Below are 57671 nucleotides of genomic sequence, written 5' to 3'. Positions count from 1 at the left end.
GCGTTGTCGAGGATGCGGCGCACCAGCCTGCCCTCCTCGTCGGAGGGCGGCGGCAGCCGTACCGCGTCCAGCGCGCCGTCGTCGACCGTGACCGCGTAGACGGTCGTGACCACCGGCAGCTCGCGCGGTGGCACGGCGAGCCGGACGCGCACGTGCGCGGCGCGGCCGGCCAGCAGCAGGCGGGGGAGCGCCGCCTCGAGCCCCGCGGGTACCGCGATCGCCACCTTCGACGGCGCGGACGCGTGCGGCTTGGCCAGCCAGGTGGACAGCTTGGCGCGCGGCTGGGGAAGGTCCTTCGGCCAGTCGCCGACGAGCAGGTCGGGCGTGAAGTCCTGCTCCGCGTCAGGCCGCTCGCCGGCGGAGGGCGCGGACTCGATCGACTGCGGGCCGTGGGTGTAGATCGCGGTGGCGAGCTTGTCGACGCGGGCCGCTACGGCGGGGCGGGTCTTGGTCGTGGGCCGCAGGATGTACAGGTCGGCGGCGGAGCCGATCGCCTCCGCGCCGAAATAGCGGTTGAAGTCGGGATAGAGGGTCTCGTAGGTGAGGTTGAGCGCGGACAGCGCTTGCTGCACCTTCAGGGCGAGCATGGGGGTGCGCTCGCTGGCCCCGTACGCCAGCAGGATCCTGCCGTCGTCCTTCAGCCCCTCGACGGCCCGGCCGAGGAACAGGCCGACCCCCTCGGGCGTGTACGGCGGGTCGGTGACGGCCAGGTCGTGCTCGCGCGCCGACGCGGGCAGCCCGAGCCGAAGGTCGGCCCACCGCGTCACGACGCCGAGATCCTGGGCGTCGATGTAGGCCAGGATGCGCTCGTCGATGTCGACGACCGTCACCTCGCACTCGGGATGCACCAGCCGTATCGCCAGCGAGGTCAGGTCGTGGTCGCCGACGCACAGCACACGCGCCCCCGGCAGCCAGAACCTGGCGCCGAGCAGCAGGGCGCGACGGACGACGGTCTCGGCGGTGGCGGAGACGTGGTCGAGCGCCTGCCTGGCCGCCGGCGCCTGCCCGATGAGGTCCCGCATGCGCTTGACCACGTGCTCGTAGTGGGGCAGCAGGTGGGCGACGGGGTCGGCGGGCGGCTCGCTGACCGCGAACAGGTCCTGGTAGTCGGGGGTGTGCAGGAGCGGCACGCGGAAGCGCTCGCCCTGCCGTTCGAGCCGGAGCTCGCGCAGGAGGGCCTCGATCGAGCGCCTGGACGTGGCGCTCTCCCTGACCAGGTCGGCCAGCGTCCACCACTGGGTGTCGCAGACGAGCATGAGGGCGTGGCGCAGCCGCCTGCTGTCGATCCCGGCGCTCGCCAGCAGGGCCTCCAGGCCGTCGCGTTCCATGAAGCAACCTTAGCCGTGGACGCCGGGCAGGGCCGTTCGTGATCGCCTCGCGAGGCGTCGCGGGAGATGCGGACAAAGGTGGGGAATGAGGGAAAGGTATCGGGTGTTGGGACAGGAGAGTCCGCATACCGGAATCTTGTGAATGTTCGCGATGTGGACCTGGTGGGCACTATTCCGGCAGGGTGCGATACCCTCTACCCACTGAATCGCAGCAGGGCCAACGTCGTCCCCGCCTGCAACACCAAAGCAGACGATGACGACGGGAGGGATTCAATGCCTGCTGCCCACCTCGGCTTCCCCGAGCCCCAGGGCCTCTACCACCCCGCCAACGAGCACGACGCCTGCGGCGTGGCCATGGTCGCGGACGTGAACGGGCGACGTGGTCACGGGATCGTCGTGAAGGCGCTGACGGCCCTGTGCAATCTCGACCACCGGGGAGCAAAGGGTAGCGAGCCGGACACCGGTGACGGTGCCGGGATCCTGACGCAGGTCCCGGACCGCTTCCTCAGGGCCGCCACCGACTTCGCCCTGCCCGAGCAGGGCCACTACGCCGTGGGCATGGGGTTCCTGCCCGTCGACGGCGAGGCACGCCAGGCCGCCGTGCGTCTCATCGAGGAGATCGCCGCGGAGGAGGGCCTGACGGTCCTCGGCTGGCGCGAGGTTCCCGTGGACACCTCGAACGCGGGCCCGAGCGCCCGCGCGGTCATGCCGTACTTCGGCCAGCTCTTCGTCTCGAGCCCGCGCGGCGAGAGCGGCCTCGAGCTGGACAGGCTCGCCTTCTGCCTGCGCAAGCGAGCCGAGCACGAGGCGGACGTCTACTTCCCCTCGCTGTCCAGCCGCACGATCGTGTACAAGGGCATGCTCACCCCGCTGCAGGTCGAGCCGTTCTTCCCCGACCTGTCCGACGAGCGCTACGACACCGCGATCGCGCTGGTGCACTCGCGCTTCTCGACCAACACCTTCCCGAGCTGGCCTCTCGCGCACCCCTACCGCTACATCGCCCACAACGGCGAGATCAACACGGTCAAGGGAAACCGCAACTGGATGCGCGCCCGCGAGGCCATGCTGGCCTCCGACCTCATCCCCGGCGACCTCGAGCGGCTCTTCCCGATCTGCGACCCTGACGGCTCCGACACCGCCTCCTTCGACGAGACGCTGGAGCTGCTGCACCTGGGCGGGCGCTCGCTGCCGCACGCGGTGCTGATGATGATCCCCGAGGCGTGGGAGAACCACACCGAGATGGACCCGGACCGCCGGGCCTTCTACGAGTTCCACTCCTCGATGATGGAGGCGTGGGACGGGCCCGCCTCGATCACCTTCACCGACGGCACGCTGGCCGGCGCGGTCCTCGACCGCAACGGGCTGCGCCCCGGCCGCTTCTGGGTGACCGCCGACGGCCTGGTCGTGCTGGCCTCCGAGGCCGGTGTGCTCGACTTCGCGCCCGAGGACGTCGTCCGCAAGGGCCGCCTGCAGCCGGGCCGCATGTTCCTCATCGACACCGCCCGCGGCAAGATCATCGAGGATGACGAGATCAAGGCCGAGCTGGCCTCCGCGCTCCCGTACGAGGACTGGCTGCACGCCGGCCTGGTGCGCTTCGAGGAACTGCCCGGCCGCGCCCACGAGATCCCCACTCACGAGGCGCTGGTCAAGCGGCAGCAGACCTTCGGCTACACCGAGGAAGAGCTGCGGATCATCCTGTCGCCGATGGCCACGAACGGCCAGGAGCCGATCGGGTCGATGGGCACCGACACGCCCGTCGCCGTGCTCAGCGAGAAGCCCCGGCTGCTGTTCGACTACTTCAGCCAGCTGTTCGCCCAGGTCACCAACCCGCCGCTGGACGCCATCCGCGAAGAGCTCGTCACCTCGCTGGCCAGCACGCTCGGCCCCGAGGGCAACCTGCTCGACCCTGGTCCCGCCTCGTGCAGGCAGCTCGTCCTGCCGTACCCGGTGATCGACAACGACGAGCTCGCCAAGATCATCCACATCAACGACGAGGGCCACCTGCCCGGCTTCCACCCCTACGTCGTCAGCGGCCTGTACGACGTGGCCGGCGGGGGCCAGGCGCTGCGCGACAGGCTCGCCGCCATCTGCGCCGAGGTCTCCGAGGCGATCGCGGGCGGCGCGCGCGTCATCGTGCTGTCCGACCGCGGCTTCTCCGAGCGGCTCGCGCCGATCCCGTCGCTGCTGCTGACCGGCGCGGTGCACCACCACCTCATCGCCGAGAAGACCCGCACCAAGATCGGCCTGGTGATCGAGACCGGCGAGGCGCGCGAGTGCCACCACATGGCCCTGCTCATCGGGTACGGCGCCGGCGCGGTCAACCCCTACCTCGCGATCGAGACCGTCGAGGACATGGTCGACACCGGCATGCTCCAGGTCGACAAGCACAAGGCCGTGCGCAACCTCATCAAGGCCTACGGCAAGGGCGTCATCAAGGTCATGTCCAAGATGGGCGTGTCCACGGTCGCCAGCTACACCGGCGCGCAGATCTTCGAGGCGCTCGGCCTGGGCGAGGAGGTCATCGACACCTGCTTCGTCGGCACCACCTCGCGCCTGGGCGGCGTCGGATTCGACGTCCTCGCCCAGGAGGCCGCCGCCCGTCACCGTCACGCCTACCCCCGCGCCGAGAACGCCCACCGGCGCCTCAACGTGGGCGGCGAGTACCAGTGGCGGCGCGAGGGCGAGCCGCACCTGTTCAACCCCGAGACGGTCTTCAAGCTGCAGCACGCCACGCGCAGCCGCCGCTACGAGATCTTCAAGGAGTACACCGACCTGGTCGACTCGCAGGCCGAGCGGCTGATGACGCTGCGCGGGCTGTTCAGGTTCGCCTCCGGCCGCACGCCGGTGCCGCTGGACGAGGTCGAGCCCGTGTCGGAGATCGTCAAGCGCTTCTCCACCGGCGCCATGTCCTACGGCTCCATCTCGATCGAGGCGCACGAGACGCTCGCCATCGCGATGAACAGGCTCGGCGGCAAGTCCAACACCGGCGAGGGCGGCGAGGAGCCCGCGCGCCTCTACGACCTCAACCGGCGCAGCGCCATCAAGCAGGTGGCCAGCGGACGCTTCGGCGTGACGAGCGAGTACCTGGTCAACGCCGACGACCTGCAGATCAAGATGGCCCAGGGAGCCAAGCCCGGCGAGGGCGGTCAGCTTCCCGGCCACAAGGTCTACCCGTGGATCGCCAAGACCAGGCACTCCACCCCCGGCGTCGGCCTGATCTCGCCGCCGCCGCACCACGACATCTACTCCATCGAGGACCTGGCCCAGCTCATCCACGACCTGAAGAACGCCAACCCGGCCTCCAGGGTCCACGTGAAGCTGGTGGCCGAGGTCGGCGTCGGCACGGTCGCCGCGGGCGTCTCCAAGGCGCACGCCGACGTCGTGCTGATCTCCGGCCACGACGGCGGCACCGGGGCCTCCCCGCTGACCTCGCTCAAGCACGCGGGCGCCCCCTGGGAGCTCGGCCTGGCCGAGACCCAGCAGACGCTGCTGCTGAACGGCCTGCGCGACCGCATCGTCGTCCAGGTCGACGGCCAGCTCAAGACCGGCCGCGACGTGGTCATCGCGGCCCTGCTCGGCGCCGAGGAGTACGGCTTCGCCACCGCTCCTCTGGTCGTCTCGGGCTGCGTCATGATGCGCGTCTGCCACCTCGACACCTGCCCCGTCGGCGTCGCCACCCAGAACCCCGAGCTGCGCAGCCGGTTCAGCGGCAAGCCGGAGTTCGTGGTGAACTTCTTCGAGTTCATCGCCGAGGAGATCCGCGAGTACCTGGCCGAGCTGGGCTTCCGCTCGCTCGACGAGGCGATCGGGCACGTCGAGCTGCTCGACATGAGCGCGGCCGAGGACCACTGGAAGGCCAACGGCCTCGACCTGTCGCCGATCCTGCACCGGCCCGAACTGCCCGAGGGGACGGCGCTGCGCCGTACCGTCGCGCAGGACCACGGCCTGGAGCACGCGCTCGACAACACGCTCATCGCCTTGGCGGAGGGCGCGCTGGAGCACGGCACCCCGGTCACGCTCGACCTGCCGATCCGCAACGTCAACCGCACCGTCGGCACCATGCTCGGCTACGAGGTGACCAAGCGGTACGGGGGCGCGGGCCTGCCGGACGACACGATCGACATCAGCTTCACCGGCTCGGCGGGCAACTCCTTCGGCGCGTTCGTGCCGCGAGGGGTGACGCTGCGGCTGACCGGCGACGCCAACGACTACCTCGGCAAGGGCCTGTCGGGCGGTCGGATCTCGGTGCGCCCGCACGACACCGCCCCGCTGGACGGCCACATCATTTCCGGAAATGTCACCCTTTACGGTGCGACATCCGGAGAGGTGTTCATCCGCGGCGTGGTGGGCGAGCGCTTCTGCGTCCGCAACTCCGGCGCCACCGCGGTCGTCGAGGGCGTGGGCGACCACGGCTGCGAGTACATGACGGGCGGCAAGGTCGTCGTGCTCGGCCAGACCGGGCGCAACTTCGCCGCCGGCATGTCGGGCGGCATCGCCTACCTGCTCGACCTGCGGGCCGAGCGGGTCAACCGCGAGATGGTCGCCATCGAGCCGCTGACCGACAAGGACGCGCAGTTCCTGCACGAGATCGTCGGCAGGCACTTCGAGGAGACGGGCTCGCCCGTCGCCAAGGAACTGCTGGCCGACTGGGACGGCGCGCTCACCAGGTTCGGCAAGGTCATGCCGACCGACTACAAGCGGGTGCTGCAGGCCGCCGAGGCCGCCCGCATCGAAGGCAGGGACATCGACGAGGCGGTCATGACCGCTGCGGTTCAGGGTTAAGGAGGCGCACCATGGCCGACCCCAAGGGTTTCCTCACGCACGACCGGGAGCTGCCCGCGCGCCGCCCCGTCGACGTCCGCATCCGCGACTGGCGGGAGGTCTACGAGGACTTCCCCGCGCCGAAGCTGACCAAGCAGGCCGCCCGCTGCATGGACTGCGGCATCCCCTTCTGTCACAACGGCTGCCCGCTCGGCAACCTCGTCCCCGAGTGGAACGACCTCGTCTACCGCCACGACTGGCGCGAGGCGATCGAGCGGCTGCACGCCACGAACAACTTTCCCGAGTTCACCGGCAGGCTGTGCCCCGCCCCGTGCGAGGCGGCCTGCGTCCTCGGCATCAACTCCGACCCGGTGGCGATCAAGCGGGTCGAGGTCGAGATCATCGACCACGCCTTCGCCGAAGGGTGGGTGACGCCGCAGCCCGCCGCCAGGAAGACCGGCAAGAAGGTCGCGGTCGTCGGCTCGGGCCCCGCGGGCCTGGCCGCCGCCCAGCAGCTCACCCGCGCAGGCCACGACGTCGTGGTCTTCGAGCGGGCCGACGCCATCGGCGGGCTGCTCCGCTACGGCATCCCCGAGTTCAAGATGGAGAAGCGCCACATCGACAGGCGCCTCGACCAGATGCGTGCCGAGGGCACCGAGTTCAGGACCTCGGTGAACGTCGGCGTCGACATCAGCGCCGCCCAGCTGCGCGAGGAGTTCGACGCGGTCGTCCTGTCGGGCGGCGCGACGGCCTGGCGGGACCTGGCGGTCGCCGGACGCGACCTCAAGGGCGTCCACCAGGCGATGGAGTACCTGCCGCCCGCCAACAAGGACTTCGAGAACTCCCCGATCAACGCCCGCGGCAAGCACGTCGTGGTGATCGGCGGCGGTGACACCGGAGCCGACTGCATCGGCACCGCGATCCGCCAGGGAGCCGCCTCGGTGACCCAGCTCGAGATCATGCCGCAGCCGCCTGCCGCCCGGCCAGGCTCGCAGCCGTGGCCGACGTTCCCCATCCTGTTCAAGATGGAGAGCGCGCACGAGGAGCTGTCCGACGGCGGCGGCGACAGGGTCTACGCGGTCTCCACGACGGAGTTCGCGGGCGACGCCGACGGCAACGTCCGGGCGCTGCGCCTGGTCGAGGTCGAGGGGCCGCAGTCGGGCTTCAAGCCGATCCCCGGCACCGAGCGGGAGATCCCGGCCGAGCTCGTCACGCTGTCGATGGGTTTCCTCGGGCCCGAGAAGGGCGCGCTGCTGCAGGACCTCGGCGTGGAGTACGACGCCAGGGGGAACGTGGCGCGCGACAAGACCTACATGACCAACGTCGACGGCGTCTTCGTCGCGGGGGACATGGGACGTGGCCAGTCGCTCATCGTCTGGGCCATCGCCGAGGGGCGGGCGGCCGCCTCGGGCGTGGACCGGTTCCTGACCGGCGAGACGGCGCTGCCGTACCCGATCATGCCGACGGCACGCCCGCTGGTCTGACGATCGTTTCGTCGAGCGCCCGCCCGAGGACTCCTCGGGCGGGCGCCGCGCGTCTCGCGCGGCACGCCTCGCCCGATCCCTGACGTTCCGGACGCCAACCTCCTGACGTCCCCAAAGGACCTTCCAGGCTGTGCATAGCCTGCAGGCGTTGCAGGGTCTGCAAAGAATGCTTGATGATCGAACAGGGGTCCCTGACCCGGCACGGCCTCGGTCCGACAAACCGGCGACCGGGGTGGCCCCCCCGATCGCCGGTCCCGTTCTCGGCGGCCACCTCACCGAGCACCTCGACCGGCGCCGGATCTTCTCCACCAACCTGCCGATGGGCGCCGTCGCCCTGGCCGTGGCGGCCACCGTGCTGCTGCGCCTGCCCCGCCCCGGCTCGGGTTCGCGCTGATCGGGGTGCCGCTCCGGGCATTCGCGTGGCGGCGAGGCGACGTTCCTACCGGCGTCTTCGTCTGGCTCGTGCCGATCCTGGCGATCTGCGCTGTTCTGTCGGCGTTCCCGCCCGCCACACGCCTCGGCGCGAACCGAAGCCTCTCCTTCTGTACGGCATGCGGTGTCGCCGGCCATCGCTCACCGTCACTTTCTTGCAAAGGATGCGATAAATAGCGCAAAAGGGTGAATAAGTTGCAGACGGGGAATGGTGTCGAGAAGATGCTCCCCTCGTGTGCGTGTGGTGAGCGAAACGGGGGGTTTCAATGCGGCGGGTCACATACGGAATTCTGGTGGCGGCGATGGCGATACCGCTCGCCGCCTGCGGGTCCACCCAACCACGACTGGACTCCTCGCCCGGCACCGACTACCTGGTCTTCTACGCGGCGGGCGGTCAGGACAAGGCGCTGGAGGCGATCGAGACGAGCGGTGGGCGGCCATTGTCCACCGAGCCGAGGCTTGGGTACGTGGTGGCACACGGTGTGGTGGCCTCGTTCCTCGAAACACTGAGCAATGACAAGGCGATCGTGGGCATCTCCACCGACCGCCCGATCGGATTCACCTCGGCCGCGGTCCAGCAGCAATGGGCGGCCGCCCACCCCGAATGGGCAGGCGACCACGTGGACGCGCGCCGCCCGTCACTCCCCGAAGGACCTGCCGCGCGAACCGGGACGACCTCGACGGCGGCCGCGCCCGACGTGGCCGCGGGCAGGAAGAGCGCGAGCAGGAAGACAGCGGGCAAGAACGCCCTCGAGCCGCTCGCCGCCAGGCAGTGGGACATGAAGATGATCGGCGCCGACCGCGCCAACACGATCGCGCCAGGTGACAAGAAGGTGCTCGTCGGCGTCATCGACACCGGCATCGACGGCAAGCACCCCGACATCGCGCCCAACTTCAACCGCGCGCTCAGCCGCAACTTCGTGACCGACCGGCCGAAGGACCCCAACGGCCAGCCGTTCGACGGGCCCTGCGAGGTAAGGACCTGCCAGGACCCCGTCGACGCTGACGACGACGGCCACGGCACCCACGTCGCCAGCACGATCGGCTCCCCGATCAACGGCAAGGGCATCGCCGGCGTCGCGCCCAACGTGCAACTGGTCAACATCAGAGCAGGCCAGGACTCGGGCATGTTCTTCCTCAAGCCCAGCCTCGACGCCCTCACCTACGCCGCCGACAACGGCATCGACGTGGTGAACATGAGCTACTACCTCGACCCCTGGCTGTTCAACTGCCCGAACAACAAGGCCGACAGCGAGCGCGAGCGGCTGGAGCAGCGCGGCATCATCACCGGCATGCAGCGCGCCCTCGACTACGCGCGCAGCAAGGGCGTCACGCTCATCGCCGCGATCGGCAACGGCTCCACCGACCTCGGCCGTCCGCGCAAGGACGAGCAGAGCCCCGACTACCCCAAGAACACCGAGCGGACCCGCGCGATCGACAACTCCTGCCTCAACGTGCCGACGGAGTCGGAGGGCGTCATCGCGATCTCCGGGCTCGGCCCCTCCGGCCGCAAGGCGCTCTACTCCGACTACGGCGTCGAGCAGACGGACCTGTCCGCGCCCGGCGGCGACGTGCTCGACGGCGGCGGCGTCTCGACGAGCAGGTCCATCCTGGCGGCGGCGCCCACGGCCGTCATGCGCGCCACGAACAAGATCGACGCTGCGGGGCGGCCGAAGACGACAGAGGTCGTCCGTGACTGCCACGGCGGCCAGTGCTCCTACTACCAGTACCTCGACGGCACCTCCATGGCCGCGCCCCACGCCACGGGCGTGGCCGCGATCCTGATCAGCCGCTTCGGCAGGCCGGGCCCCGGCGGAACGTCCATGGACCCGGCGTCGGTGGAGCGCCTGCTGTACTCGAGCGCCACCCCGAAGGCCTGCCCGGTGCCGAGAGCCTACAAGTACCGGTACTTCGGCCAGGAGGAGACGCACGTCTGCGAGGGCGACACGGCCAAGAACGGGTTCTACGGCAGGGGAGTGATCAACGCCTACAAGGCGGCGACGATCGCACCGTGAGCCATCCGGCATGAAAGGCCCGCCCTGCGGGCCGGGCGAGGTAGACATGGGGTGAAAGTTTCGGTTCCCGGCCCGGCGTCCACGAGGTCCACGCCACGGGCGATGTGACGGCGGCCCGCCGTCGCGCCCGAGTGGCGTCGACCAGGCGGACGCCGGCCGGTGACCCCAGAGGAGCTCACACGTGCCTGCCGTACTGGATGGGGTGCTGTACCGGCTGGTCGCGGATGCCGCGATGGTCGCGCACTTCCTGTTCCTCGCCTACATGGCGGCCGGCGGCTTCCTCGCCTGGCGGTGGCCGCGCACCCTCTGGGCGCACCTCGCGGTCGCCGGCTGGGGCGTGCTCTCCATCGTCACCGGCATCGAGTGCCCCCTGACCCTCGCCGAGGACTGGGGGCGCCGCCAGGCCGGCGTGGCGGGCCTGACACCCTCCGGATTCATCGACCACTACATCGAGGGCGTGATCTATCCGGAGGAATACACCAACCTGGTACGGCTCGCCGTGGCCGTCCTTGTGGTTACCTCCTGGGTCGGGTACCTGTGGAGACGTCGTCACCGGGATTTCTCCCGCGCGTGACTGCCAAGTGGTCTGTACCAATTAAGGTAGGACACGTGACTCGTCGCGCGAAAATCGTCTGTACCCTCGGTCCTGCCACTTCCTCGGCCGACCGGCTCAGAGAGCTGATCGGCGCAGGCATGGACGTTGCCCGCTTCAACCTCAGCCACGGCACCCACGAGCTGCACAAAGAGGTCTTCGACCGGGTGCGGGAGGTGGCGGCCGACCTCGGCCGGGGTGTAGGCGTGCTCGCCGACCTGCAGGGTCCCAAGATCCGCGTCGGCACGTTCGAGGAAGGCCCCGTCCGGCTCGGCTTCGGTGACGTCTTCACCATCACCACCGAGGACGTCCCCGGCGACCGCGAGCAGGTCTCCACCACCTACAAGGGGCTGCCCGCCGACGTGCGCGCCGGCGACACCATCCTCATCGACGACGGCCGCGTCGTCCTCGAGGTCACCCGCGTCGACGGCCAGCGCGTCACCACCCGCGTCGTCATCGGCGGGATGATCTCCGACAACAAGGGCCTCAACCTGCCGGGCGTCAATGTCAGCGCCCCCGCCCTCACCGACAAGGACGAGGCCGACCTGCGCTGGGCGCTGCGCACCGGGTTCGACATGATCGCCCTGTCGTTCGTGCGCCGCCCCTCCGACGCCGACGTCGTCCGCAACATCATGGAGCAGGAGGCCGTACGGCTCCCGCTGCTCGCCAAGATCGAGAAGCCCCAGGCCGTGGAGCGGCTCCCCGAGATCGTCGAGGCGTTCGACGGCATCATGGTCGCCCGCGGCGACCTCGGCGTCGAACTGCCCCTCGAAGAGGTGCCGATCGTCCAGCGGCGCATCATCGAACTGTGCCGCGAGAAGGCCCGCCCGGTCATCGTGGCCACGCAGATGCTCGACTCGATGATGAACGCCCCGCGCCCCACCCGCGCCGAGGCCTCCGACGTCGCCTACGCCGTCATGGACGGCGCCGACGCCGTCATGCTGTCCGGCGAGACCTCGGTCGGCACCTTCCCCATCGAGTCCGTCGCCACGATGGACCGCATCGCCCGCGCCGCGGAGAAGTCCTCCCTGCACGCCACCCACAGCCTCGACCGCCTCCCCGAGACCACCGGCGGCGCCATCGCCCGCGCCGCGGCCGAGGTCGGAGCGATCGTCGGCGCCAAGGCGCTGGTCGCGTTCACGATGTCGGGCGAGACGGCCCGCCGCCTGGCCCGCTACCGCTCGCCGATCCCGCTGCTGGCGTTCACCTCCGCGCCGCACGTGCGCGGCCAGCTGTCGCTGACGTGGGGGGTGGAGACGTTCCACGTGCCGTTCGTGCACCACACCGACGACATGGTCAGGCAGGTGGAGGCCTCGCTGCTGTCCCTGGGACGGCTGGAGAAGGGCGACAAGGTCGTCATCGTGGCCGGTTCCCCTCCCGGAACCCCGGGCTCGACCAACGCCCTGCGCGTCCACACGATCGGCTCCGCCGTCTCCCACGCCCACTAGTGCCTCCTCCAGGGGGTTGAGAACCCCCTGGAACCTCGGTCGCACCCGAGCCGTCCGCGCCTCCGGCCCGGACGGCTCGCCGGTTCCCGGACCCCATCAGGGCGGCCTCCGGCGCGCTCGAACCTCGTCTCCGGTCCCCGACGAACGATCGGGCGCGCATCGGTTCAGGGATGTCGGCGGGCGAGTCGCCGATGAGCCGTCCGGCTGACCGTCGCCGACCGGGCCTGCCCGATCGGCGACAGCGCGGGTTCGGTCAGTCGTTGGCGTGCAGGGCCGCGTTCAGCTCGATGCCCGTTCCGGTACGCGGAACCGCCTCCACCGCCCCCGTCTGCGAGTTCCTGCGCAGCAGCAGCCCGCTGGCGCCGGACAGCTCCTTGCCCTTGACGACCCGCCCGTCAGGAAGCGCCACCTTGGTCCCGGCCGTCACGTACAGCCCGGCCTCCACCACGCAGTCGTCCCCGAGCGAGATGCCCACGCCGGCGTTGGCGCCCAGCAGGCAGCGCTCGCCGATCGAGATGACCTCCTTGCCGCCACCCGACAGCGTGCCCATGATCGACGCGCCGCCGCCCACGTCGGAACCGTCGCCGACCACGACGCCCGCCGAGACGCGCCCTTCCACCATGGACGCGCCGAGCGTTCCCGCGTTGAAGTTCACGAAGCCCTCGTGCATGACAGTGGTGCCGGCGGCCAGGTGGGCGCCGAGCCGTACCCGGTCGGCGTCGGCCACGCGCACGCCGGAGGGCACCACGTAGTCGACCATCCGCGGGAACTTGTCCACGCCGTACACGGTCACCGTGCCCCTGGCGCGCAGCCGTACCCTCGTCTGCTCGAACCCCTCCACGGCGCACGGGCCGTGGTTGGTCCACACGACGTTGGCGAGCTTGCCGAACACGCCGTCCAGGTTCAGGCCGTGCGGGCGCACCAGACGGGCGGACAGCAGGTGCAGGCGAAGGTAGGCGTCGTGGGCGTCGGCGGGCGCCTCCGACAGCTTGGCGATGCCGGTACGCACGGCGACCACCTCGACCCCGCGGGCCTCGTCCTTGCCGATCAGCGCGGCGAGGTCACCGGCCTCCTCGGCGGACAGGCGCTGGGTGCCCACGGAGGGCGGCTCGCCCAGTTCGGGCGAAGGGAACCAGGTGTCGAGAACCGTGCCGTCGGCGGCAATGGTGGCAAGCCCGACGCCGTACGCGCCGGTGCTGGTGGGATCGATAGCAGTCACACGCCACAAAATACCGGAGGGTCAGATGGTGCCCAGGTCGGCCGACAGCCAGCGCTCCGGACGCATGTGGAACGTCACGAGCACGGAGAGGTTCGACTGGGCGACGTAGCCGTCGACGGCGTCCTCGTGCATGTAACGCCCGACGATCTTGGCCATCTCTTCGGGTGTGGTGGGATTGGAGGAGATGACGGGCCCCTCGACCGAGACGTAGCGGTAGGTCGGGATCGTCCTCTGCGCGAGGAGGGTGAACCGCCCCGCCTTCGTGACCAGCTGGGCTTTTCGCGAGTCGCCGTCGGTCAGGAAGGCCACCTCGCCGCCGGGCGTGTAGTGGTACCAGACCGGCACCGCCAGCGGCCCGCGCCCCTCCTCATCCTGTACGGCCAGCGCCCCGATGTGCGGCTCTGCCAGGAACGACTCACGGTCCAACACCATCAGCGCCATCCCCGCCCCCTCCAAAGGATCATGTGCTGGAGAACATCCCCACCCAGCGCCATCCCAACCGAGACACCCCGGACCAGCGGCGCAACCCACCGACGATCAGGTGAACGCCCTCCTCATCGCCGCGCCCCCACGCCCCCCACGCACCTGTCCTGTCGTCGCTGCGATTCTCCGGTGAGTCCGTCGATCCTGCGGCGACTTCTTCGACTACGTGATGAGCGCGTCCCTGCGGCGACTTCTTCGACTACGTGATGAGCCCGTCCCTGCGGCGACTTCTTCGACTACGTGATGAGCCCGTCCCTGCGGCGACTTCTTCGACTACGTGATGAGCCCGTCCCTGCGGCGACCTCATCGACCACCTGATGAGCCCGACGATCCTGCGGTGACTTCATCGACTGCCTGGTGAGCCTGTCGGCCCTCCTGCGATCCCGTTGACTCCCCGGCGACCCGGACCCTCCGGTGAGTCTGTCGACCCTGCGGCAGGCCCCCGGAGGCCGGAGACCTCGATGCCCTCTCGCCTCCCGTGTAAGCCCGCAGGCCCTCGGCCCGCCTCGAACGTGGACACCAGGGCGCCCATGGGCGGCACAGGTTGAACCTCCGCCCACGTAGCCGAGCGAGAGTCGCGACGCCCCGCGGAGCCGGGGAGCGGTGCGGGACCCGCCGAACGGTGCCAGGCCTGCGGAGCGGCGTGAGAGCGCGGACTGCGCGGGAGCGCGATGGACGGAAGTCCGATGGACGGGCGCGCGGGCCTTGCCTCAAGACCCGAACTGGTGCAACTTGAGATATGTCGCGATATAGTCGCCGAATACATCAGATATATCGAAGAGAGGTGCCGTGAACACCATCACCCGCGCGCTGCGTTCCCGGCTGTTCGTCACCGGCGAGATCATCGAGGTCGAGCGCATCGCCCCCAGGATGCGCAGGCTGAGAATCGGCGGCGAGGCCGTCGCGGGACTCGCCTGGACGCCGGGACAGCACGTCCGCGTGCTCGTCCACGGCCCGCTGACCCTGCGCACGTACTCCGTCTGGCGGCACGACCCTGCATGGGAGTGCCTCGACCTCGTCGGATACGACCACGGCGGCGACTCGCCCGGCATGACCTGGGTCAGGACCGCCCGCCCCGGCCAGGAGGTCTCCTTCACCAGACCGGAGGGCAGGCTCACGTTACGGCAGGGCGCGCCGTACCACGTGTTCGCGGGGGAGGAGACGGCCGCGGTGGCCTTCGGGCCCATGCTGCGCGCCGTACCGGCCGGCGAGCCCGTCTTCGGCGCGGTGGAGGCCGAAGAGCCCGGCGACCACCTCGACCTGCCCGGCGACCTCGTCCAGGTGTGCAGGGGAGGCGCGTCCGCGGCGAACTCCGAGGCGCTGGTGAAGGCCGTCGCCGCGCTGGACCTGCCTGACACGCCGGGCGTCGCGTATCTGGCAGGGGAGGCCCGCACGATCCAGGCCGTCCGCGCGCACCTGGTCGACGAGCGCGGCTGGTCACGTGGAGACGTCGTCACCAAGCCGTTCTGGACACCCGGCAGGAAGGGCATGGACTAGCGCGTCGGCGTGCCGGGCGACGTGCTCGGCGTCGGCGAGGTAGAGCGTGTGGTGCCCGTCGGCCAGGTGTCTCGCGAAGGCGGCCTCGCCCGCGGACGCCTTCGCGCGCATGAGGTCGACCAGGGCGTGCAACCGTTCGCGGACCATGAGCGGAAGGCCGGGCCTGTCGGCCGCCGCCAGGCCGTACGCGTCGCAGAAGATCCGCAACCGCCGCGACTGCTCGCCCAGGTCGCCGTCGGCGCTCAGCGGGACGAACCGGTAGGCCGCGTACGCCACGTCCGACAGCCGCGGCCCTGGATGGGCGGTGTCGAAGTCGATGAACGCCACCGGCAGCCCGTTGCGGAACACCGTGTTGTACGGCGCGACGTCGCCATGGCAGATCACCTCGGCGGGCTCGCGCGGCGGCAGGTACCAGGGGCCCTGCGAGCCGAACCCCTCGGTCGCGTCGTGGTATTCGCGCAGCATCACGCCGACCCGCCGCAACGTCGCCTCGCTCCACGCGTGGTCGGGCTCCGGGTGGTGGGCCACCGCGCCGGGGACGAAGTCGAGGATCTCCCGCCCCTGCGGGTCGAACCCGTGAGGGCGCGGAGCGCCGCCGAACCCGGCCGCCGCCACGTGCTCGAGCAGGCGGTGGACCGTCGGCGTCCACGGCCCCACCGGCCTGCGCACCGTCGGCCCCACCCGGCTCACCTGGTTGACCCCGCCGCCCGCGAGCGGCTCCTCGATCCTGTCTGCCGGCTCGGCCAACTCGCACCCCTCGCTCCATGCCTGCTCGGCCACCTGCCGCGCGATCTCCGCCACGCCCGGCCCACCGGTCTCCACCCTCACCATCCGGTCCCTGGCATGCTGCCACAGCCACCAGCGGCACCGGCGCCCTCACAGCGGTGCCGAGGGCGAGCGGGCGCCGCCTGGCGCAGGCCACGCGGGCGCCGCAGGCGAGGCGGCCATCCAGGCCCGCCCCCGGTCTCGCGTATGGCGAGCCGCCCCCGGTCTCGCGTATGGCGAGCCGCCCCCGGTCTCGCGTATGGCGAGCCGCCCCCGGTCTCGCGTATGGCGAGCCGCCCCGGGTGCTCTCATCGGTGGGCCGTGACCAGGACCGTCGTCCGTGGCCGCCCTCCGCTCTGGGTGACCAGGGGCGTCCTCCACGACGGTGTCGGTGCCGCCGAGCCTGCGACGACCAGGCTCGGCGTGGCCGCGCCACTCCACCTGGAGCGGATCGAGCGCGTCGCCGCAGAGCCCGGGGATGTCACGCGACTCGTTCGTGAAGTGGCGGCGGCGGGTACCAGCGGACGCCGCCGGGCAGCGCTCGCCTGACCCTGTTCATGCTGCGACAGCCGTCCGCCGCCCAGCCGGCCGAGGCGACCTTCGAGTTCGGTCTGCAGGCCGTCCCCCGTACGAAGCGCTCCGGGTGCGCCTCGACGGCCGACCTCTGCCAGGAGCCGAGCGTGATGGGACGCCGGTGCTTGACGCCGAGCCCGTGCCGGGGGAACAGGCACGCCCAGTGCGTGGACTGGCTCGTGACCTCGGTGCAGCCCCTTCGCGTGCGGCGGTTGACCGTCGAGGTCGGCATGACCAGCGACATGACGGTGGCCGTCTCCTCGATCACGCCTGGCCGGTCGGCCGCGCGGTAGATCGACAGCCGGTAGACCCGTTTGCGGCCCTGCACGAGGTGTCCGTCGCCCAGGTAGAGGCCGAGCGACCGCGCGTAGGCGTCGTGCGCAGCGGCCTGCCGTGACATCGCGGGCAGTCGCGGTGCCGTCGTAGGTCGGCCTCGTCATGGGCCCGCCGCGCGCCCGTACGCCCCTTCCTGACCGCGCCGAGGGAGACGCCGCATCGTGCGGCGACCACCCACTCAGGCCCTGGGAGGACAGGGAGAGCGCTTGATCAACGGTTTCGCGAGGACGCATGCGCTCAGCATGACGACCGTCACCGACAGTTTCGGTGTCGTCGCTCTGTGGATCCGCCCTACCGGAGGGCTGGGCGGTGAGAGTGCCCCGAGTGGGATTCGAACCCACACTCGATGGTGTTTGAGACCATTTCCTCTGCCGTTGGGATATCGGGGCATTTTTTCGGACTTGTCCGGTTCTGGCCCCCAGAGTCTACCTGCCATGGTGGATCAGCTCCGGGCGCCAGCGTGGATCTAATCTAGCGGACGTCGGTAGTCTTCTGCTCGTGAGTACGCAGCGGCGAGTGGTGATCGCGGAAGACGAGGCACTGATCCGCCTCGACCTCAAGGAGATGCTCCAGGAGGACGGCTACGTCGTCGTGGGCGAGGCCGGTGACGGCGAGCACGCGATCAAGCTGGCCACCGAGCTCCGTCCCGATCTGGTGATCCTCGACGTCAAGATGCCCATCCTCGACGGCATCTCCGCCGCCGAGCGCATCGTCGCGGACAGGATCGCCCCCTGCCTCATCCTCACCGCATTCTCGCAGCGTGACCTGGTGGAGCGGGCGCGTGACGCGGGCGCCATGGCGTACCTGGTCAAGCCGTTCACCAAGGCGGACCTCGTCCCGGCGATCGAGATGGCGGTCAGCAGGCACGAGGAGATGGTCGCGCTGGCGGCCGAGGTGTCGTCGCTGTCGGGCCGGCTGGAGACCCGCAAACTGGTCGAGCGGGCCAAGGGCCTGCTGATGGCCCAGCACGGCTGGAGCGAGCCGCAGGCGTTCAGGTGGATCCAGAAGGCCTCGATGGACCGTAGGTTGAGCATGCGCGAGGTGGCGCAGATCGTCGTGGACGACGCGACGAAGCAGAGCTGAGCAATCAGCGGGATTCCGATCACTCAGGGTCGCGTCGGCTGACCGATTTCACATCAGCGTGTCCTCTGATGTGCGGCTGTGTCCACGGTCGTTTCGTACCGTGGAACGTTCCTTTGAGGTTCTTTGACCTTTCAATTCTCTGCGGTAGCCGTAAAGGATCGGTGTAATAACGAAGCGGTAACGAGGCTGTTCGCTGTACCAACCCGTGACATCTCCTGGCTGTACTAACCGTCACAACCCCCTGGGTCATCCCCGCATGGGCATGACTCTGCGAATCCGGTCCTGACAAAGGATCAGGCGAAAGGAAGGCAGCCTTGCGGCCAAAGATTGCTCGCTTCGGCGGCGCGCTTGCCGTTGGTATGGCTCTCACGCTCGGTCTCGCCGCGTGCGGCGGTGGCTCTGAAGCTCCCGCCGGATCGGCGGCGCCCGGTGGCGGTGAAGCGGCGCCCACCACTGTCAAGATTGGCTTCATGGGCGACCTGACTGGTTCCAACGCCGGTATTGTCATTCCGCCCAGGAACGGCGCGAAGCTGGCCATTGACCAGTACAACGCGACGAACCCCAAGGTCAAGATCGAGATGGTGGAGTACGACAGCCAGGCTGACGCCACCAAGGCCGTCGGTCTCGCCCAGCAGGCCATCAAGACCGACAAGATCGTTGCGCTGGTCGGTCCCGCGTTCTCCGGTGAGTCCGCTCAGGTGGCGCCGGTGCTCGAAGAGGCGAAGGTTCCCAGCGTCTCGGCTTCGGCGACCAACGCCGCGCTCGCGCAGAACGGCTGGAAGTACTGGCACCGCGTTCTGCCGAACGACGGTGTGCAGGGCCCCGGCATCGCCGACTTCATCGCCGGCGCCGCCGCGGCCAAGAACGTGTTCGTCATCGACGACAAGTCCGAGTACGGCAAGCCGCTGGCCGACGCGGTCCGCGCGCAGCTGAAGTCCAAGGGCGCCACCGTCACCGACGACTCGCTCGACCCGGCGGAGAGCGACTTCTCCTCGGTGGTCAACAAGGTGGCCGCGGGCAAGCCCGACGCCATCTTCTTCGGCGGCTACTACGCGGCGGCCGGCCCGCTGCTCAAGCAGCTGCGGGACAAGGGCGTGAAGGACGCGAAGTTCTTCAGCGGCGACGGTTCGCTGGACAAGGGCCTCATCGAGGGCGCCGGCGCGACCAACGCGGAGGGTGCGCTCGTGGGCTGCCCCTGCTACATCGCCACGCCTGACGTGACCGACGAGAAGGTCAAGAAGTTCGCGGCAGACTACAAGGCCGCCTACAACGCCGACCCGGCCATCTACGCCACGGAGGGCTTCGACGCCGCGTCGGTCTTCATCGAGGCGATCAAGGCCGGTAAGGTGACGGCTGAGGACATCAACACCTTCATCCAGACGGTCGACTTCCCCGGCGTTTCCAAGCAGGTGAAGTTCGAGTCCAATGGTGAGGTCGTGGCCAAGGACATCTACATGTACCAGGTCAAGGGCGGCAACATCAGCCTGCTCGGCAAGGCCTCCGAGGCCAAGCTCGGGTAACGGTCTCCCGCCTGTCTCTCAGGTGAGATCGGGTAGTTGATGCGCGGGGAGCGGGATCGCCGCGAGCGGTCCCGCTCCTTTCGCGCATCTGCTGCCGGCAGTGCAGGAGAATCCTCGCCTAGAAGTGGTAATCGTCTCGTGTTCAATGACTTCTTTGCTCAGTTCTGGCCGCAAACAATCGACGGCCTAGCGTTCGGATCCATTTACGCGCTGATCGCGCTCGGATACACGATGGTGTACGGCGTGCTGAGGCTGATCAACTTCGCGCACTCGGAAGTGTTCATGATCGGCACGTTCGGCGCGATGTTCGTGCCTTTCGTGTTCGGCATCAACACTCCGCTGACCGGCATCGCGCTCGTCGGGCTGATCCTGGCCATGATCGCCGCCGGTGCGCTGGCCTCGGCGGGCACCGCTATGGCCCTCGAGCGGATCGCCTACCGGCCGCTGCGCAAACGTGGCGCCTCCCGCCTGGCCGCGCTCATCTCGGCCATCGGCGCCTCCATCTTCCTCCAGGAGCTGTTCGCGCTCCTGGTCATCCCCACCGTCTTCAACAGGCCTGAGCGCGGCCGCATTCAGATGGGCCTGCCGCGCATCATGGAGCGCACGGAGCTGTTCTCGATCTTCGGCCACAAGGTGATGACCCACCAGGTGTTCGTGGTCGTGGCGGCGCTCGTGATGATGATCCTGTTGGAGCGGCTGGTCAACCGGACCAAGATCGGCCGTGGTATCCGCGCGACCGCGCAGAACCCCGAGGCCGCGGTGCTGATGGGTGTCGACATCAACAAGATCGTCCAGATGACGTTCTTGATCGGCGGCGCGATGGCCGGTGTGGCCGGCGCGCTGTACCTGCTGGCATATGAGAACACCAACTACTACATCGGTTTTCTCTTCGGCATCAAAGCCTTCACCGCGGCGGTTCTCGGCGGTATCGGAAACCTTCGCGGGGCCTTGGTCGGCGGAATCGCGCTGGGGCTCGTGGAGAACTACGGCGCCATCATCTTCGGCTCCGACTGGAAACACGTGATCTCGTTCACGGTCCTCGTCTTGGTCCTGATGTTCCGGCCCACCGGGCTTCTCGGTGAATCACTTCAGCAGGCGCGCGCATGAACCAGAAGAATCCACTGTCAAACATCCGAGCCGCGTGGGGCGGTTTCTCCGACCGCATGCGCGACGCGTGGGCCGTGGCCCCCTGGTGGCAGCGCTGGACCGTCTACGTGCTGCTCATCATCGGCGCTCTGCTGCTTCCCTCGGACTCGCTGGCGCCGATCATGTCGCCGTACTCCGACTGGGCGAGCGTGCTGTTCTTCCCGATCGGCACCTTCGTGGTGCTGGCGATCGGCCTCAACGTGGTGGTCGGCCAGGCCGGCCTGCTCGACCTCGGCTACGTCGCGTTCTACGCGATCGGCGGCTACACGATGGGCCTGCTGGGCACCAGGGCAGGTTGGAACTTCTGGGAGATCCTGGTCGTCGGCATCCTCATCTGCGCCCTTTCGGGCGTCGTGCTGGGCGCGCCGACGCTGCGGCTGCGCGGTGACTATCTGGCGATCGTCACGCTGGGCTTCGGTGAGATCATCCGCATCACGGCCCGCAACACCGACGAGATCGGCGGCCCGAACGGCATCCGCGGCATCCCGCACCCGCCGAGCATCGAGGGTGTGGAGCTCTTCGGCGTGCAGATCTTCAAGTACGGCGTGCTGGACCCGAGGCCGTACTACTACATGCTGGTCGCGCTCGCCGTCATCGTGATCATCCTGGTGAAGCGCTGGGAGAAGAGCCGCGTCGGCAGGGCCTGGGCGGCCATCCGCGAGGACGAGGACGCCGCCGAGGTCATGGGTGTGCCGACGTTCAGGTTCAAGATGCTCGCCTTCGCCATCGGCGCCTCGATCGGTGGCGCGATGGGCGTGGTCTGGGCCGCCAAGGTCATCTCGCTGAACCCGAACGACTTCCTGTTCCTGCTGTCGGCCACGATCCTGGCCGCGGTCGTCATGGGTGGCGCGGGCAACCTGCCGGGTGTCATGCTGGGAGCGTTCATCGTCGCCTGGTTGCCCGAGCGATTCCGTGGCCTGCAGGAGTACCGCATGCTGATCTTCGGCGCGGTGCTCGTGGCTCTGATGATCTTCAGGCCCGAGGGTCTGTTGCCTTCCAGGCAGCGCAAGGCCGAACTGAAAGAGGGATCGGGCGGCATGGGCAGCCTCGGCGCCGAGGTCGCGGGTCCCGAGTCGAAGCCTGAGACGGTCGAGGGGGCGAGCAAGTGACCCAGGAGAAGAAGGCCCTGCTCGAGCTGCGCGGGCTCACGATGCGCTTCGGCGGCGTGACGGCGCTGCGCGAGGTCGATCTCATCGTGAACGAGGGTGAGATCTTCGCGCTGATCGGCCCGAACGGCGCGGGCAAGACCACGGTGTTCAACGTGGTCACCGGCGTCTACCAGCCGACCGAGGGTGAGGTGCGCTTCCAGGACGAGAAGATCAGCGGCCTGAAGCGCTTCAAAATCACCAAGCGGGGCATCGCCCGTACGTTCCAGAACATCCGGCTGTTCCACAACATGTCGGCGCTGGAGAACGTCATGGTGGGCGCGGACGCGCACCACAAGTCGGGCATGGTGAGCGTGGCGCTCGGTCTGCCGTGGCACCGCAAGGCCGAGCGTGAGGGCCGGGCGCTGGCGATGGAGCTGCTGGAGTTCTGCGGCGTCTCGCAGCGGGCCGACGACTACGCCAAGAACCTGCCCTACGGCGACCAGCGCCGGCTGGAGATCGCCAGGGCGCTGGCGACCAACCCGAAGCTGCTGCTGCTCGACGAGCCCGCGGCGGGCATGAACCCCGCGGAGAAGGAGGCGCTGCAGCAGCTCATCAGGAGGATCAGGGATGCGGGGCGCACTGTCCTGCTGATCGAGCACGACATGAGCCTCGTCATGGGCATCAGTGACCGCATCGGCGTCCTCGACTTCGGTCAGAAGATCGCGGATGGTCTGCCGGACGAGGTGCGGAACGACCCGCGGGTCATCGAGGCGTACTTGGGGGCACCCGCAGATGCTTCTTGAGGTCAAGGACATCCACGTCTTCTACGGCAAGATCGAGGCCATCAAGGGCATCTCGGTCGAGGTGAACGAGGGCGAGATCGTCACGCTGATCGGCGCCAACGGCGCGGGCAAGACGACGACGCTGAAGACCATCTCGGGCCTGCGTCCGCTGTCGTCGGGTTCGGTGGTCTTCGACGGGCATGACATCAGCAAGATGCCCGGCCACAAGCGGGTCCAGGCGGGCCTGGGCCAGGCGCCCGAGGGCCGCGGCATCTTCCCCGGCATGACCGTCCACGACAACCTGCTGATGGGCGCCTACACCCGTAGCGGCGACATCGCTCCCGAGCTGAACGAGGCCTACGAGCTGTTCCCGCGTCTTGCGGAGCGGCGCAACCAGTTCGCGGGCACGATGTCGGGTGGCGAGCAGCAGATGCTGGCGATCGGCAGGGCGCTGATGGCCAAGCCGAAGGTGCTGCTGCTCGACGAGCCTTCGATGGGTCTGGCGCCGCTGCTGGTCAAGCAGATCTTCGACATCATCGAGGAGATCAACCGCAGGGGTACGACGGTCCTGCTGGTGGAGCAGAACGCCCAGCAGGCGCTGCAGCTGGCGCACCGGGCGTACGTGCTGGAGACCGGGAAGATCGTCAAGAGCGCTCCCGCGCACGATCTTCTGAACGATCCCGCCGTGCGGGCCGCCTATCTGGGCGGCGATCTCGGTGAGACGAGCGCCAACGGACACTGAGCGACGGGGGCGGGCGGGGTCGTCTTCGGCGGCCCCGCCCGTCGTCATTTCAGCGCCACCTGCGCGCCGTCGGTGCTGGGATAGCCGATGGGTGGGTCGCCGTACAGCTTGACGGCGGTGGGCTTGGCGTCCTTGGGGATGTCGAACCAGAGGTCCATCTCGAGTCGCACGCCCGCTCCGACGGGGATCTCGACGGGCTGGCGCTTGGTGATCTGCGCGGTGTCGCTGATGGGGTGGGTGCGCCCGTCGGCGGTGACCAGCCGCTGCCTGCGCGCGTCGAACCGAGATGTGGATCTTCCCGGATTTTCCACCACGACACGGACTGTGATGAACTGCCCCTTGGCCGGCCACTCGGCGTGACTGCCTGAGAGGCTGGCCTGGCCGGTCTGCAGGCCGATCACCTGGAACCGCGCGTCCCCGTCGTTGACGGGCGCCGCGTGGATCGGGACCTCGTTGACGCGAACAGGGCGGGCGGGCAGGTCGTAGGTCGGCCTCGCCTGTGGTTTCGCCGGTGCGGGGGCCGAGCTGCAGGAGGCCAGCGCCAGCAGGGCGCAGGCGATGAGGATGGGTCGGCGCACGTCGCCACGGTACGAGGAGGACGGTGCCTTGTGACAGAGGTCGGTCGCAAGAGATGTTGACCCGATATTCGGCTTATGTCGAAAGACTTACGCTTGTAGGAAGTTGTCCGATTGTGTCTGAGCGGTGATCTGCCTGGTGACAAGCTTGCGGGAGCATCTCTGCGACAAGACCAGGAACCGAAGGGGACCGTTGTGAGTATGGGTACTCTTTCCCGCCGCGCGCTCGCGGCAGGCACGTTCGTCGTCGCGGGCGCGCTGACGCTCACGGCCTGTGGTGGCGGCGGCACGACCGCCGCCAGTCCTGCCGCCCCGGCGGCGACAGGGGCCTCCTCGGCCGCGCCCAGCGCGCAGAACACGCTGGCGGCGATGGTGCCCGACGCGATCAAGTCGGACGGCAAGCTGATCGTCGGTGTCGACGCCTCCTACCCGCCGAACGAGTCGGTCGACCCCGCCTCCCAGAAGATCGTGGGCTGGGACGTCGAACTCGTCGAGGCCATCGCGGGCAAGCTCGGCCTGACCGCCGAGTTCCAGAACGCCGGCTTCGACACGATCATCCCTGGGCTGGGGTCGGGCAAGTACGAGCTGGGCTCCTCCTCCTTCACGGACAACAAGGAGCGGGAGAAGGTCGTCGACTTCGTCACCTACTACTCCGCCGGCACCGCGTGGGCGGCGCTGAAGGGCAACCCGAAGGCCGTCAACCCCGACGACGCCTGCGGCAAGAAGATCGGTGTCCAGCAGGGCACCGTTCAGGTCGACGACATCAAGGCGAAGAGCGAGGCCTGCACCAAGGCGGGCAAGCCCGCCATCGACCAGGTCGTGCGCAAGCAGCAGACCGAGGTCAACGCCGACCTGGTGTCCGGCAAGATCGACGGCATGCTCGCCGACTCGCCCATCGTGGGCTACGCGGTCAAGCAGACCGGCGACAAGCTGGAGATCATCGGTCAGGCCTACGACACCGCGCCCTACGGGTTCGCCATCGGCAAGAACTCGGGGACCTTCAAGGACGCGTGGCTCGCGGGGCTGAAGGAGGTCATGGCGGACGGTACCTACAAGTCGATCCTCGACAAGTGGGGTGTCGGCGACGGCGCCATCACTGACCCGGTGATCAACGGGGCACAGGGGTAACCCATGACTGAGACGGAGAGGGCGCGGCCTGAAGTGATCAGAGCCGTGCCCGTCCGGCACCCGGGTCGGTGGGTCGCGGCGGTGATCATCGTGGTGCTGGCCGCGATGCTGGTCAACAACCTGATCACCAATCCGAACTACAACTGGCCCGAGCAGTGGAAGTACTTCCTGTCCGAGCCCGTGCTGAACGGCGTGCGCAACACGATCTGGCTCACCATCGCCGCCATGGTCGGCGGTGTCGGCCTGGGCATCGTGCTCGCGCTCATGCGTCTGTCGGCCAACCCGCTGATGCGCGGCGCGGCCTGGCTGTACCTGTGGGTCTTCCGCGGCACCCCGCTTTACACGCAGCTGCTGATCTGGGGCAACATCGGGGCGCTCTTCCCGCAGGTCGGGATCGGCATCCCGTTCGGCCCCGAGTTCGCCACGTGGCCGACCAACGCGCTCTACAGCGCGGCGGTGATGGCGGCGCTCGGCCTGATCCTCAACGAGGCGGCCTACATGGCCGAGATCATCAGGGCCGGCATCCTGTCGGTCGACCCGGGGCAGCAGGAGGCCTCCCAGGCGCTGGGCATGACCCGCATGCAGACGATGCGGCGGATCGTGCTTCCTCAGGCCATGCGGGTCATCGTGCCGCCGACGGGCAACGAGGCGATCTCGATGCTGAAGAACACCTCGCTCGTGGTGGCCATCCCGTACCTGGAGCTGACCTTCACGGCGCAGACGATCTACGCCACGACCTACCAGGTCATCCCGATGCTGATCATGGCCTGCATCTGGTACCTGATCCTGTCCTCGATCATGATGGTGGGGCAGTACTACCTGGAGCGATACTTCGCGAAGGGGTCACTCCCCGGCGGCGGCCGGGTCAGGAACGTAGGCGGGGCGGCATGAACGACGTGATGGTCAGGGCCGAGCAGGTCTGCAAGAGCTTCGGTCACGTCGATGTGCTCAAGGGCATCGACCTCGAGGTCCGCAACGGCGAGGTGATGTGCGTCATCGGCCCGTCCGGGTCGGGCAAGTCCACGTTCCTGCGCTGCATCAACCACCTCGAGAAGATCAACGCCGGCCGCCTGTGGGTGGACGGCAAGCTGATCGGCTACCGCGAGCACGGCGGCAAGCTGCACGAGCTCAAGGAGAGGGAGGTCGCGGCGCAGCGCAAGGACATCGGCATGGTGTTCCAGCGCTTCAACCTCTTCCCGCACATGACCGCGCTGGAGAACGTCATGGAGGCGCCCCAGCGGGTCAAGCGCGAATCGGGCGCCATGGTGCGGGCCAGGGCCGCCGAGCTTCTCGAGCGGGTGGGGCTCGGCGGGAAGATGGGCAACTACCCGGCCCAGCTGTCGGGAGGTCAGCAGCAGCGCGTCGCGATCGCCAGGGCGCTGGCCATGCAGCCGAAGCTCATGCTCTTCGACGAGCCGACCTCCGCGCTGGACCCCGAGCTGGTCGGCGAGGTCCTCGACGTCATGAAGGGCCTGGCCAGGGACGGCATGACCATGGTCGTGGTCACCCACGAGATGGGTTTCGCCCGCGAGGTCGGCGACTCGCTGGTGTTCATGGACGACGGGCTCGTGGTGGAGAAGGGCGCGCCGCGCGAGGTGCTGTCCAACCCGCAGCACGAGCGGACGAAGCTGTTCCTGTCGAAGGTGCTCTAGCCGTACAGAGGAACCGGGGGGGCCTTTGGGACCATGTAGGGCTTCCCCGGCCCCACACGTTTTCTACTCGGCCTCCCCGCGGCTCTGTCGGCACAACCGTAGCGACCACTGGGGCGGCCGCGCAAAGGGTGCGCACAACTCGCGCGTGTTACTCAGGCGTCCCGCAGCATGCACGTGATGCGCGAGGTGCACACCCTGCGGCCCTGCTCGTCGCTGATCACGACTTCGTAGCTGGCCAGCGACCTGCCGCCGTGCAGCATGGTCCCCACGCCCGTCACGTAGCCCTCGGTGGCCGACCTGTGGTGGGTGGCGTTGATCTCGATCCCGACCGCGATGCGCTCGGATCCGGCGTGGATGGCCGCGCCGATCGAGCCGATCGACTCGGCGAGCACGACCGAGGCGCCGCCGTGCAGCAGGCCGTACGGCTGGGTGTTGCCCTTCACCGGCATCCTCGCCACCACGCGCTCGGCGCTGGCCTCGACGAACTCGATGCCCATCCGCTCGCCGAGGGTGCCCTTGTTCAGCTCGTTCACCACGGCTACGTCGAACGTCAAGGGGAGGCCTCCTGTACCTAGAGCTCACGTTTTCTGTCGCACATGGAGACTAGGCTGCCAGTGTGCCGAAGAGTGAAGTGACCCCCACCCGTCCTTGCCTGTTGCTCCTGGATGGGCATTCCCTTGCCTATCGGGCGTTCTACGCCCTGAAGGACGCCAACCTGATGACCTCCGACGGTCAGCACACCGAGGCGGTCTACGGGTTCACCTCGATGCTGACGAACATCCTGCGCGATGAGCAGCCGACCAACGTGGCGGTGTGCTTCGACAGGTCGGAGCCGACCTTCAGGCACGTCGAGTACGCCGAGTACAAGGCCAACCGCAGCGAGACGCCCGAAGACTTCCGCGGGCAGATGCAGCTGATCTTCGAGCTGCTCGACACCATGCGCATCCCGCGCCTGTCGCTGGCGGGCTACGAGGCCGACGACCTGATCGCCACGCTGGCCACCCGCGCCGCCGCCGAGGGCATGAGCGTGCTGATCGTCACCGGTGACCGCGACGCGCTCCAGCTGGTCAGCCAGGACATCACGGTGCTGATGACCAGGCGCGGCATCAGCGACATGACGCGCTTCACCCCCGAGGCGGTCGTGGAGAAGTACGACCTGACGCCGCAGCAGTACCCTGACTTCGCCGCGCTGCGCGGCGACCCCAGCGACAACCTGCTGAGCATCCCAGGGGTGGGGGAGAAGACCGCGGCCAAGTGGGTGCGCGAGTTCGGCTCGCTGACCGCCCTGGTCGACCGGGTCGACGAGGTCAAGGGCAAGGTCGGCGACAAGTTGCGCGAGCACGTCGCCCAGGTCCTGATGAACCGCAGGCTGACCGAGCTGCTGCGCGACGTGCCCGTCGAGGCCGACCTGGCCGAGCTGAAGCAGGGCGTGTGGGAGCGCGAGGAGATCAACAAGCTGTTCGACTCGCTGCAGATCCGCGGCGAACTGCGCGAGCGCGTCTTCAAGGTGCTCGGCACCGGTGAGGCCGAGCCCGAGCAGGGCTTCGAGGTGGAGACGGTGATCCTCGGCCCCGACAGGGTCGCGGGATGGCTGTCGGCGATGCCCGAGGGGCGCGCGGGGCTGGCCTTCAAGGGCGCCTACGGCAGCGGCACGGGCCGTATCGACGGCATCGCCGTCGCCTCGCCCGACGGCACGGCCGCCCACATCGACCCCACGAGGCTCACGGAGGCCGACGAGAGCGCCCTCAGGGCGTGGCTGGCCGACGAGGCGAGGCCGAAGGCCGTCCACGACGCCAAGGGCCCCATGCTGGCCCTGTGGGCGCAGGGGATGGAGCTGAGAGGCCTGGCGTGCGACACCGCGCTGGCCGCCTACCTGGCGATGCCGGGTCAGCGCACCTTCGCCCTGGAGGACCTCGCCCGCCGCTACCTCAACCGCGACCTCAAGGTCGAGGAGGACTCCGGCGGCCAGGCCGCGCTGTTCGGCGACGACGACGACGCGCCTGCCAAGGATCTGGCGCTGCGCGCTCACGCGGTGCGCGAGCTGGCCGACTCGCTGGAGTCCTTCCTGGCCGGGCGCGGCGGCACCCAGCTGCTGGAGGACGTCGAGCTGCCCCTGCTGAGCGTGCTGGCCGAGATGGAGCGGGCCGGCATCGGCGCCGACCGCGCATATCTCGCGGGCCTGGAGTCGGAGTTCGGCGGCGCGGTCAAGCAGGCCGTCGAGGAGGCGCACCGCGTGGTCGGCGAGCCGTTCAACCTGGGCTCGCCCAAGCAGCTGCAGGAGATCTTCTTCGTCAGGCTCAACCTGCCCAAGACCAAGAAGACCAAGACCGGCTACACCACCGACGCCGACGCGCTCACCTGGCTGGCCACGCAGACCGACCACGAACTGCCGATCATCATGTTGCGCCACCGCGACCAGCAGAAGCTGCGCACCACGGTCGAGGGGCTGATCAAGGAGATCACCGACGACGGGCGCATCCACACGACGTTCAACCAGATCGTCGCGGCCACGGGGCGTCTGTCGAGCGAGAAGCCCAACCTGCAGAACATCCCGATCCGCACCTCCGAGGGCCGGCGCATCAGGCAGGGCTTCGTCGTCGGGGAGGGCTACGAGACGCTGCTGACCGCCGACTACAGCCAGATCGAGCTGCGCATCATGGCGCACCTGTCGGGCGACGAGTCGCTGATCGCCGCCTTCGAGTCCGGTCACGACTTCCACCAGGCGACCGCCGCCCGCGTCTTCGACCTGCCGCCCGAGCAGGTCGACGGCGAGCTGCGCGCCCGGATCAAGGCGATGAACTACGGCCTGGCCTACGGGCTGTCGGACTTCGGGTTGTCGGGGCAGCTGAACATCCCCGTCGCCGAGGCCAGGGCGCTCAAGGAGGAGTACTTCGAGGAGTTCGGCGGCGTCCGCGACTTCCTGCACGAGATCGTCACCCAGGCCCGCAAGGACGGCTACACCGAGACCATCATGGGCCGGCGCCGCTACCTGCCCGACCTGACCAGTGACAACAGGCAGCGGCGCGAGATGGCCGAGCGGATGGCGCTCAACGCGCCGATCCAGGGCTCGGCGGCCGACATCATCAAGGTCGCGATGCTCAACGTGAGCCAGGCGCTGCGCGAGGAGAGGCTCGCCTCAAGGATGCTGCTGCAGGTACACGACGAGCTGGTGTTCGAGGTGGCCCCGGGCGAGCTGGAGACGCTCCGGCAGGTCGTCACCGACCAGATGAACTCCGCCTACAGCCTGCGCGTCCCTCTGGACGTCTCCGTGGGCGTCGGCCGCACGTGGGAGGACGCGGGTCACTGACCCGCTCCCTCCACTCCGTACGGCACGTCTGGGACAGGTCCGTACGGGGTCTCAGGGACAGGCCACCGTGGGCAGGGGGCCGTCGTCCGTCCATCACGCCGCTCCTGGCCCACGGGGCCAGGGGCGGGTGACGCGTGCCCCTTCTGGGGCGCGCGCCTGGACGGTGAAGCACACGGCCCGGCGGGTCGATCATGAGAGCCTCTGTGCCGTTCTGGTCTAGGCTGAGGTGATTGGTCTGCCCCCGATCGGCACGGGAGTTCAGTGCGGAATTCAGCGTTGCTCACGCGGATCCTTGGGGTGGCCAACGCCGTGGTCATCACGATCGCGATCGCGGCTCTTCTGCTGCTGCCGACCGCGGGCGAACCCACCGTGGGGCGCACCGCGGCGGTCGGCACGGCGAAGCCGTCGCAGGACCCCCAGGCCACGCCCGCGGCGAAACCGGATCTGCCGAGCTCCGACCTGCCGCCCGCGGTCAACGCGACCCCCGAGTTCGCCAAGCAGGTGAAGGCGAACGAGCTCGGCCTGGTCCCCGTGCTCATGTACCACCGGATCATGAAGAAGCGGTTCGCCTCGATCGACCGCACGCCATCGCAGGTCCGCCAGGAGCTGGAGAAGCTGGCCAGGCAGGGTTACGTCCCGATCACCGCCAAGGAGTTCGTGACCGGAGACATCAGGGTGCCCGCAGGCAAGTTCCCTGTGGTCCTCACCTTCGACGACGGCCACGCCAGCCACTTCGCGCTCGACGGCGGCGGCATGCCCAAGAAGGACACCGCCGTCGGGATCATCTACGACGTGGCCAGGAAGTACCCGGGCTTCAGGCCCGTGGCCACCTTCTGGATCAACCACTACCCCTTCGGCCTGCGGCGCCAGGAGGACCAGGCCGCGGCCGTGCGGTGGCTGACGGAGCGCGGCTTCGAGGTGGCCAACCACACCTGGTCCCATCCCAACCTGGCCGTGCTGCCGAAGAAGAAGGTCAAGGAGCAGATCGTCAGGCTGGAACGGCTGCTGAAGAAGCTCGGCGCGCCGGCCTCGGACACGCTCGCCCTGCCGTTCGGCTCGATGCCGCACCCCAAGAAGATCGCCAAGGCCGGATCATGGGACGGCACGGACTACGATGTCGAGGGCGTCTTCCTCGCGGGCGCCGAACCCTCGTTTTCGCCATACGCGAAAAATTTCGACGCGGGCGCGATCCAGCGGATCCAGAGCAACGGCAAGCGGGGCGAGTGCCGAAAGTGGTGCTCACAGTACTGGTTGGAATGGCTGAACAAACACCCTGGCGAGCGCTTTGTCTCCGATGGAGACCCGCAGCGGATCTCCATCCCACGGAAAACTGAGGGTAATATCGCTGTCAAGCGGAGAGCCCAGCTCAACGCCTACTAGGCGGCCCCACGCGGCTTTGCGCGCCTTGCACTCCCGTGTCCTCGGATTGACCCCGCCCGCCAGGTCTCATATGCTGATCGCTGCGCTGTGGGCTCGCGCGCGCCTCAGACGGAGCGGGCTCGCGCTCGGTCTCGTCGATGACGTCATCCTCGGCTTGATGCGGAAGAGAGCCTGCTGCGCATCCGCCACATCGACATCTGTCCGCGTTCGGAGCAATTCCACACATGACGAGCAGCACCGAGGCCACCTCGAGCACCCCGCAGGTAGCGGTCAACGACATCGGTTCCGAAGAGGCCTTCCTCGCCGCGATCGACGAGACCATCAAGTACTTCAACGACGGCGACATCGTCGAGGGCACCGTCGTCAAGGTCGATCGAGACGAGGTCTTGCTCGACATCGGTTACAAGACCGAGGGTGTCATTCCCTCGCGTGAGCTCTCGATCAAGCACGATGTCGACCCGGCTGAGGTTGTCGAGGTCGGCGAGCACGTCGAGGCCCTGGTTCTCCAGAAGGAGGACAAGGAGGGTCGCCTGATCCTGTCCAAGAAGCGCGCGCAGTACGAGCGCGCCTGGGGCACGATCGAGAAGATCAAGGACGAGGACGGCATCGTCACCGGCACCGTCATCGAGGTCGTCAAGGGTGGTCTCATCCTCGACATCGGCCTCCGTGGCTTCCTGCCGGCGTCCCTGGTCGAGATGCGCCGTGTTCGCGACCTGCAGCCCTACGTCGGCCGCGAGCTCGAAGCCAAGATCATCGAGCTGGACAAGAACCGCAACAACGTGGTCCTGTCCCGCCGCGCCTGGCTCGAGCAGACGCAGTCCGAGGTCCGCCAGACCTTCCTCAACACCCTCCAGAAGGGCCAGGTCCGCAAGGGCGTCGTGTCCTCGATCGTTAACTTCGGTGCGTTCGTGGACCTCGGCGGCGTCGACGGTCTGGTTCACGTCTCCGAGCTCTCCTGGAAGCACATCGACCACCCCTCCGAGGTTGTCGAGGTCGGCCAGGAGGTCACCGTCGAGGTTCTCGACGTCGACATGGAGCGCGAGCGCGTCTCCCTCTCGCTCAAGGCGACGCAGGAAGACCCGTGGCAGCAGTTCGCCCGCACCCACCAGATCGGCCAGGTCGTGCCGGGCCGCGTCACCAAGCTGGTGCCGTTCGGCGCGTTCGTCCGGGTCGAGGAGGGCATCGAGGGCCTGGTCCACATCTCCGAGCTGGCCGAGCGCCACGTGGAGATCCCCGAGCAGGTCGTCCAGGTCGGCGACGAGATCTTCGTGAAGATCATCGACATCGACCTCGACCGTCGCCGGATCAGCCTCTCGCTGAAGCAGGCCAACGAGGGCGTCGGCGCCGAGGTCGAGTTCGACCCGACGCTGTACGGCATGGCGGCCACCTACGACGACCAGGGCAACTACATCTACCCCGAGGGCTTCGACCCGGAGACCGGGGAGTGGCTCGAGGGCTTCGACAGGCAGCGTGAGGAGTGGGAGCGCCAGTACGCCGAGGCGCAGACCCGCTTCGAGGCCCACAAGAAGCAGATCGAGGACGCCCGCAAGGCCGAGGCCGAGGCGGGCGAAGTCCCCTCGACCTACAGCGGCGAGACCCAGGCTCCGTCCAGCAGCAGCTCGTCCTCGGCTCCGGCCGCCGGCGCGCTCGCTTCGGACGAGGCCCTCGCGGCCCTGCGCGAGAAGCTTGCCGGTGGGCAGAGCTGACGCTCCTCTCGGGCTGAGCTAGTCGGAGAAGCCCCGCACGGACATCCGTCCGTGCGGGGCTTCTCCGCGTTCGCTCCGTGTCTGTCTCATGGCCTGTACGGCAAGCAGGGGTCACGCGCCACCCCTGGCACGTGGCCGGGGCCTGTCCAGGGACACGCCTTCCCGAGCGCGTGACCGGGCCACCCCAACGGACCCGCTTCCCTGAGCGCGCATGGTCGGGCCGCCCCAAGGGGCACGCCTTCCCGAGCGCGTGACTGGGCCACCCCAACGGGCACGCTTCCCCGAGCGCGCGCGGCCGGGCCACTCCAACGGACCCGTGGCCCTCCGCTCTGGGCTCGAACGCTCCTCCGGGGCGAGTTCGGCGAACTCTTGGGCGCGGCAGCAGGATGCACGGCACCCATGCTGCACGGCACCCATGCTGTGTGGCGGCAGGGTCCCCTGGGTGACGCGGGGGATCGGCCCGAAGGCTTGGCGTGGGGGAGCTGAGCCGCCGGACGCGGGAGGCGGCCGTATCGGGCCGTAGTCGTAGCTGCGGGGAGATCGGCACCCGAGCTCGATGGAGATGGAGGCCGGGTGGTCAGGGACGGCGTGGTGGCCTGTGTCGGTGTCCTGGATCAGGCGCGGCGGGCGGTGAGGCGGCGGCCGAGGCGCTGCATCGGGAGTTCGACGAAGCGATAGGTCAACCAGCTCGCCCCCACCGTGAGCACCAGGAACAGTCCCGCCATCGACACCTGCACCGGTAGCGGCACCCAGCGCAGGTCGCCCGTCACCGTGATGAAGGCCTTCAGCAGCGGATGATGTAGCAGGTAGAGCGAGTAGCTGATCATTCCGAGCCAGGCCAGGAGGCGGAACGTCGCGCGCCGCCGCAGCGCCATCGCGCCCGCGAAGGTCACGGCCGCCAGCGCGATCGTGGTGATCCACACGCCGGGCCGTACCCACCACCAGCCCGCCTGGATCGCCCAGGCGGGAGCCACCGCGACGAGCGCGGCGGTGACGGCGACCGGCCAGAGCACGCCCTCGCCTCGCTCCCAGCGCTGGATGGCCGTGCCGGCGAACATGACGGCGAGGATGGCGAGCCCGAACCACGGCACCCTGCTGGTCAGGATCAGCAGGGCCAGGGCGCCCGCGCCCATGACGTACGCGGCGGCCTTCACGAACCTGCCGCTGATCAGGCAGGCGACGCCGCCGAAGAAGACCGTGAACGCCAGCCAAGAAGGCCAGGGACCCGGCGCGATCGGCGCGGCCGCCATGAACAGACCGCTGACGACGGCCGCCGCGCCGAACCCGATCGAGGTCGGGCCGCTGCGGCGGTGCGCGCCCGCGACGAACAGGGTGGTGACGAGCAGGTAGAACACCATCTCGTAGGCGAGGGTCCACATGGTGTCGACCGTGGCGCCGGTGCCCAGGGCGTCCTGGAGCATCGTGGCGTGGGCGGCGACCGAGGACGACTCCCTCGGGACGGCCTCACGGATCGGGATCCACCACGACGTGGCCAGGACCAGGGCGATCACCGTGAGGTAGAGGGGGTAGAGGCGGCAGAGCCTGCCCACCCAGAAGCCGCCCACGTCGCCGCGGCGTTCCAGCGAGGTCGGGATGATGTAGCCGCTGACGAGGAAGAACACCAGCACGCCGTACATGCCGAGGTTGAACCAGTACGGCCGCAGGGACGGGACCACCCATGGCAGCAGGTGCTCCGCCAGCACGGCGACGGCACCGATGCCGCGGAGCGCGTCCAGCCACGCGAGCCGCGACAAAGCGGAGGATTCGCTCGGTCGGGCTGCTGCGCGGGCAAAAGACATTAGACCAACTTATCGAACCCTGCCCCCACCGATGGACCGTCCCCCGACGACTCGCTCCCTGACCTGCGCTCCCGCACCCCCAGCCCTACACCCTTCGGCCTCGCACCCCCAGCCCTACACCCTTCGGCCTCGCACCCTTCGGCCTCGCACCCTTCGGCCTCGCACCTCGCCGCCCCGTCGCGTCCCACCCGGCCCGTCCCGTCCGGCACCATCCCGCCCCGCGTCGCCTTGTCCCGCCTCGCCTTGTCCCGCCTCCCGCCTCGCCTTGCCTGGCCTCCCGCCTCGCCTTGTCTCGCCTCGCACGCCGAGCCGCGCGCCTCGCCCCAGTCCCGCACCGCCTCGCCCCGCGTCCCGCGCCGCCTCGTGCTGCGCCCGTCGTCCTCGAACCGTGTCTCATACCGCCCCCAACCACGCCGAGCCGCCGCCTCCGAGCCGTGCTGAGCCTCTTCTGTTCCAGCAGGGCCCGCGCCGGGGTGCCGGGACGCGCCTGCGCTGCTCCGAGGCGTGCTGGGCCGCGCCTGGGGTGCCGGGACGCCCGGGCCGCTCCGAGGCGTGCCGAGCCTGTTCGTGACGTGACCCGTGACCCATGCCCCGTGCCCCATGTCCCGTGCCCCCGTGCCCCCGTGCCCCCGTGCCACGTGCCACGTGCCCCGTGCCCCGTGCCCCGTGTCCGTGTCAGGGCGCTGCTCGAGCTGTGCTGTGTCGCGCCTGAGCTGTGCCGAGCTGCCCTGAGGTCTGGAGAGGGGGTTGACGGGCGGCCGCCGGCAAGGCGGCGGGGGCGCTTGCCGTACCCGGGAGGGAGGGGGCCGCTAAGGTGAGGGGATGATCGCGCGGGCGGTGGCACAGGACGCGGGAGAGATCCTGACGGTGCAGCGGGCGGCCTACGTCACCGAGGCCCAGCTGTACGGTGACCCGTTCATCCCGCCGCTGGTGGAGTCGGTGGAGCAGGTGCGCAAGGCGATCGAGTCGGCTGTCGTGCTCAAGGCCATCGTGGGCGGACGGATCGTCGGCGCGGTCAGGGGCCAGCCGGCGGGCACCACCTGCCTGGTCGGGCGGCTGGTGGTGGCGCCCGACGCGCAGGGGAGCGGCATCGGGACCGCGCTGCTGGAGGCCCTGCACGAGCAGGTGGCCGAGGCGACGGCGTTCGACCTGTTCACCGGCCACCTGTCGGAGGGCAATCTGCGCCTCTACCGTCGCATGGGGTACAAGGAAACGAGTCGGGAGCGAATGGACGATCATCTCACTCTGGTGCATATGCGGAGAGGTTGACGTCAGAGATCTCCTGGACGGATAGGCTCTGCGTGTGCTGAAAGTGGGTCTGACCGGCGGGATCGGGTCGGGGAAGAGCGAGGTCTCCAAGCGACTGGCGGAGCGCGGCGCGGTCGTGATCGATGCTGACAAGATCGCCAGAGAGGTGGTCGAGCCCGGCACGGAGGGGCTGGCCAGGGTGGTGGCGGCGTTCGGCGAGGAGATCCTGCGCGAGGACGGCTCGCTCGACAGGGAGCGGCTCGGCTCGATCGTGTTCGCCGACTCCGAGAAGCTGGCCACGCTCAACGGGATCGTCCACCCGCTGGTGGGCGAACGCGTCGCGGAGCTGCAGAAGAGCGCGCCCGACGGCGCCGTGGTGGTCTACGACGTGCCGCTGCTGGCGGAGAACAAGCTGGCCCCGATGTATGAGGTCGTGATCGTCGTCGACGCCTCAGACGAGGTCCGCGTCGAGCGGCTCACCAAGGTCAGGGGCATGTCCGAGCATGACGCGCGAGCCCGCATCGCCGCCCAGGCCTCGCGGGAGGAGCGGCTGGCGGTCGCCGACATCGTGATCCCGAACGAGGGCTCGCTGGACGACCTGGAAGCCAGGGTCGAGCAGGTGTGGGAGCGGCTCAGCGGCTGAGCGAAGGTCACGCGCAGGGCGCCCGACCACCTCGCCCCTGTCGAGACGCGAACAGCGCCGGGCCTCCTCGGGGTGGGCTGATCGCCGAAAGGCGTGGCCGCTCCGGGCGCGTGGGCTGGTCGGCCGCGCGGCGGTGAGACGAGACGGACCACGATCAGAACTCGGCGTCCATCGCGACCGAGCGGACGGCAGGCAGGTGCGGATCGAGCTCGCCGAGCTCGAACCTGGCCGTTCCGATCACGTGCCAGAACTGTCCTGCCACCTCGCCCTGGAACTTGTAGCGCCCGTCGGGCGCCATCGCCGCCCATCCCTCGGGCAGGCCGAGGAGCGTGGCCTGCCGTACGCCGTCCCGCCAGAGGATGACCACTCCGTCGTCGCCCGCGCTGGCCAGCAGGCCGTCGGGGGAGAACGCGACGGACAGCACCCTGCGGGAGTGGCCGCGAAGGGTGTGCAGCAGCCGCCCGGTGGCGACGTCCCACACCCGTACCGTCAGGTCGTCGCCGCCGGTGGCCAGCAGGTCGCCGGTGGAGGAGAAGGCCGCGCTCCACAGCCGTCCGGCGTGCCCGCTCAGCGTGTGCACCAGCCGTGGGTTCCACGGCTTGCCCGGGCGCAGCTCCCAGATCATCGCTCTGCCGTCGTTGCTCGCGCTGGCCAGCAACCGGCCGGAGGGATCGAAGGAGACCGAGTAGACGCGGTCGGTGTGCCCTTCCAGGGTCGCGACCCTGCCGCCGGACTGGGCGTGCCAGACGCGGATCAGCTTGTCGTCGCAGCCGGTGGCGACGAAGACGCCGTCAGGGCTGAAGCCGATCGAACGCACCCTGCCCTTGTGGTCGGCCAGGTTGCTGACCAGCCGGGCGGTCGGGCGGTACCAGATCCTGACGCTGTCGTCGTCGTTGGCGGTGGCCAGGTGCCAGCCGTCGGGGCTGAACGCCTCCGCCCACACGTGGTCGGTCTCGACGTGCAGTTCCCGCTCGTGCTCGCCGGTGAGCGCGTTCCAGAAGTGGACGCCGCCGTCGTTGCTGGCGGTGGCCAGGACCGGTCCGGTGGGGGAGAAGACGGCGGAGATCAGACGGTCGGCGGCGCCGGTGAACTCTCGCAGGCGGCGGCAGGTGCGCGGCTCCCAGATCCTGACCGCGCCGTCGTTGCCGCTGGTGGCCAGCATCGAGCCGTCGGTGCTGAAGGCGACGGAGGAGATGCGGCGGCCGTGGCCGCGCAGGACGCGCGTGCACTGCCCGGTGATCGGGTCCCACAGGCGGGTGGTGCCGTCGTTGCTGCTGGTGGCCAGCTGCGCGCCGTCAGGGCGGAAGGAGAAGGGCCACACCGAGCTGCGGTGGCCTGACAGCTCGGTCTTCGCGGCCCCTCCGACCTCCTGCACGCGGACGGTGCCGTCGGAGTCGCCGGTGGCCAGCAGCTCGCCCGAAGGGGAGAAGGTCACCTGGTAGACGGCGGCCCTGTGGGTGGTGTGCGGTCCGCGAGACTCGCCGGAGCGCGGCTCCCACAGCAGGACCGCGCCCTCGACGTCGCCGGTGGCCAGCAGGTCGCCGGCAGGGGAGAAGGTGACGCAGTAGACCCGCCCGGTGTGCCCGGACAGCGTGTGCAGGAGCTCGCCGTCCTTCCAGACGCGTACCGTGCCGTCCTCGTGGCCGGTGGCGAGCAGATCGCCGGAGAAGGCGGCGCGGTAGACGGAGCCCTGCCCGGAGAAGAGCGTGCGGATGAGCCGGCCGGAGAGGGGGTCCCAGACGCGTACGGTGCCCGCCGCGTCGCCTGTGACGAGCCCCCACGAGGTGAAGGCGGCGGTGAAGATGGGAGCGGTGTGCCCGGTCATGCGGTGCAGGAGCTCGCCGGTCGCGGTGGACCAGATGCGCACGTCGCCGTCGCCTCCGCCGGCCGCGATCAGGTCGCCCGCGGGGCTGAAGCGCACCGGCCACACTCCGTCGGCGTGGCCGCGCAGCGTGTGCAGCCGCTCGCCCGTGAGCGGGTCCCACAACACGACCGTGCCGTCGCTGGCCCCCGACGCGAGCAGGTCGCCGCTGAAGGCGACCGCGTAGACCCGGCCGCTGTGCCCCTGCAGCGTGCGCACCGGCAGGCCGCCCGCGAGCAGCAGTACACCGCCGTCCTCGTTGCCGACCGCCAGCAGCGCGCCCGACGGGCTGTAGGCGATCGGCTCGGGCAGGCGGCTGGTCTGGAAGTGGTACCCGTACGGCACGCCGATCGCCGCAGGCGCCAGCTCCACCTCGACAGGGTCGCCAGGGACGGTCGCCGCGCCGCGCAGGGCGGGCAGCGTCCCCTTGACGTTGATCAGTGCGGCCCGGTGCCAGCGGCTGCCCTCGACGGCCGTGTCGCTCAGGTCGGCGCCGTACAGCCGCGCCCCCGACAGGTCGGCACCCCGCAGGTCGGCGCCGGCCAGCGTGGCCCCGTCGAGCCGCGCCCCCCGCAGGCTCGCGTCACGCAGGATCGCCCTGGACAGGTCGGTCCCGGCGAGCGTGGCCCCGTCGAGCCGCGCGCCGGTGAGGTCGGCCTCGTGCAGGTCGCGTCCCGACAGGTCCTCGCCCTGCAGGTTCGCGCCGCGCAGATCGGCCTTGGCGGGCGTGCGCAGCCTCGCCAGGATCTTGACCGCGTTGGCCCTGACAACATCGTCGGTGCCGGGATCGGACAGCACCGCCGCCACCCAGCCCTGCGCGGCCCTGGTGTCGGCCAGGTCGCACAGGAACTCCACCATCAGGGCCGACAGCGGCCGCCTGGACAGCAGCGCCGAGTCGGGCAGCGAGGCCGCGATCTGCCTGGCGATCAGCCACTCCATCACCGAGGCGTGGATGAAGCCGAACATTCCCTCGTCGGTGCGGACCATCAGGCTGCCGGTCCCCACCGCGTGGGCGGTCTGCACGCCGGTCAGCTGGCCGTCGGCCAGATCGGTGAGCGTCTCGGCGATCTCGGTCAGCTCGGCCAGGCCGAGGAAGGACTCTCCGGTGTCCCAGAGCCGCAGCGCCAGCGCGGTGACCGCCCGGCGCAGTTCCTCGGTGGTCAGCGTCGCGGGCGCGCCGGGCACGCTGGTGCGGCGTTCCTCGAAGGCCAGCCACGCGCTGAGGATCTCGTCGTACAGCAGGGCGGGGCTGATCGTGTGCCGGGCGGTGGCGACCGTGCGCAGCCGCTCGGCGTCGAGGTCGGCGATGAAGCTCAGCATCCTGGGGTTGCGCCCGAGGTCCAGCAGGTCCTTGATGCCTTCGAGCAGCGACATGCGGGACTCGGCCTCGTCGCCGTCGACGAAGCGGTTGGCCAGGTAGGAGCGGATCTGCCCGTGGGTGAAGTCCTCCACGCTGAAGACCCGCCGCTGCGGCAGTACCCCGACCATCTCGCCGAGCGTGGTCAGCACCTGCCCGTGGGACTTGAAGTGCTGGGTACGGCTGGCCACGACGATCTTCGCCTTGTCCTCGGCCGCGGCCAGCAGGGTGGTCAGGTGATCGGCGGCCCTGTCGTAGGTGACGCGGGTGACCAGCTCGTCGAACCCGTCGAACAGCAGCACGATCCTGCCCTGCCGCAGCAGGTAGTGGAACGCCTTGAGGTCGATGAGCTCCTCGCCGTGGTTGGCCAGGTGCGCGGCGACGAGCCCGTCGACGGAGTGCGCCTTGTCCAGGGCGCGCAGCTCGATGAGGATCGGCGTCAGGTGCGGCAGCTCGGTGGGGATGCGCCTGGCCAGCTCCCGCAGCGCGAAGGTCTTGCCGTGGCCGAAGTCGCCCAGCAGCAGCAGGAACCTGCCGTGGTCGGCCGACAGCAGCCGCATCAGCTCGTCGGTGAGCCCGTCCCTGGTCTCGGGCGCCGGCCGGTCCAGCTCGCGGTAGCGCTGGGGGACGTACAGCGCCGGAGGGTAGCGGCGGTCGGCGCGCAGCCTCGCCGACTGCTCGGCGACGTACTCCGACAGGTCTAGCAGGCCCTGGAACTCGGTGAAGCTGCGCACCCGCACGCCCCTGCGCATCAGCTCCTCGCGCAGCGCCCTGGCCGGGGGCGGCCCCTGGTAGACGAGTTCGAGGCCGAGGGTGGTGGCGTGCGCCTGCCGTACGAGGGAGTCGGTGTGTTCGGAGGTCAGTTCGCCGACGTGGGCGGCGATCATCACCTGGCGGACGAAGCCGTCCTCCGGGTAGGTCATCACCAGGTAGGTGTCGAACCTGCGGATCTTGATGCGCTCGTGCCTGGCCTCGCAGACCTCGGCGACGCGGTCGAGCAGCAGCGCGATGGGGCTCGGGTCGCGCTCGGCGACCTCGGGGGCCCTGGTGGGCGCGGGCGCCGTCTCGCCGGTGAACGTCGACTGGGCGGCCTTCCACCGGTACGGGGTGCGCTCGGGCTCCGCGTCGGGGGTCCAGACGCGGATGCCGGTGGGAGTGAGCTCGACGACCTGGTGCCGTCTCGGCGCGCCCACGGTGCCCTCGGCGGTGGGGCCAGGCCCGTGGAAGAGCAGGTTCAGCCGGTGCCCGATCAGACGCTCCATCGTGGTGATGTCGCGCAGCCCGCTCGGGGCGTGGCCGATGGCGCCCAGACGCAGCCACGAGCGTTCCTCGTACTCGCGCAGCCGCTCGGCGAACCAGGCCGCCTGCGCCTCGCCGACCAGCCCGTAGGCGTCCTTCTCCAGGTGGCTCATCGCCATCGTCGAGTTGAGTCCCGCCACGGCCAGCCGCAGCTCCGGCACCTCGAACAGGGTCCACGGCTGCCCGCCGTCGAACACCGGCCCCTCATGGTGCAGCTCGCCGAACATGCCGGCGTAGTGGCGCCACTTCGGCCAGTACGGCGGCTGCGGCCGCACGTCGTCGGCCTCGCAGGTGGCGAAGTACGCCTTGGCGGCGGCCTTGGTCACGTCGCGCGGGCCCGGGACCACGATCAGCCGGCGCGGCTCGAGGCCGAGCAGCACGCGCAGGCTGGTCAGGAACTGGGTGGCGTGGCCGAACTGGGTGAGCGTGCCCGACTCGGTCAGGTCGCCGGTGACCACCATCAGGTCGGGCTTCGGCATCCCCTTGTCCTGCATCCTGGTCAGGTCCGCCCAGATGCGGGCCTGCAGGTCCTCCGGCGTGAACGGCTCGCCGGGGTCGGGCAGCGCCCGCCCGAACCTGGTGCCGCCCAGGTGTAACACGCTGAGCGTGTCGCGGGTGCGCTCCTCCGCCTGGCCGAGCGGGAAGGAGGGCGCAGAACGGGGTGTGCGCCTGACCCTGCCGATCCGCTCGCGCGCCGGCTCGTCCTCCCGCGGGGGCTCGTTCTCGCGCGCGGGCTCGGCCCCGTCGTGCGGGAAGGCGGGCGGCCGGTGAGGCTTGGCGCGCCCGGCGACCGCCTCGGCGATGCGGTTGAGCAGCAGGCCGCGCGCCTTGGCCGGGTCGGTGACGCCGACCAGGTCGACCCAGGTGATCGTGGACAGCAGCCCTTCGAGCGGCACGTCCTCGAGGCGGACGGTGATCAGCCTGCTGGACGGGTTGTCGGGCGCGGCCCGCAGCGCGGCCTGCCACTCCATGCGGCCGTAGCGGGAGGTGAGGTAGTTGCGCGACAGCACGGCCACGACGACCTGCGCCTCGCTGACTCCCCTGTCCATGAAGTCGATGAAGTTCGTGCCCGGCACGAAGTCCCAGGCCTGGATCATCGTCCGGTATCCGGCCGCTTCGAGTTCCCACGCGATCCAGGTGGCCCAGGCCGTGTCGGCGGGGGAATAGCTGACGAAGATGTCGGTGGGCCTGCCGTCACGCGCCATTGCGCCAGTATCCCCGGTGGCGTCGCGGATGTGGAGGGGAACGGCACGCAAGACGATCAGTTCGCTGACTTCTGCCCATGTGCGAAGATCGAGCCGTGCTGAGCCGACTGGGCGTCCTGGACTGGATCAGGATCGGGCTGCTCGCCCTCGGACTGGCGTTCGTGGCGAGCGGGCTTCTTCCACTCGAACGGGCGGTGGAGGAGCTCGACGGCATCTGGCCGTTGATGATCTTCCTGGTGGGGGTCATCGTGCTGGCGGAGTTGACCAAGGAGGCCCAGGTCTTCGACGTCCTGGCGGCCAGGATGGCGGTGGTGGCCCGAGGGAGCAACCTCGCGCTCTTCCTGCTGTGCGTGGCCTTCGCCTCCCTGGTGACGATCTTCCTGAACCTCGACACCACGGCCGTCCTTCTGACACCCGTCATGCTCGCCCTCGCCCCGCGCGCGGGCGTGGCCGCGCTCCCGCTGGCCATGTCGACGATCTGGCTGGCCAACACCGCGAGCCTGCTGCTTCCCGTCTCCAACCTGACCAACCTGCTGGGCATGGAGAAGATCAACCTGTCCACCAGGGAGTTCGCGGGCCACATGTGGACGGCCCAGCTCGCCGCGATCGCGGTGACGATGGTGTTCCTGTGGGTGTTCTACTGGCGGGGCCACGAGCGCTACACCCCTCCCCGGCTGGAGCCAGCCGCCGACAGGGTGCTGTTCTGGGCGGCGTCCGCGGCGTGCGCGCTGTTCATCGGCGCGCTGCTGCTGGAGGTGCCGGTCTCGGTCGCGGCGCCGGTGTCCGCGGCCATCGTGGTGGTGGCCTTCTTCGTGCGGGACAGGGAGAAGCTCGCCTGGAGCCTGGTCCCGTGGCAGTTGCTGATCTTCGTCACCGGGCTGTTCCTCGTCGTGCCGACGCTGAGCGCCCACGGGCTGTCGGCGGTCATGTCGTGGCTGCTGGGCGAGGCCCAGGACCCCTACCGTGTGGCCTTCGTGGGAGCGGGCCTGGCCAACGCGATCAACAACCTGCCCGCCTATACGGCGTTGGAGAGCGTCGTCACCGATCCGCTCGCGCTGCTCGTCGGCGTCAACGTCGGCCCCGTGGTCACGCCGTGGGCGTCGCTGGCCACGCTGCTGTGGTTCGAGTCGTGCGCCAGGCACGGGGTGAGGGTGCCGATGGGCCGCTTCGTGCTCACGGGCATAGGGCTGGCCGTCGCGGGCATCGCCGCCTCCGTCGCCGCCCTCACGCTCACGTCAGGCTGAGCCGGCCGGCTCCGGCGGGGCGGTGATCGCCTCAGGCCGAGCCGGCCGGCTCCGGCGGGGCCGGGATCGCCTCAGGCCGAGCCGACCAGCTCCAGCAGGGCCGGGATCGCCTCAGGATGGCCGGCGACGAAGCTGCGGTCCTCGGGCGGCCCGTCGACGCCCCAGAGGAACGGCCCGCCGTCCAGCGCCCTGATCTCGATGCCCGCCTCATGGGCCAGCAGCGCCCCCGCGGGCAGGTCCACCGCCTCGGCGCAGTAGCCCACGAAACCGTCGATGTCGCCCCTGGCCAGCATCACCCACGACAGCAGCGGCGCCCACAGCTGCAGCACCCGCCGCGCGCCCAGGTCCAGGCGCATCTTCAGCGGGTGCGCCGCGGCTCGCGAGACCCCGTGGCCCTGCGTCCACGCCACCACCGGCCCGTGCCGCCACGGCCGGTACGGCGGTGCCAGCCGCACCCCCGAAGGGCCGTGGGCTCCCCGCCCGAGGACGGCCGACCAGGTGTGCGCGGGGACGGGCTCGTGCACGACGCCGAGCACGGGCCGCCCGTGATGGCACAACGCGAGACCGACGACGTAGGCGGGCAGGCCGATGGCCACGTTGTTGGTGCCGTCGAGCGGGTCGATCAGCCAGGTCCACTCCCCGCCGGCCGCGCCCACCAGGCCCGACTCCTCGGCGATCACCGAATGGTCGGGGAAGGCGGTCAGGATGCGTTCGAGCAGCAGCTTCTCCGAGGCCACGTCGAGGTCGGTGACCACGTCGCCGTTCTCGCCCTTGGGCCGCGCGCCGGGCGTGCCGCCCCGCCCGCCCTCACGAAGGAGTCTCCCAGCGGCTTCGGCGGCCTGCGCCGCCACCTGCCGAGCGTGCTCGAGGTCCACGGGGTCCTCCCTAGATGAGGTGCTCGGCTATCAGTCTCGCCGCTCGCGCGGTCTCAGCGGCGTCGAGACGCTCGCGGATGATGTGGTGGGCGGGCGTGCCGAGCGGCCCCAGCGACAGGTCATGGCTGCCGGGCCGGCCCCTTCCCAGGGCGATCGTGGCCGCCTCGCCGTCCTCGGGGACCACGCTGGAGTGGAAGCGGTCGGCGGGCAGCGTGTAGGTGTCGCCCTCGCCGAACACCTCCTCCAGGCCGGTGCGGTGGCGCACCGTCCGCCGGGTCGGCTCGATGCGGTCGCCTCCGGCGTCGCTGACCACCTCGAACACCCTGTGCGTGGCGTCGGCGGCCGCGTCCTCTACGACCACGTGCACGTTGCGCACCTGGCCGTAGAGGACGTGGCTGACCAGGTCCCAGCTGTGGCAGTGGATCTGTGAGGTGGTGGCGTCGGCGTGCGGGAACGCCTTCGACCACAGGTGCAGGCAGACGCCCTCGCCGCCGTCGCGTTCGAGCGGCAGGCAGACGAAGCCCAGCGGATGCCGTACGGCTCGCAGCCCGCCGAGGTCGGACAGCGCCTGAAGCGCCCACCGCCTGCCCTCGCCCCGCAGGATCTCCTCGTGCACCGCCTGGTGGCTCATGACCCGTAGGGGTCCTTCGCCCGCAGCGCCTTCCTGGCGACGTCCACCACGTCGTGCTCGGTGTAGGTCTTCGGCAACGGTAGCTCGATGCGCCTGAACAGCTCCTCGACCTCCTCGACCGTGGGCTCGTCGCTGAGCGGCACCGCCTTGTAGCGCTCGATGGGGACCCTTCGCGCCTGCTCCAGGCTGAGCCGCAGCTCCGAGTCGCAGTTCTCGTAGTAGAAGGTCCCGGCCAGGGCGCTCATCGCCCTGTTCGGGTCCTCGACGGTCATGACCAGGCGTGTGGCCGACAGGTCCCAGCGGAAGGTCGTCATCGTGTGGGACAGGCCGACGCTGATGTCGAGCAGCCCGTAGCGCTGGCGGTGCCAGAAGGCGGCCAGGATCGTCGCGTAGGACTCCTTCCTCGCCCTGTCGGTCGACCAGCGCTCGCCCGTGCCGTCGGGCAGGTCCGACAGCGAGCGCCGGTAGTGCGCGTAGGCCTCGCAGACGACCTCGTTCGTGGGGTCGATGATCTCGGCGGTGATCGTGAGGTGCCGCCTGACCTTGCGGGAGGCGGCGACGCACTCCGGCAGCGTGACGGCGCGCAGGTAGGTGCCGGTGCCGCCCTTGAAGCTCCACCTGGTGGTGTCCTTGCGCGCGGCGGCCAGCGCCTCGCCGATCTCCTGCCTGCTGCCGAGCACCCTGACCAGTTGCAGCTCGTCGAGTGCCTTGCGGGTGCCCGCGACCAGCGACTCGATGTGGTCCAGGCGCTCCAGCCGCTCGGGCAGCTGGGTGAGGGCGCCCGAGGTGATGGTGCGCTCGACGGGGGCCTGCCGTACCCGGTCCCTGAGCAGCGCGGTGGCGACGAGGGCGAGGATGACCAGCGTCGCGGCGCTGATGAGCTGGGCCTGGACGGCGTCGGGTATCACCGTCTCCGGCATGATGCCCAGCACGCCCACGATGATCGCCAGCGACAGCGCGATGGCGCCGTCGGCGTTCTGCGCGGCCCATGGCGCGACCCGCTTCATCCCCATGACGAGCCGCTTCATGGTGTGCCCCGCACCTCCTCGTGACCCCCAGGCCATGGTAACGAGGGCGTCATGCGATCACCAGCGCACAGTAATACCAACGGATGAGAACGGACCCGACTTCTGGCCGATGACGTGGCGCGACGCCCGCCGTTACCGTCGGCGGACGGGGCTCACGGGGGTGGGGAGTGTTCTTCTGTCGGTACGGCATGCGCGCGTTCAGCCTGCTCGTCTCCGCCGCGCTCGTGCTGTTCACGGTGGCGCCTTTCGCGGTCCGCCCGATCAGGCATCTGCTCGGCCTGCCGGAGGTGGGCGAACGGTTCGCCCAGGTGGTGGCGCACCCCGACGACGACCTGCTGTTCATGAGCCCCGACCTGTTCGGCGCCGTGGCGGCGGGGCGGCCCACGATGACGGTGTTCCTCACCGCGGGGGAGGGGACGGCGGGCCTGGAGGACGGGCACGATCCGCACGCCTACGCCGGTCAGCGGCAGGCGGGCATCCGCGCCGCCTACGCGTGGCTGGCGGGCGTCCCCGACCTGTGGCGGGGCCGTACCGTGCTGGTCGCAGGGGTGCCCGTCAGGACCGAGTGGCTGGTCGGCAGCCCAAGAGTGCGGCTGGTCTTCGCCGGTCTGCCCGACGGCGGCGACCCGCGCGCGGACGGAGGTCCCCACGCGCTGTCGCGGCTGCTGTCAGGCGTGACGGCCTGCGTGCGCGCCTTCACCTCGCCGGGCAGATGCCTGTCGAAGGCCGACGTGACCGGCATGCTCGCGGCACTCCTGACCAGGTTCAGGCCGACCGAGCTGCGCACGCTCGACCCCGACCCCTCGGGAACGCCCGCCGACCACCTCGACCACACCGCCTCCGCCAGGTTCGCCAAGGCCGCGGCGGCGGGGTTGCGGGTGCGCGTCCGCTCCTACCGCGGGTACCCGATCACGGAGCTGCCGCCGAACCTGGCGGCGGGGCCCGCGTGGGTGAAGCGGGCGGTCTTCCACGTGTACCGTCGCCACGACTACCGGGCGCTCAGCGGGCCCCGCTACGGCAGGTGGGTCGGCCGGATGTACACCGTCGCGCCGCCCGCGCGATAGGGCAGGATGATCCACTATGGAACGACTCGCCCCCGACGTGCTGGCCTACTACGAGCAGGGCAGGGAGAACGCCCGCCTGCGCGGCGACCGCGGCCGCCTGGAGTTCTGTCGCACCCAGGACGTCCTGCGCAGGGTCCTGCCCCAGGCGCCCGCCCGCGTCCTCGACGTGGGCGGCGGCACCGGCGTCCACGCGGAGTGGCTGGTCGCCGACGGCTACGAGGTCGAGTTGATCGATCCCGTGCCGCTGCACGTCGAGCAGGCGTCCTCGATCCCCGGCGTGACGGCGAGGCTCGGTGACGCCCGGGCGCTGGACGCGCCCGACGGCTCGTTCGACGCGGTGCTCCTGCTCGGCCCGCTCTACCACCTGCCGTCGCGCGAGGACAGGATCCGGGTGCTGGCCGAGGCGCGCAGGGCGGTACGGCCAGGCGGCGTCGTCGCGGCCGCGGTGATCACCCGCTACTCCGTCATCCATGACACGATCTGCCAGGGCTTCTACCTGGAGGAACCGACGCGGCGCACGGCCTTCGAGGCGCTGGAGAGCGGAACCATCAAGTCGATGCGCCACGGGTTCACCGGGCACGCGCACGACCCCGAGGAGATCACAGCGGAGTTCGAGGCGGCCGGGTTCGCGACGCCGGAGCGCTACGGGCTCGAAGGCGCGTTCTGGCTCTACGGCGACGTCAACGACTGGCTGGACGACCCCGAGCGCAGGCAGCTGATGCTGGAGGCGGCCCGCAGGCTGGAGTCGGTGCCGTCGCTGCTCGGCGTCAGCGGCCACCTGCTGGCGGTGGCCGCGGGTTGAGGACGGCGCGAGGGGCCGGGTGGCCCCACGCGCCGTGCGGGGTGAACCGTCAGAACCAGCCGCGGCGGCGGGCCATCTGCTCCAGGCCCGACTGCAGCGCCTGCTCGGCCGCACCGGGGTGGTCGCCGTAGCGGACGGTGAAGCGGTTGTAGGTGTCCTGGCTGGAGGTGAGGAAGCCGCCGCGCTTGTCGGCCTCCAGGATCACGTCCATCTGGGCGGGTCCCGCGATGAACGTCAGCTCCAGCTCGTTGAAGTGCCCGTGCCACTGGCCGCCCGCGTAGTACTCGATCTCCTGGAAGAACGGCATCGTCGAGCCGTACAGCGTGCCCCGCTCCAGATCGGCCTTCTTGAAGCGGAACCCCATCCGGTCGAGCGCGGCCAGCACGTGCTCCTGCGCCGGCAGCGGCGTGACGTACAGCGGGTCGAGGTCGCCCTTGTCCATGGCGCCCGCCAGCGCCAGTTCGGTCTGCACGCCCAGGCGCATCCCGTGCAGCGGGTGGTTGCCGATCGCGCTGATCGGCGTCTCCCACGGCACCTGGATCTGGAAGGGCTGCGAGTGGGAGGCGCCCGCCGCGAGGTGGAAGGGGCCGGCCACCTGCTGGCGCAGGAAGCTGTAGGTCGTCTTGTACTCGTTGTCGCCGCTCTCGACCTCGACCACCGCGGTGAGGTCGATGGTGATCCCGTCGACCTTGTAGTCCGAGCTGCCGCTCTTGAAGTTGACCACCCCGCGCAGGGCCTCGCCGGGCCTGACGGTGGCGTTGTGCAGGACCGTGTCAACCTCGACGCCCGCACCGAAAGCGGCCATCAGCTTGCGGAACACCATGAGGGTTCTCCTTGGGGTTTTTACTGGCCAACGGGCGGGTTGGCCTGGCCGTTCCCCGCGATCCTGGGCAGCAGCTGGGCCAGGAGCAGGGTGGAGAGCGCCGAGTCGCCCTGTCCGTTCGCCGTACGGACGACGAGCGGCTGCGGCGCGTTCTCGGCCAGCTTGGCGCCCACGTCGAGGCGGCGGCGAGCCAGCTCGTACTGCAGGACGGCGCGGTTGTCGCGGTAGGAGTCGGCGAGCCTGCGCAGCGCCTTCGCCTCGTTCTCGGCGGAGGTGAGCTCGGCCCTGCCGCGCGCCTCGATCTCCCAGCGGACCCGCTGGGCCTCGGTCTCCTGCTCCTCCAGCATGCGGGCGACGTCCTTGCGGGCGGTGTTGTGGGCGGCCTTGACCTCGACCACGCGGGCGTCGCGGGTCTTCTTCGACCGCTCGATCTCCATCAACAGGGTGTCGATGCGGCGCTTGCGGGTCAGTTCCCACTCGCGCTCGTATGCCGACAGCTCCTTGGCGACCTTCTCGCGGGTGGCCAGGTGCTGCTGGTACTGGTCGGGAAGCTGCACATCGGGGATGTTGGCGCCGGTGATGCGCACGCCGTACCTGCCGAGCTGCCTGTTGAGCGCCTCCTGCATGTCGCCGACGTCGGAGCCGCGCAGGTCGTAGGCGCGCTCGGTGTTGACCCTGCGGCTGCGCTGCCTGATGGCGTCCTGAACGGCGCTCGACAGCACCAGGTCGAAGTTGCCCGCGCCGATCGTGCGGACGAAGGCGACGGGGTCGACGATGCGGAACTTCAGGAAGAACTCGATCGACTTCAGCGGCACGTTCTCGGCCGTCGGGCAGGCGCCGATGGGGGCGGAGTAGGGGATCTCGGTGGAGGTGTCGACGACCGCGTCCACCCTGTCCCACGGCAGCCACAGGTAGTGGCGGCCGGGAGGCAGGACCCCGGTGATGGCGCCCCACCTGCTGCGCACGCCGGTGGTGCCCTCCTCGATCTCGATGATGGCGCGCCGCCACATCCAGACCAGGGCCGCCAGGAGAACGGCGACGGCGGCCAGGGCCGCCAGCAGCATGCCGGCGAAGACCGCCATCCCCGCGAAGTACAAAGCGAGGAACACCAGCGTCATCCACGCGAAACCGCGCCGGTCCTTGGGGATGACGACGGGCACGAGCTGGCCCTGCTCACCGCCGCGCAGCAGCTGGCGGATGTCGGACCAGGCGGCCAGCGACTCCTTGATCTTCGAGAACTCGCGGCTCATCGGGCGTCATCCTCCTCGTTGCCCTGGGGCTGCTGGGCGGGCCAGACCGGGGTGCCGAGCGGCCGTGGCTCGGGGGGCGGCGCGGGCCAGCCGCCACCTGTCGCTCCTGACGGCGCGGCGGGCCACTCGGCGCCTCGCCCCGCGCCGCCCTGGGGCGGGGGGCCTGGGACGGCCGAGCCGGGCGGTGGCGGCGGCGGCTGGACGGGACGCTCGTAGGAGGGCAGCGCGCCGGGGGCCGCGGAGGCCGTGGGGGCCGTGGGGGCCGTGGGGGCCGCGGGGTTGGGCAGCCGCATCGGGCGCTCGATCGTCGTCTCGACGTCGACGTGCTCCCAGTCGCGGGTGCTCTCGGACGGCTGCCGCGCGGCCCGCCGGGCCTCGCTCTCCCCGTCAGGACCGCTCGCGGCGGCTACGGCGGGAGCGGGCGACGTGGCAGGGATCGCGGGGATGGCAGGGCCGGGGATGACCGCGGGGTCGGTCGCGCCGGCCACCTCATCTGCGGCCCGCTTGAGCAGCGCGGAGATCTCGTTGTTCCGCTCCTCGACGCGCCGGCCGATCTCGGCCAGCCTGGACCTGATGGCCGCCATGTCCTCGGGCGAGAACAGCGCCGCCCCCTTGCCGCCCACCAGCTGCTGGGCCAGCGCCAGGAAGTCGATGTCGGTGTCCTCGCCGACCTGCACCACCTGAGGCAGCCGTCCCGCGACCGACTCCAGCTTGTCCAGCAGGTCCTGCTGGAAGCGGTAGTCGAGGATCTCGGGGGCCTCGGCGGCCGACAGTGCCCTGATGTCCAGCGCCTGCGCCTCCAGCAGCGCGGAGTTGGCGTTGGCGGTCGACTCGGCCTCGACCAGCCGCTGCCTGGCCTGCGCCTTGGCCTGGTGGGAGGCCCGCTCCAGCGCGGTGTCCATGCGCGCCTGGTAGGCGGCGATCTCGGCCTGGATGGCGCTCAGCGTCTCCTGCAGCCCGGCCAGTTCCTTGACCAGGTCGCCCTCGTTCTGCTCCTTGCGCAGCTGCAGCTCGTACTCGTAGGTGTAGGCCTCCTTGGCCACCCGCACCATCTCGGGGGCCGCCAGGTCCATCCGGTACTCCTGGCTGGACGGCTCGGCGTGGGTGATGTTCACGTCCGTCAGCCGTACGGCGGGCAGGAACTGCTGGTTGAGGTTGTCGAGCATGCCGAGCGTGCTCTCGCCCACCAGGTCGTAGATCTCCTCTGCCCGCTGCGCGTAGATGAGCGAGCGGGTGACCTCGCTGATGGCGTTCTGCAGCTTGGACTGGAAGCCGCTGACCGAGCCGAGCACGAAGATGAACTCTGCCGGGTTCTCGATCCTGAACTGCAGGAACAGGTCGACGCTGGCCTTGACGCCCTGCTGGGTCGGCGCCTCGCGGATGGGCGCGTTGAACGGGTACTCGCGCGTGGTGTTGACGATGTAGCTGACCCGCTTCCACGGATTGAACAGCGTCACCCTGCCCGGGTCGGCGATGTGCACCAGCTTGCCGAACTTGGTGATCAGCGCCTTGCAGCCCTCGGGCACCATGACGACGCTGCGCCGCCACCACAGGAACACCGCGGCGAGCACGAGCACCAGCCAGTAGTGCGGGCCGAACAGCACGTCGATGCCCGGGACCACGTTGCCGAGCGCGCCGACGAGCCCCAGCACGACCAGGATGACCAGCGGGATGACCACCTTGGCCGTGCTGCCCTTGGGGATCACGACGGGGGAGATGACGTGCAGCGGCTCGCCGTTCTGGCCGCGCTCGCTGAAGCTGCGGCTGACGATCTCACCGGCCTCGTTCAGCGAGGCCGAGCGCGCCTCGATGACCGTGCCGACGGAGACGCCGCCGTCGCGGGCGGCGAGGAAGTCGTGCGGGTTGAGCTGGAAGCCAGGTGCCTGCCCTGCCAGCTGACCGACCTGGCCCACCGCCTGTTCGACGGCCTGGCCCATGGCCTGCCGAACGTTTCCGCCTTGGGCCACGGCCTGAGCTATGCCCTGACCTGCTTGGATCAGAGCCTCTCTTGGTCGAGACATCGCACCTCTCTCGTCGAACCGGGGGGAATCCGTACCGTATCGGGCATCCCTTGATGATCGCTTGCAAAAGGATGTCAACATCCCGTGACGGTGAAGGGCCCCCCGGACGGGGCCCGAGGTGTCGGCGTGCTGGGACGGTGAGGACCTTCCCTAGGAGATATCCGAGCGGACGCCCCCCTGTAAACGGCCTGCGAGGAGTTTGTCGCTCAGCGTGCCGCGACGGTGAGAGCGGCGATCACCGGCTTGCCGTCGAGCTCGTACGCGGGCAGGCCGGGGGCGCGGGAGTCGTCACGGGCGCGGGCCTGCCCGCCGGCCACGCACCAGGTGATCCCGCGGCTCCGCTGGAGCGGCGTGCCCGGACGGGCGTCAGCCGGTGCCGCGGTGGGGGGTGGGCTTGCCGTAAGAAATGTCGGTGCCACCACCTACAGTGAATGACATGCGGCCGGTAACAGATTTGCAGCGCAGGGTGGCGCCCTTCGAGGTCGTCACCGAGATGACCCCCTCCGGCGACCAGCCCACGGCGATCGCCGAGCTGGAGCGCAGGGTGCGGGCAGGGGAGAAGGACAACGTCCTGCTCGGCGCCACCGGCACGGGCAAGACGGCCTCGGTGGCCTGGCTGATCGAGCGGCTGCAGCGGCCCACGCTCGTCATGCAGCCCAACAAGACGCTCGCCGCGCAGTTCGCCAACGAGTTGCGCGAGATGCTGCCCAACAACGCGGTCGAGTACTTCGTCTCCTACTACGACTATTACCAGCCTGAGGCCTACGTGCCGCAGAGCGACACCTATATCGAGAAGGACTCCTCGATCAACGACGAGGTCGAGCGACTGCGCCACTCGGCGACCAACTCGTTGCTGACCAGGCGCGACACGATCGTGGTCGCCTCGGTCTCGTGCATCTACGGCCTGGGCACCCCCCAGGAGTACGTCGACCGCATGACCAGGCTCCGCGTCGGCATGGAGGTCGACCGCGACCAGTTGCTGCGCCGCCTGGTCGACATGCAGTACACCCGCAACGACCTGGCCTTCACCCGCGGCACCTTCAGGGTGCGCGGCGACACGATCGAGATCATCCCGAAGTACGAAGAGCTGGCCGTCCGCATCGAGATGTTCGGCGACGAGATCGAGAAGCTGTCCACGATGCACCCGCTGACCGGCGACGTCATCACCGAGGACCAGGAGCTCTACATCTTCCCCGCCTCCCACTACGTGGCGGGCGAGGAGCGGATGGCCAAGGCCGTCGACGGCATCGAGGCCGAGCTGGCCGAGCGGCTGTCCGAGCTCGAGCGGCAGGGCAAGCTGCTGGAGGCGCAGCGGCTGCGGATGCGCACCACCTACGACATCGAGATGATGCGCCAGGTCGGCACCTGCGCCGGCATCGAGAACTACTCGCGTCACATGGACGGCCGCGAGGCGGGCAGCGCGCCCAACACGCTGCTCGACTACTTCCCCGAAGACTTCCTGCTGGTCCTCGACGAGTCCCACCAGACGGTCCCGCAGATCGGCGCGATGTACGAAGGCGACGCCTCCCGCAAGCGCACCCTCGTCGACCACGGCTTCCGCCTGCCGTCCGCGCTCGACAACAGGCCGCTGAAGTGGGAGGAGTTCCTGGAGCGGATCGGCCAGACCGTCTACCTGTCGGCCACCCCCGGCTCCTACGAGCTGGGCAGGGTCAAGGGCGAGGTCGTCGAGCAGGTCATCCGTCCCACCGGGCTCGTCGACCCCGAGGTGGTCGTCAAGCCGACCAAGGGCCAGATCGACGACCTGGTCCACGAGATCCGCGAGCGCGCCGACAGGGACGAGCGTGTCCTGGTCACCACGCTGACGAAGAAGATGTCCGAGGACCTCACCGACTACCTCCTCGAGCTCGGCATCAGGGTGCGCTACCTGCACAGCGAGGTCGACACGCTGCGCCGGATCGAGCTGCTGCGCGAGCTGCGGATGGGCGAGTTCGACGTGCTCGTCGGCATCAACCTGCTGCGTGAGGGCCTCGACCTGCCCGAGGTGTCGCTGGTGGCCATCCTCGACGCCGACAAGGAGGGCTTCCTGCGCTCGGAGACCTCGCTGATCCAGACGATCGGCCGTGCGGCGCGAAACGTGTCGGGCCAGGTCCACATGTACGCCGACAAGATCACCCCGTCGATGGAGCGGGCGATCGAGGAGACCTCCCGGCGCCGGGCCAAGCAGATCGCCTACAACGAGGCCAACGGCATCGACCCGCAGCCGCTCCGCAAGAAGATCGCCGACATCCTCGACTCGCTGCAACGCGAGGACGCCGACACCGAGCAGCTGATGGGCAGCGGCCGGCAGCAGTCCCGCGGCAAGGCGCCCGTGCCGGGGTTCGCGGCGAAGGCGGCGGGACAGCACGCCAAGGCGATCGCGGGCGAGATGCCGCGCGCGCAGATGGAGACGCTCATCGAGTCGCTCACCGAGCAGATGCACCAGTCGGCGGCCGACCTGCAGTTCGAGGTGGCGGCGCGGCTGCGCGACGAGATCAAGGAGCTGAAGCGCGAGCTGCGTGACATGCGCGAGGCCGGCGTGAAGTAGACCGCCCCCTCGGGGAACGGCCGCGGGCCCGCCACCCACCTCCAGGAGAGGTGCGTGGCGGGCCCGCGGCGTCCTTCGTCAGGCTGGATGAGCCCGTCGTCAGGCCTGGGTGAGCTGGGCGGTCGAGGCCCAGCCGCCGGTGTCGAGGCTCAGCCACTCGCCGCTGGCCCAGCCGCCGGTCCAGCCGCCGGTGGGGATCGAGTCGACCACCGGGCAGGACTTGCTCGGACACGAGTGGACCTGCGCCCCGCCAGGGCTGGTGACGACGTAGCCGTGGTGCCCTGGGATGACGTCGGCGCCCGCGGCCCCGGCGAACATGGTTCCCGCCATGGCGGCGGCGGTGAGCGTCAGGGCCAGGGCCGAAGCGGCAATGATCTTACGCATGGAAGCTTTCCTTCGGATGTCTCGTTCGTGCTGACATCACCGAGAATGCGGCCCACGGTCATAGGGCGGTGTCATGGCGACGTTAAGGCCGTCCTAAGGCGTCACGGCCCGGCGGTCGTGCGGACCGGGTCGAGGCCGGGCCGGGCCGTCAGGAGGCGGGGATGTGCGACATCATCCGTTCCATGCCGTTGATCCAGTTGCCGCGCAGTGCCTCGGCCGCCTGAGCCAGGTCCCCGGCGATGAGGAGTTCGGCCACGCGGCAGTGTTCCGCCGCCTCGCGCTCCAGGGGTGTCTCGTCGCCCGCGAGCAGGTGGGCGTAGCGGCGCATCCCGGCCTTGACGCTGGTGATGAGGTCCAGCAGGCGCTCGTTGCGGCAGCCGCTCAGCAGCAGGTCGTGCCACTCGTCGTCGTGCCGTTCTATCACCTGCTGCTCGGCGATCCGGTCGGGGAAGTCGCGGGCCAGCCTGAGCAGTTCGGGCGCGATCTCGCGGAGGTAGGCGGGGTCGGAGCGTTCGAGCGCGAGCGACTCCAGGGCGGCGACGATCTCGCACAGCTCCCTGAACTCTTTCCGGCTCACCGGCGCGAACCGAAACCCCCGGCCCTGGTTGCTTTCCAGCACTCCCTCGCCCGCCAGGGTGATCAACGCCTCGCGCAGGGGAGTGCGGCTGACGCCGAGATCGGTCGCCAGCGCGACCTCGTTGATGTCCGTCCCCGCGGCGAAATCACCTCGATCGAGCCTGCTCAGCAGCTCTTCCCTGATCTGCTCGCGTAGCGGTCGCCGCTCGATCGGCATGAGGCTCCTTCGGTCTTCGGCCCTGATCTGCTTAGCGCTTGACGTAGTGCAAAATACTACACTATGAATTCTGAATACAGATTTGGGACAGCTTGAAAGGAGCGATTAGTGCGCCTGACCCGAGTGCCGGGGCTGCTGTTCGGCGGTGACTACAACCCCGAGCAGTGGCCGGAGGAGGTCTGGGCCGAGGACGTCCGGCTCATGGCCGAGGCCGGGGTCACCATGGCCACCGTCGCGGTCTTCTCCTGGTCCAGGCTGGAACCCGCGCCCGGCGCGTACGACTTCGGGTGGCTGGATCGCGTCCTCGACCTGCTCCACGAGCACGGCGTGTCCGCCGACCTCGCCACCGCGACCGCCACCCCGCCGCCTTGGCTGGTTCGCCGGCACCCGGAGGTCATGCCGGTCGACGCCCAGGGCGTGCGGCTGGAGTTCGGGTCCCGGCAGGGCTACTGCCCCAGCTCGCCGATCTTCCGCGAGCACGCCGTGCGCCTCGCGACGGCGATCGCCACCCGGTACGCCGAGCACCCGGCGCTGGCGATGTGGCATGTGGGCAACGAGTACGCCGACCACACGCTCGAATGCTTCTGCCCCGAGTCCGCACGGCACTTCCGCGCCTGGCTCCAGACCCGCTACGGCACGGTCGGCGCGCTGAACACCGCCTGGGGCACCTCCTGCTGGGGCCAGCACTACACGGGGTTCGAGCAGATCGAGCCGCCCCGCAAGGCGCCAGGCCCGGTGAACCCGGCCCAACTCCTCGACTGGCGCCGCTTCTGCAGCGACGCCCTGCTGGAGCTGTTCACCGCCGAGCGGGACGCGCTGCGCCAGGTGACGCCGGCAGTACCGGTCACCACGAACTTCATGAGCATCCTGCACGGACTCGACTACTGGTCATGGGCGGCGGCCGAGGACCTGGTGAGCGACGACGCCTACCCGGACCCTGCCGACCCCGAGTCGCACGTGGCGGTCGCCCTGAGCTACGACCTCATGCGCTCGCTCAAGCAGCGGCCCTGGCTGCTGCTGGAGTCGGCGCCCTCGGCGGTGTCGTGGCGCGAGGTCAACGTGCCCAAGCCGCCCGGCATGATGCGCCTGCACAGCCTCCAGGCGGTGGCCCACGGCGCCGACGGGGTGATGTTCTTCCAGTGGCGCCAGGCCAAGTACGGTCCCGAGAAGTTCCACTCGGCCCTGCTCCCGCACGGCGGCACCGAGACGCGTGGCTGGCAGGACACGCTGCGGCTCGGCGCGGACCTCCGGCGGCTGGCCGAGGTCGCCGGCACCGGCACGCGCGCCGAGGTGGCGCTCGTCCTGGACTGGGACAGCTGGTGGGGTCTGGAGGCGCCGGAGTCGATGCCGTCCAACCGGCTCAAGCTCAAGGACCTGCTGCTGGCCTGGTACGCGCCGCTGCACGCCCGCGGGATCTCCGTCGACCTGGCGCCGCCGGACCGTGACCTGTCGGCCTACCGCGTGGTGATCGCGCCCAACCTCTACCTGTGTACGGCCGAGCAGGCCAAGTCGCTGGCGTCCGTCACGGGCGAGCTGGTCGTCGGCCCGTTCAGCGGCGTGGTCGACGAGTCGGACCAGGTCCACGACGGCGGCGCCCCCGGGCCGCTGCGCGATCTGCTCGGCGTCGCGATCGACGAGTTCTGGCCGCTGCCCGACGGGAGCACCCAGCGGGTCAGGCACGACGGCGGCGACGCCGGCCTCGCCAGGACGTGGGTGGAATGGCCACGCGTGGTCGGCGACGCCGTGGAGGTGCTCGC

43 protein-coding genes and 1 tRNA gene (2 of these 44 cut by a window edge) are annotated in these 57671 nt (G+C 69.8%); 26 read left to right on the top strand and 18 right to left on the bottom strand.

The window, feature by feature from the left end:
- On the bottom strand, window positions 1-1328 hold the 5' portion of the coding sequence (locus ACFSKW_RS40250) for a bis-aminopropyl spermidine synthase family protein (protein ID WP_379579156.1). The gene continues 208 nt to the left of window position 1, outside the view; only the first 1328 of its 1536 coding nucleotides appear in the window; the start codon lies at window positions 1326-1328; the stop codon falls past the left edge of the window.
- A gap of 273 nt (window positions 1329-1601) precedes the next feature.
- On the opposite strand from ACFSKW_RS40250, the gene gltB reads away from it, so the two are divergent.
- From gltB to pyk, 6 genes are all read left to right on the top strand, one after another.
- Window positions 1602-6110, top strand: a complete 4509-nt coding sequence (gene gltB, locus ACFSKW_RS40245) for a glutamate synthase large subunit (RefSeq protein WP_379579154.1) — start codon at window positions 1602-1604, stop codon at window positions 6108-6110.
- 11 nt (window positions 6111-6121) lie between these two features.
- Entirely contained in the window at window positions 6122-7573 is a 1452-nt protein-coding gene (locus tag ACFSKW_RS40240; RefSeq protein WP_379579152.1) for a glutamate synthase subunit beta, read from the top strand.
- A gap of 232 nt (window positions 7574-7805) precedes the next feature.
- The gene (locus tag ACFSKW_RS40235) at window positions 7806-7967 is read left to right on the top strand and encodes a hypothetical protein (protein WP_379579150.1); all 162 of its coding nucleotides are present in this window, start codon (window positions 7806-7808) and stop codon (window positions 7965-7967) included.
- Between the two features lie 340 nt (window positions 7968-8307).
- Window positions 8308-10020, top strand: coding sequence for a S8 family peptidase (locus ACFSKW_RS40230; protein ID WP_379579149.1), 1713 nt, complete (start codon window positions 8308-8310; stop codon window positions 10018-10020).
- A gap of 181 nt (window positions 10021-10201) precedes the next feature.
- Window positions 10202-10594, top strand: coding sequence for a DUF2784 domain-containing protein (locus ACFSKW_RS40225; RefSeq protein WP_379579147.1), 393 nt, complete (start codon window positions 10202-10204; stop codon window positions 10592-10594).
- 35 nt (window positions 10595-10629) lie between these two features.
- The gene (gene pyk, locus ACFSKW_RS40220) at window positions 10630-12060 is read left to right on the top strand and encodes a pyruvate kinase (protein WP_379579145.1); all 1431 of its coding nucleotides are present in this window, start codon (window positions 10630-10632) and stop codon (window positions 12058-12060) included.
- Between the two features lie 253 nt (window positions 12061-12313).
- Here pyk and dapD read toward each other — a convergent pair whose 3' ends face one another.
- Together dapD and ACFSKW_RS40210 are read right to left on the bottom strand one after the other, a co-directional pair.
- On the bottom strand, window positions 12314-13279 hold the full coding sequence (gene dapD, locus ACFSKW_RS40215) for a 2,3,4,5-tetrahydropyridine-2,6-dicarboxylate N-succinyltransferase (protein ID WP_379579143.1): 966 nt from the start codon (window positions 13277-13279) through the stop codon (window positions 12314-12316).
- Between the two features lie 21 nt (window positions 13280-13300).
- Entirely contained in the window at window positions 13301-13711 is a 411-nt protein-coding gene (locus tag ACFSKW_RS40210; protein ID WP_379579141.1) for a pyridoxamine 5'-phosphate oxidase family protein, read from the bottom strand.
- 840 nt (window positions 13712-14551) lie between these two features.
- On the opposite strand from ACFSKW_RS40210, the gene ACFSKW_RS40205 reads away from it, so the two are divergent.
- A complete protein-coding gene (locus tag ACFSKW_RS40205; protein ID WP_379579139.1) occupies window positions 14552-15259 on the top strand; it encodes a siderophore-interacting protein in 708 nt (235 codons plus the stop codon).
- On the opposite strand, the gene ACFSKW_RS40200 is transcribed toward ACFSKW_RS40205, so the two are convergent.
- From ACFSKW_RS40200 to ACFSKW_RS40190, 3 genes are all read right to left on the bottom strand, one after another.
- The gene (locus ACFSKW_RS40200) at window positions 15200-16090 is read right to left on the bottom strand and encodes a phosphotransferase enzyme family protein (RefSeq protein WP_379579137.1); all 891 of its coding nucleotides are present in this window, start codon (window positions 16088-16090) and stop codon (window positions 15200-15202) included. The genes ACFSKW_RS40205 and ACFSKW_RS40200 overlap by 60 nt on opposite strands.
- Before the next feature lie 415 nt (window positions 16091-16505).
- The gene (locus ACFSKW_RS40195) at window positions 16506-16997 is read right to left on the bottom strand and encodes a hypothetical protein (protein ID WP_379579136.1); all 492 of its coding nucleotides are present in this window, start codon (window positions 16995-16997) and stop codon (window positions 16506-16508) included.
- 252 nt (window positions 16998-17249) lie between these two features.
- Window positions 17250-17322: transfer RNA gene (locus ACFSKW_RS40190), tRNA-Leu, on the bottom strand.
- A 109-nt stretch (window positions 17323-17431) separates the two neighbouring features.
- Here ACFSKW_RS40190 and ACFSKW_RS40185 point away from each other — a divergent pair.
- From ACFSKW_RS40185 to ACFSKW_RS40160, 6 genes are all read left to right on the top strand, one after another.
- The gene (locus ACFSKW_RS40185; RefSeq protein ID WP_379579134.1) at window positions 17432-18016 is read left to right on the top strand and encodes an ANTAR domain-containing response regulator; all 585 of its coding nucleotides are present in this window, start codon (window positions 17432-17434) and stop codon (window positions 18014-18016) included.
- Between the two features lie 359 nt (window positions 18017-18375).
- Window positions 18376-19536, top strand: coding sequence for a branched-chain amino acid ABC transporter substrate-binding protein (locus ACFSKW_RS40180; RefSeq protein WP_379579132.1), 1161 nt, complete (start codon window positions 18376-18378; stop codon window positions 19534-19536).
- Window positions 19537-19674: 138 nt separating this feature from the next.
- A complete protein-coding gene (locus ACFSKW_RS40175) occupies window positions 19675-20643 on the top strand; it encodes a branched-chain amino acid ABC transporter permease (RefSeq protein WP_379579130.1) in 969 nt (322 codons plus the stop codon).
- A 56-nt stretch (window positions 20644-20699) separates the two neighbouring features.
- Complete coding sequence (locus ACFSKW_RS40170; protein ID WP_379579128.1) at window positions 20700-21791, top strand: branched-chain amino acid ABC transporter permease; 1092 nt, start codon at window positions 20700-20702, stop codon at window positions 21789-21791.
- Between the two features lie 41 nt (window positions 21792-21832).
- Window positions 21833-22573, top strand: coding sequence for an ABC transporter ATP-binding protein (locus ACFSKW_RS40165; protein WP_379580245.1), 741 nt, complete (start codon window positions 21833-21835; stop codon window positions 22571-22573).
- A complete protein-coding gene (locus ACFSKW_RS40160; protein WP_379579126.1) occupies window positions 22563-23294 on the top strand; it encodes an ABC transporter ATP-binding protein in 732 nt (243 codons plus the stop codon). The genes ACFSKW_RS40165 and ACFSKW_RS40160 overlap by 11 nt, the downstream gene beginning before the upstream one ends.
- A gap of 44 nt (window positions 23295-23338) precedes the next feature.
- On the opposite strand, the gene ACFSKW_RS40155 is transcribed toward ACFSKW_RS40160, so the two are convergent.
- Window positions 23339-23872 carry a DUF4352 domain-containing protein gene (locus ACFSKW_RS40155; RefSeq protein WP_379579124.1) on the bottom strand — a complete coding sequence of 178 codons (534 nt, stop codon included), beginning with the start codon at window positions 23870-23872 and terminating at the stop codon, window positions 23339-23341.
- Window positions 23873-24070: 198 nt separating this feature from the next.
- Between ACFSKW_RS40155 and ACFSKW_RS40150 the strand changes: the two genes are divergently transcribed.
- Genes ACFSKW_RS40150 through ACFSKW_RS40140 form a run of 3 tightly spaced genes read left to right on the top strand, consistent with a single transcriptional unit; the run spans window position 24071 to window position 26649 of the window.
- A complete protein-coding gene (locus ACFSKW_RS40150) occupies window positions 24071-24997 on the top strand; it encodes an ABC transporter substrate-binding protein (protein WP_379579122.1) in 927 nt (308 codons plus the stop codon).
- 3 nt (window positions 24998-25000) lie between these two features.
- Window positions 25001-25888, top strand: a complete 888-nt coding sequence (locus tag ACFSKW_RS40145) for an amino acid ABC transporter permease (RefSeq protein WP_379579120.1) — start codon at window positions 25001-25003, stop codon at window positions 25886-25888.
- On the top strand, window positions 25885-26649 hold the full coding sequence (locus tag ACFSKW_RS40140) for an amino acid ABC transporter ATP-binding protein (protein ID WP_379579119.1): 765 nt from the start codon (window positions 25885-25887) through the stop codon (window positions 26647-26649). The genes ACFSKW_RS40145 and ACFSKW_RS40140 overlap by 4 nt, the downstream gene beginning before the upstream one ends.
- A 152-nt stretch (window positions 26650-26801) precedes the next feature.
- Here ACFSKW_RS40140 and ACFSKW_RS40135 read toward each other — a convergent pair whose 3' ends face one another.
- On the bottom strand, window positions 26802-27146 hold the full coding sequence (locus ACFSKW_RS40135) for a PaaI family thioesterase (RefSeq protein ID WP_379580243.1): 345 nt from the start codon (window positions 27144-27146) through the stop codon (window positions 26802-26804).
- Between the two features lie 119 nt (window positions 27147-27265).
- Here ACFSKW_RS40135 and polA point away from each other — a divergent pair, with 119 nt between their 5' ends.
- The 3 genes from polA to rpsA all read left to right on the top strand — a co-directional run bounded on the left by polA (window position 27266) and on the right by rpsA (window position 33042).
- A complete protein-coding gene (gene polA / locus ACFSKW_RS40130; RefSeq protein ID WP_379579117.1) occupies window positions 27266-29956 on the top strand; it encodes a DNA polymerase I in 2691 nt (896 codons plus the stop codon).
- Window positions 29957-30232: 276 nt separating this feature from the next.
- A complete protein-coding gene (locus ACFSKW_RS40125; RefSeq protein WP_379579115.1) occupies window positions 30233-31336 on the top strand; it encodes a polysaccharide deacetylase family protein in 1104 nt (367 codons plus the stop codon).
- Window positions 31337-31560: 224 nt separating this feature from the next.
- Window positions 31561-33042, top strand: a complete 1482-nt coding sequence (gene rpsA, locus ACFSKW_RS40120; protein WP_379579113.1) for a 30S ribosomal protein S1 — start codon at window positions 31561-31563, stop codon at window positions 33040-33042.
- A 614-nt stretch (window positions 33043-33656) separates the two neighbouring features.
- Here rpsA and ACFSKW_RS40115 read toward each other — a convergent pair.
- The gene (locus tag ACFSKW_RS40115; RefSeq protein ID WP_379579111.1) at window positions 33657-34796 is read right to left on the bottom strand and encodes an acyltransferase family protein; all 1140 of its coding nucleotides are present in this window, start codon (window positions 34794-34796) and stop codon (window positions 33657-33659) included.
- A gap of 867 nt (window positions 34797-35663) precedes the next feature.
- Between ACFSKW_RS40115 and ACFSKW_RS40110 the strand changes: the two genes are divergently transcribed.
- Both ACFSKW_RS40110 and coaE read left to right on the top strand, forming a co-directional pair.
- Complete coding sequence (locus ACFSKW_RS40110; RefSeq protein ID WP_379579109.1) at window positions 35664-36110, top strand: GNAT family N-acetyltransferase; 447 nt, start codon at window positions 35664-35666, stop codon at window positions 36108-36110.
- A 34-nt stretch (window positions 36111-36144) separates the two neighbouring features.
- Window positions 36145-36732 carry a dephospho-CoA kinase gene (coaE, locus tag ACFSKW_RS40105; RefSeq protein WP_379579107.1) on the top strand — a complete coding sequence of 196 codons (588 nt, stop codon included), beginning with the start codon at window positions 36145-36147 and terminating at the stop codon, window positions 36730-36732.
- A gap of 154 nt (window positions 36733-36886) precedes the next feature.
- Here the strand turns inward: coaE and ACFSKW_RS40100 are convergent, their stop codons facing one another.
- Entirely contained in the window at window positions 36887-42454 is a 5568-nt protein-coding gene (locus ACFSKW_RS40100; RefSeq protein ID WP_379579105.1) for a TIR domain-containing protein, read from the bottom strand.
- Window positions 42455-42549: 95 nt separating this feature from the next.
- Here ACFSKW_RS40100 and ACFSKW_RS40095 point away from each other — a divergent pair, with 95 nt between their 5' ends.
- Entirely contained in the window at window positions 42550-43698 is a 1149-nt protein-coding gene (locus ACFSKW_RS40095) for an SLC13 family permease (protein WP_379579103.1), read from the top strand.
- A 71-nt stretch (window positions 43699-43769) separates the two neighbouring features.
- On the opposite strand, the gene ACFSKW_RS40090 is transcribed toward ACFSKW_RS40095, so the two are convergent.
- Genes ACFSKW_RS40090 through ACFSKW_RS40080 form a run of 3 tightly spaced genes read right to left on the bottom strand, consistent with a single transcriptional unit; the run spans window position 43770 to window position 46232 of the window.
- Window positions 43770-44573, bottom strand: a complete 804-nt coding sequence (locus ACFSKW_RS40090) for an inositol monophosphatase family protein (protein WP_379579102.1) — start codon at window positions 44571-44573, stop codon at window positions 43770-43772.
- Between the two features lie 10 nt (window positions 44574-44583).
- Window positions 44584-45204: a hypothetical protein gene (locus tag ACFSKW_RS40085; protein WP_379579100.1), complete on the bottom strand. Its 621-nt coding sequence runs from the start codon at window positions 45202-45204 to the stop codon at window positions 44584-44586.
- Complete coding sequence (locus tag ACFSKW_RS40080) at window positions 45201-46232, bottom strand: hypothetical protein (protein WP_379579098.1); 1032 nt, start codon at window positions 46230-46232, stop codon at window positions 45201-45203. The genes ACFSKW_RS40085 and ACFSKW_RS40080 overlap by 4 nt, the downstream gene beginning before the upstream one ends.
- A gap of 188 nt (window positions 46233-46420) precedes the next feature.
- Between ACFSKW_RS40080 and ACFSKW_RS40075 the strand changes: the two genes are divergently transcribed.
- Complete coding sequence (locus tag ACFSKW_RS40075) at window positions 46421-47296, top strand: PIG-L family deacetylase (protein ID WP_379579095.1); 876 nt, start codon at window positions 46421-46423, stop codon at window positions 47294-47296.
- A 16-nt stretch (window positions 47297-47312) separates the two neighbouring features.
- Window positions 47313-48098, top strand: a complete 786-nt coding sequence (locus ACFSKW_RS40070; RefSeq protein WP_379579093.1) for a class I SAM-dependent methyltransferase — start codon at window positions 47313-47315, stop codon at window positions 48096-48098.
- 49 nt (window positions 48099-48147) lie between these two features.
- Here ACFSKW_RS40070 and ACFSKW_RS40065 read toward each other — a convergent pair whose 3' ends face one another.
- Genes ACFSKW_RS40065 through ACFSKW_RS40055 form a run of 3 tightly spaced genes read right to left on the bottom strand, consistent with a single transcriptional unit; the run spans window position 48148 to window position 52192 of the window.
- On the bottom strand, window positions 48148-48921 hold the full coding sequence (locus ACFSKW_RS40065) for a sporulation protein (protein ID WP_379579092.1): 774 nt from the start codon (window positions 48919-48921) through the stop codon (window positions 48148-48150).
- 20 nt (window positions 48922-48941) lie between these two features.
- Window positions 48942-50171, bottom strand: coding sequence for an SPFH domain-containing protein (locus ACFSKW_RS40060; RefSeq protein ID WP_379579090.1), 1230 nt, complete (start codon window positions 50169-50171; stop codon window positions 48942-48944).
- Window positions 50168-52192, bottom strand: coding sequence for an SPFH domain-containing protein (locus tag ACFSKW_RS40055; RefSeq protein ID WP_379579088.1), 2025 nt, complete (start codon window positions 52190-52192; stop codon window positions 50168-50170). Before ACFSKW_RS40055 ends, ACFSKW_RS40060 begins: the two co-directional genes overlap by 4 nt.
- 436 nt (window positions 52193-52628) lie before the next feature.
- On the opposite strand from ACFSKW_RS40055, the gene uvrB reads away from it, so the two are divergent.
- Entirely contained in the window at window positions 52629-54737 is a 2109-nt protein-coding gene (gene uvrB, locus ACFSKW_RS40050; protein ID WP_379579086.1) for an excinuclease ABC subunit UvrB, read from the top strand.
- 99 nt (window positions 54738-54836) lie between these two features.
- Here uvrB and ACFSKW_RS40045 read toward each other — a convergent pair whose 3' ends face one another.
- Together ACFSKW_RS40045 and ACFSKW_RS40040 are read right to left on the bottom strand one after the other, a co-directional pair.
- Window positions 54837-55121, bottom strand: a complete 285-nt coding sequence (locus ACFSKW_RS40045; protein WP_379579084.1) for a hypothetical protein — start codon at window positions 55119-55121, stop codon at window positions 54837-54839.
- A 148-nt stretch (window positions 55122-55269) separates the two neighbouring features.
- Window positions 55270-55914: a GntR family transcriptional regulator gene (locus ACFSKW_RS40040; RefSeq protein ID WP_379579082.1), complete on the bottom strand. Its 645-nt coding sequence runs from the start codon at window positions 55912-55914 to the stop codon at window positions 55270-55272.
- Window positions 55915-56022: 108 nt separating this feature from the next.
- Between ACFSKW_RS40040 and ACFSKW_RS40035 the strand changes: the two genes are divergently transcribed.
- Window positions 56023-57671, top strand: the 5' portion of a protein-coding gene (locus tag ACFSKW_RS40035; protein ID WP_379579080.1) for a beta-galactosidase. Its footprint extends 319 nt past the window's final position; only the first 1649 of its 1968 coding nucleotides appear in the window; its start codon is at window positions 56023-56025; its stop codon lies beyond the right edge, outside the window.

The organism is Nonomuraea mangrovi (genome assembly GCF_042681425.1).
Classification (GTDB): domain Bacteria; phylum Actinomycetota; class Actinomycetes; order Streptosporangiales; family Streptosporangiaceae; genus Nonomuraea; species Nonomuraea mangrovi.
This window is presented reverse-complemented; position numbering and strand designations above follow the sequence as displayed.

Excerpts from the sequence above, each read along its gene's own strand:
- ACFSKW_RS40065 (WP_379579092.1), bottom strand. The coding sequence starts at position 48,921 with ATGGTGTTCCGCAAGCTGATGGCCGCTTTCGGTGCGGGCGTCGAGGTT.
- gltB (WP_379579154.1), top strand. The coding sequence starts at position 1,602 with ATGCCTGCTGCCCACCTCGGCTTCCCCGAGCCCCAGGGCCTCTACCAC.
- ACFSKW_RS40110 (WP_379579109.1), top strand. The coding sequence starts at position 35,664 with ATGATCGCGCGGGCGGTGGCACAGGACGCGGGAGAGATCCTGACGGTG.
- ACFSKW_RS40070 (WP_379579093.1), top strand. The coding sequence starts at position 47,313 with ATGGAACGACTCGCCCCCGACGTGCTGGCCTACTACGAGCAGGGCAGG.
- ACFSKW_RS40075 (WP_379579095.1), top strand. The coding sequence starts at position 46,421 with ATGCGCGCGTTCAGCCTGCTCGTCTCCGCCGCGCTCGTGCTGTTCACG.
- ACFSKW_RS40135 (WP_379580243.1), bottom strand. The coding sequence starts at position 27,146 with ATGGGCATCGAGTTCGTCGAGGCCAGCGCCGAGCGCGTGGTGGCGAGG.
- ACFSKW_RS40100 (WP_379579105.1), bottom strand. The coding sequence starts at position 42,454 with ATGGCGCGTGACGGCAGGCCCACCGACATCTTCGTCAGCTATTCCCCC.
- ACFSKW_RS40055 (WP_379579088.1), bottom strand. The coding sequence starts at position 52,192 with ATGTCTCGACCAAGAGAGGCTCTGATCCAAGCAGGTCAGGGCATAGCT.
- ACFSKW_RS40140 (WP_379579119.1), top strand. The coding sequence starts at position 25,885 with ATGAACGACGTGATGGTCAGGGCCGAGCAGGTCTGCAAGAGCTTCGGT.
- uvrB (WP_379579086.1), top strand. The coding sequence starts at position 52,629 with ATGCGGCCGGTAACAGATTTGCAGCGCAGGGTGGCGCCCTTCGAGGTC.
- ACFSKW_RS40160 (WP_379579126.1), top strand. The coding sequence starts at position 22,563 with ATGCTTCTTGAGGTCAAGGACATCCACGTCTTCTACGGCAAGATCGAG.
- ACFSKW_RS40180 (WP_379579132.1), top strand. The coding sequence starts at position 18,376 with ATGGCTCTCACGCTCGGTCTCGCCGCGTGCGGCGGTGGCTCTGAAGCT.
- ACFSKW_RS40060 (WP_379579090.1), bottom strand. The coding sequence starts at position 50,171 with ATGAGCCGCGAGTTCTCGAAGATCAAGGAGTCGCTGGCCGCCTGGTCC.
- ACFSKW_RS40200 (WP_379579137.1), bottom strand. The coding sequence starts at position 16,090 with ATGGTGAGGGTGGAGACCGGTGGGCCGGGCGTGGCGGAGATCGCGCGG.
- ACFSKW_RS40210 (WP_379579141.1), bottom strand. The coding sequence starts at position 13,711 with ATGGTGTTGGACCGTGAGTCGTTCCTGGCAGAGCCGCACATCGGGGCG.
- ACFSKW_RS40150 (WP_379579122.1), top strand. The coding sequence starts at position 24,071 with ATGGGTACTCTTTCCCGCCGCGCGCTCGCGGCAGGCACGTTCGTCGTC.
- ACFSKW_RS40165 (WP_379580245.1), top strand. The coding sequence starts at position 21,833 with ATGCGCTTCGGCGGCGTGACGGCGCTGCGCGAGGTCGATCTCATCGTG.
- ACFSKW_RS40195 (WP_379579136.1), bottom strand. The coding sequence starts at position 16,997 with ATGTCACGGCAGGCCGCTGCGCACGACGCCTACGCGCGGTCGCTCGGC.
- ACFSKW_RS40045 (WP_379579084.1), bottom strand. The coding sequence starts at position 55,121 with ATGCGTAAGATCATTGCCGCTTCGGCCCTGGCCCTGACGCTCACCGCC.
- ACFSKW_RS40240 (WP_379579152.1), top strand. The coding sequence starts at position 6,122 with ATGGCCGACCCCAAGGGTTTCCTCACGCACGACCGGGAGCTGCCCGCG.
- ACFSKW_RS40170 (WP_379579128.1), top strand. The coding sequence starts at position 20,700 with ATGCGCGACGCGTGGGCCGTGGCCCCCTGGTGGCAGCGCTGGACCGTC.
- ACFSKW_RS40040 (WP_379579082.1), bottom strand. The coding sequence starts at position 55,914 with ATGCCGATCGAGCGGCGACCGCTACGCGAGCAGATCAGGGAAGAGCTG.
- ACFSKW_RS40145 (WP_379579120.1), top strand. The coding sequence starts at position 25,001 with ATGACTGAGACGGAGAGGGCGCGGCCTGAAGTGATCAGAGCCGTGCCC.
- ACFSKW_RS40085 (WP_379579100.1), bottom strand. The coding sequence starts at position 45,204 with ATGAGCCACCAGGCGGTGCACGAGGAGATCCTGCGGGGCGAGGGCAGG.
- ACFSKW_RS40230 (WP_379579149.1), top strand. The coding sequence starts at position 8,308 with ATGGCGATACCGCTCGCCGCCTGCGGGTCCACCCAACCACGACTGGAC.
- rpsA (WP_379579113.1), top strand. The coding sequence starts at position 31,561 with ATGACGAGCAGCACCGAGGCCACCTCGAGCACCCCGCAGGTAGCGGTC.
- ACFSKW_RS40080 (WP_379579098.1), bottom strand. The coding sequence starts at position 46,232 with ATGAAGCGGCTCGTCATGGGGATGAAGCGGGTCGCGCCATGGGCCGCG.